This is a genomic window from Marinactinospora endophytica (assembly GCF_054780875.1).
Genome location: NZ_BAAGVM010000010.1, coordinates 173015 through 230402, shown reverse-complemented (window position 1 = coordinate 230402; position 57388 = coordinate 173015). Strand labels below are relative to the sequence as shown.

Here is a 57388-nt window from a genome sequence, read left to right as displayed (position 1 = left end):
GCGCCCGTCCTCATCGGGCGGTACTGTCACTTGCGTGGCTGAACTCCCCGACGTCGACGAACTCCTGGACGCCGCCGTGCGCGCACTCGGCGGCGCGCGCCGCGAGGGCCAGGTGACCATGGCACGGGCGGTCGCCGCCGCCGTGGCCGCCGAGGAGCACCTGGTCGTCCAGGCCGGCACCGGGACCGGCAAGTCGCTGGCCTACCTGGTGCCGGCGATCCGGCACGCCATGGCCGAGGACACCACCGTCATCGTCTCCACCGCCACCCTCGCCCTACAGCGCCAGCTCGTCGAACGCGACCTTCCGCGCCTGGCCACCGCGCTGGCGCCGCTGCTCAAGCGCGAGCCCACCTTCGCCATTCTCAAGGGGCGGCGCAACTACCTGTGCCGTAACCGACTGGCCAGCGCCGCCGACGCCGAGCCCGAGGAGGCCGGCCTGTTCGACCCGCGGGCCCTGTCCTCACTGGGCCGTCAGGTCCAGCGTCTGCACGAGTGGGCCGAGGACACCCTCACCGGCGACCGCGACGAACTGGTGCCGGGGGTCTCCGACCTCGCCTGGCGGCAGGTGTCGGTCGCCGGCAACGAGTGCGTGGGGGCGGCGGCCTGTCCCTTCGGACAGGAGTGCTTCGCCGAGCAGGCCCGCGCCGAGGCCGGTGGCGCCGACATCGTCGTGACCAACCACGCGCTGCTGGCCATCGACGCCACCCAGGGCTACCACATCCTGCCCGAACACCGGGTCCTCGTGGTGGACGAGGCCCACGAGCTCGTCGACCGCGTCACCTCGGTGGCCAGCGGGTCGCTGAGCGAGCGCGCCGTCACCACCGCGGCCAAGCGCGCCGCACGCCTGTGCGACGTCGAGCTGACCGAGCGCCTGGGCGAGACCGCGGACGGCCTGGCGCTCCTCTTCGCCGATGCCGAGGACGGGCGCATCGACCACATCCCCGATTCCCTCGCCACCGCCGTGGCCGGCGTCCGCGACGCCGCGCACGCCTGTATCAGCGACATCGGCCCGGAGAACAAGGAGGATCCCCAGGCGGCCACGGCCCGCAGGCTCGCGCTCGCGGCGCTGAACGAGGTGCACGACACCGCGGTCCGCATTCTCGAGTCCTTTGAACCGCCGCTGCGCGACCGGCGGGACGTCGTGTGGCTGGCCAAGGGGGCCAACCGGCCGCCCGCCCTGCACGTCGCTCCGTTGACCGTCGGCGGGCTACTGCGCGAGAAGCTCTTCGGCGACCGCACCACCGTGCTCACCTCGGCCACGCTCACGCTCGGGGGGTCCTTCACCGGGTTCGCCGCCCAGTGGGGACTGGGCCGTGAGATCACGGGCGAACCCGCGTCCGCACCGCGCGGCGAGCGTCCGAAGGCCGAACCCGGCGAGTCCGACTCCGCCGAGGGCGAACCCCGTTGGCGGGCCCTGGACGTGGGCTCCCCCTTCGAGCACGCGCGCAGCGGCATCCTCTACGTCGCCGCGCACCTGCCGCCCCCGGGCCGAGACGGGCTGGACCCCCGTTACGTGGACGAGATCGCCGAGCTCATCGAGGCGGCGGGGGGACGCGCACTGGGACTGTTCTCGTCGATGCGGGCGGCCGCCCAGGCCGCCGAGGAGCTGCGGGAGCGGCTGGACCACCCCATCCTGTGCCAGGGCGAGGACTCCACCGGGCAACTGGTCGAACGCTTCAGCGCCGATGAGCGCACCTGCCTGTTCGGCACGTTGTCGTTGTGGCAGGGCGTGGACGTTCCCGGCCCCTCGTTGCAGTTGGTCATCGTCGACCGCATCCCGTTCCCGCGCCCCGACGACCCGCTCGCCTCGGCGCGGCAGCGCGCCGTGGGAGCCCATGGGGGCAACGGGTTCATGGCGGTGGCGGCGACGCACGCCGCGCTGCTGCTCGCCCAGGGGACCGGCAGGCTGCTGCGCGCGACGGGTGACCGGGGCGTGGTGGCGGTTCTCGATCCGCGGCTGGCCACCGCGCGCTACGGGGGTTTCCTGCGGGCCTCTCTTCCGCCCTACTGGGGGACCACGGATCCGGGGGTGGCGCGGGCGGCGCTGCGTCGGCTCGACGAGGCGGCCCGGGTGCCCAGCGAGGTCTAGGGAGGTCTAGCGGCGTACCCGGTAGCCGAAGAGGCGGACGGCGTAGCCGGGGGATTCGTCGTCGGCGGGGTGGATGTACCAGCGGTCGTCGTGGTCGCCGATGGACAGCTCGTTCCACATCAGGTCGATCAGCTTCAGGCGGGCCACGACCGAGGCGTTGGGGTCGAGGACGATCGCGTAGGCGTGGTCGGTCAGGCGCTGGGTGACCATGCCCACGGGCTGTCCGTCCCAGATGGCGGGTACGGGGGCGTGCCCGATGTCGATGCCGCACAGCCGTAGCTGCTCGATCTCCTCGTCGAGGGCTTCGGCGGCCAGCGCGTCGTCGAGGTCGAGCGCCTCTTCGAGTTCGTCGCGTTCCTCGTCGGCGCGTAGGTAGGCGTGGTAGGTCCGGTGGCCGCAGACGCGGCACATCCGCCACACCACGCAGCGGGCCAGGCCGTAGGCCGATTGGGCTTCTCCGATACCGCGGTAGGTGCTGACCGTGCGGATCGCGCCGCACTCACAGCACAGAGCGGTGAGATTCTGTTCCATCCTTCAGTCCCCCCTCCCAGGCGAGTATGCGATGGGAACCCCTCGTTAGGGAACCGGTTCGGTGAAGGAGTTCCTACAAACTGTCGCCATCAATGCCCAAAAAGGTCAGGTCGGAGGGAATCGCCCATCGGTGTGACGTCGTTCCGGAGGGCGCGGTGAGGTAGGTTGCCCTCCGCGCCCCGCCGTCCGGGCCGCTCAACGGACGTCGCGGGGAGAAGCGGGGGAGCCATCCCCCGCGTCGTCCTCGCCCACCCCGTCCTCGACCGACGGGGCGTCCTCCTCGTCCTCGGAGTCGGCGGATCCGTCGAGCAGGGGGTGCTCCTCGACCTTGTAACGCCTGATGTAGAGGCCGAGGAAGGTCTGCAGGCTCGCGCCGACCGGGAGCGCGAGCAGCGCGCCCGGGGCCCCCAGGATCGCCGCCCCCGCGATCACCGACCCGAACGCCACCGCCGGGTGCATGTCCAGCGTCTTCGCGGTGATGCGCGGCTGGAGCAGGTAGTTCTCGAACTGCTGGTAGAGGGTGATGAACACGAGGATCCACACCGCCTGCCACGGTCCCTGCAACAGGGCCACCAGCACCGGCACGGCGCCCCCGATGTAGGTTCCCACGGTCGGGATGAACTGCGACAGCACGCCCACCCACAGGGCCAGGGCGAAGGCGAACGGGATGTCCAGCAGGACCAGCACCAGGTAGTGCGCCGCGGTGCACACCAGGGCGAGCAGGGCGCGCGAGTAGATGTAGCCGCCGGTCTTGTCGATCGCGATCTCCCAGGCGCGCAGTACCTCGCGCTGGGTCCGAGGGGGGAGCACCGAGCAGATCGTGCGGCGGAAACGCGGTCCGTCGGCGCACAGGTAGAAGGTGAACAGCGCGATGGTCAGGCCGTTGAACAGCAGCGCCAGGACCGTCGTCCCCGCCCCCCAGACGTTGCCCGCCAGGCTGGAGGCGTACTGCTCGATCAGGCCGCTCGCGCTGGAGATCTCGCTCAACAGGTTCGTCGGGGAGAACGAGGTGTTGAACGTCGCGTTGACCCAGCGCAGCACGGCGCGGGTCATCGCGGGCAGTTCGTCGACGAACGCCAGAACCTGGCCGACCAGCATGGAGCCGAGCACGGTGAAGAACGCGCCGAGCAGGACGAACCCGGCGGCCATCACCGCGCCGGTGGCCAGGCCGCGCGGCCAGTGGCGCCGGTGCAGCCAGTTGACCGCGGGTTCCAGGGCGAGCGCCAGGAAGAGCGAGATCAACAGCAGTACGAGCAGGCTCTGCAGCTGGACGAGCAGCCACCACGCGACGCCGAAGGCGGTGACGGTCCAAGCGGCCAAGAGCATGGCCCGGGGCAGCCAACGGGGCATGCCGCTTTTACCGGACGGCCCGGAGACCGTCCGTTTCCTGGTCGGAGCGCTCGTGCGCAAGCCGGGGCTTCTTTCTTCTGCTGGTGTCACGAGGTGGAGTCCACCCTTACGCACCGTCCTCCAGGGACAGGCCGCGCTTGTTACGCGCGGTCCAGTCGCGCATGCGCTTGGGGTAGCCGACGATCTGGACGTCGTAGGCGGGCACCGCGAGCTTGCGCGCGAGTTTGCGGACGACCTCGGGAGAACCCGCTCGGCGACGGATCCACTCGCCGTCCGTCGCGACCGCCACCGCCGTGGTGCCGGTCGCGAAGGTCTCGGGTTCGACGTAGAACTCCACGCCCACACGGCTCTTGGCGAAATCGACGAGTGCCTGGAGGTCGGCGTCCTCGGCCGGACGGTCGAACCGATTGGTCCCGGGGCCGCCACGCCGACGTGCCCGGCGCAGCCCGAACCGATCCCGCCATCCCATTACAGCGCTCCCATCGCCGCTGGCGTGTCCACGGGTCGAGACCGGACCCCGGCGAGGGCCAGGGGGACGGGCCCGTTACCCGGCGCCACGCCGGACCTGTCCGTCGCCCCCGGTCTTCCCGAGTCTATAGGCAACGTCTGGGAACGCTTTTCCCGCTTAACCCGCGCGCGCGTAACCGTGCTGCTACGTTCGGTATTCACACGGGAGGGGAAGGTGCCATGGCGCTGTGGGCGTGGGTCGGCGGGACGGCCCGGGAACTGAGAGCTGCCGGCCATACCGAGCTCGCCGCCGCGGTGGAGCGGATGCCCCGGCTCGCGCTCGAAGGCAATCTCACCCGTCTGGACGCCGAACTGCCGCAGGCGTTGCGCGTCGCGCGGGCCGCCGAGGGAGTGCCGCGCCTGGAGGAGTACCTTCGGCACTGGCCGCTGGCCGCCCGGGTGGGCCCGCTCAAGCACGGGGCGATCGCGCTGGCCGACGCCGAGGCGCACCGTGGCGCCCTCCACGCGCAGGGGACGGGCTACTGCCCTCCGCCGGTGTGCGGCGCGGAGAACCTCCTGTCCTGCTACGCCAATATCGACGGCCCCGGATACGCCGTCGACCGCGCGGCCCTGCTCACCGAGGCCGCCCAGCACACCGAACCCGGACAGCCGGCGTTCGAGGCGCTCGCCCTGGCCCACGCGGCCATGCTGGTCGACGACGAGCGTCCGGACGAGGCGGTGCACCATCTCGACGCCCAGGCCGCGCGGGTCCGCGCCACGGGGACCGACGTGGGGCTGTACTACGGCTTCGGCTACGTCCGCGCGCTACGGCACCTCGACCGGCACAGCGCGGCGCTCGACGTCCTGGCCCATCTGGAGAACAACGGTGTCGCCCGATGGCCCGAGGGGGCTCCGCGCACCGACGCCCATCGCCGGATCAGGTTCGAACGGGCGCGGCTGATGGCCTGGTTGGCGCGGACGGGACGCCGCCCGGCAGAGGAGGCCCTGGCCGTGCTGCCCGACGTCCTTGAGGCCGAGGCGCACCCCTCCCTGCGCCTGACCTGGGTCGAGGCGGTGGAACAGCTCGTCGAGGTGGGAGTGGTCCGCAACGACTGGCGCATCGGTGCGACCCTGACCAGCTGGACCCGCTACCTGGAGAAGGTGGGGGCCTATCGGCCGTGTCTGGAGATGGCCCTGATCGCGCTGCGGCTCGCCACGGCTCGTGGCGCCCGCTGGGTCGCCCTGTCCACGGTCCAGCGCGCGCAACGGGCGCTGTTCCGGCTCCGGCGCGCCGACGACCTGCGTGACGACCTGATCGAGGCCCGCGAGGGGGCGGCCAGGATCCCTCCCTCGGTACTCCAGGTCGAACCCGAAGAGCTGTTGGTGCGCCTTCGCGCGGAGCAGGCCGACGAGGTGGACCCCGAACGCCAGGCCGACCTCGTGCTCGCCGCGCTCGAACTACGCCCCGACGACACGACGCTGCTCGCCGCGTTCGGCCAGGTGGGACGGACGCTCAAGCTCGCCGACGTGGTCGTCGAGACGCAGTGGGCGCGGGTGCGCCGCGCCCCCGGCGACCAGATGGCCGCGCTGGCGTTGCTGGAGACGCTTCTGCACGATGAGGACGTTCCGGGGGTGCGCTCCCTGGTGCGCACCCTGTCCAGTGCCGCGGCCATGCACGCGACACACGCCTGATCCGCGCTCAGGCGCCCCGTGAAGGGGCCGGCAACGGCGGCAGCGCCAGGAGGGCGCCGGCGGGGTAGGACAGCGCCGCGTCGGGCAGCGAGGCGGGGCGGCCACTGGCGAGCACGGTCAGGCTCCCCGTGCGCGGGGCGTCGGTCCGGGGGCCCGTGCCCAGTCGGCGCAGGGTCTGGGCGGCGACCGCACCGGCCGCGGTCAGTAGTACGGGGCGCCGCCCCAACGCGTCGGAGATCCGCTCTCCGACGAGGTCGTAGTGGGTGCAGCCGAGGACGACGGCGCCGACGGTGGGGGGAGTCAGCCTGGCGGCGTCGGCGATGGCCTGTTCGACCGCCGCCTCGTCGACGTGTTCCACCGCTTCGGCCAGGCCGACACAGGCCACCGGGGTGACCGGGACATCACGCGCGAAGCGGCTGATGAGATCGCGTTGGTAGGGACTTCCGGTGGTGGCGGGGGTCGCCCAGATCGCGATCGGCTCTCCCAGGTCGGCGGCCGGCTTGACCGCGGGGACCGTGCCGATCACCGGGATGGCGGGTTCGAGCTCGTCGCGTAGCGCGGCCAGGGCATGGACCGAGGCGCTGTTGCAGGCGACGACGATCGCGTCGGGATCACTCGGCAGGGCGGCGCGGGCGCCGGCCAGCGCCCGGCGGGTGATGTCGTCGGGTGTGCGTGGACCCCACGGCATGTGGTCGGGGTCCATGGACACGATCAGGTCCGCGTCGGGGCGGGCCTCCCGCAGCGCGGCGGCGGTGGACAGAAGTCCGATTCCTGAATCGATGAGGGCGATACGCACGTCTGTCGATCCTATGCGCTTGCCGAGGTGCCCGGGTGGTGGCTCGTCGGTGGCGCGCCGGCACGCGGGCGAGAGGCGGCCCGGTCCGGTTCCGGCCACGGTCGTGGCCGGAGTCGGACTCGAAGGTGTGGACGATGGGGCGGAGGGTGAGGGTTCACCGTGGTCACAGCGAGGGGGAGGAGGACGGACGGTGTGGACGCGGTCTTCGGCACGGACCGATCCAGACGCTACTAGCCGGTAGAAAAACGGGGAGGAGCGGCCGCGTCGCTGGTTCTGGAACCGGTCGGAAATTACGATGGCGCCTTGTGACAGAGCGGGTGAATGTGAGTCGTCAGCACGTCCGAGCAGATCTGGCCGACCATGTCGCCGCCGCGCAACGGCTGCGCCGTGACTACGCCGCCCTGCCGGTGGACGCACCGGTCCGGTTGGCGAAACCCACCTCCAACCTGTTCCGCTTCCGCGACCCCGGCGACGTCCCGCGGCTGGACGTCAGCGCCTTCACCTCGGTGCTGGCCGTCGATCCCGACGCCCGTATCGCCGAGGTCGGCGGGATGACCACCTACGAGGATCTGGTCGCCGCCACCCTGCCGCACGGACTCATGCCCCTGGTCGTACCGCAGTTGCGCACGATCACGCTCGGCGGCGCGGTGACCGGTCTGGGCATCGAGTCGTCGTCGTTCCGCAACGGCCTGCCCCACGAGTCGGTGGAGGAGATCGAGATCCTCACCGGCGCGGGCGACATCGTCGTGGCGCGTCGGGACAACGAGCACCGTGACCTGTTCCGCGGTTTCCCCAACTCCTACGGGACCCTCGGCTACAGCCTGCGCCTGCGTATCGAGTTGGAGCCGGTCAAGCCCTACGTCCACCTGCGCCACCTGCGTTTCCACGACGGGGCCGAGGCGATGGAGGCGTTCGCGGCGATCTGCGCGGCGGCGGAGTACGACGGGGAGCGGGTGGACTTCGTCGACGGTGTGGCGTTCGCCCGCGACGAGCTCTACCTGACGCTCGCCTCCTTCACCGACCGCGCCCCCTGGACCAGCGACTACACCGGCTCCGACATCTACTACACCTCGATCCCGCGTTACGCGGGTCCCGGGCCCGGCGACTATCTGACGATCCACGACTACCTGTGGCGCTGGGACACCGACTGGTTCTGGTGTTCCCGGGCGTTCGGCCTGGGCAACCCGACGGTGCGCAGGTTGTGGCCGCGCTCGCTGAAGCGTTCCGATGTCTACCGCCGCCTGGTCGCCCTGGACCGGCGGACCGACTTCAGCCGGCTGCTGGCCCACTACCGGGGGCGCCCCCAGCCCGAGCCCCTCATCCAGGACATCGAGGTCGAGGTCGGACGCGGCGCGGAGTTCCTCGACTTCTTCCACACCGAGATCGGTATGTCGCCGATCTGGATGTGCCCCCTGCGGCTGCGCGAGCAGCCGGAGGCCGGCGGGGAGGACGGCCATGTCTGGCCGCTGTACCCGCTGGAGCCGGAACGGCTCTACGTCAACTTCGGATTCTGGGGCATGGTGCCCATGCGCCCCGGACAGCGCCGGGCCCACCACAACCGGCTCGTGGAGGAGGAGGTCGCCCGGCTGGGCGGGCACAAGTCGCTGTACTCCGATGCTTTCTACAGCGAGGACGAGTTCTGGGGGCTGTACAACGGGGACGCCTACCGGCGCCTCAAGCACGCCTACGACCCCAAGGACCGCCTCCTCGACCTCTACGCCAAATGTGTCGGGAACCGGTGACACGCCGTCCCGGGCAGGGACGGGGCGACGTGCGGCGAGAAGGGAATGGTAATGCGGCTGGCGGAGATCTTCGAGCGGGTCGTCGGGGCTGACGCCCCTGTTCGGTTCCGCGCCTACGACGGCAGCACCTCGGGAGATCCCGAAAGCGAGATCACCCTCGTCGTGCGTACCCCGGTGGCGCTCAACTACCTCGCCCAGTCCCCGGGGGCGCTCGGCCTGACCCGGGCCTACGTCGCGGGGCACATCGATCTCGAAGGGGACATGTACACCGCGCTCAAGCGGATGTCGGAGATCGCCTTCGGTGACGGGGTCAGGCTTCGCGACTTCCTCGCCATCATCAAGGACATCGGCTGGGTCAAGTTCGTCAACCGCGTACCGCCGCCTCCGCAGGAGATGCGCCGCTCCCGGCTGCTGGAGCGTGGCCGGCGGCATTCGAAGGAGCGCGACGCCGAGGTCATCCACCACCACTACGACGTCTCCAACGCCTTCTACGAGATGGTGCTGGGGCCGTCCATGACCTACACCTGCGCCGTCTACCCCACACCGGACGCCTCCCTTGAGGAGGCCCAGTTCCACAAGTACGAGCTGGTCTCGCGCAAACTCGGGCTGGCCAAGGGGATGCGGCTGCTGGACGTGGGCTGTGGCTGGGGCGGCATGGTCATCCACGCCGCCCGTGAGCACGGCGTCAAGGCGCTGGGGGTGACGCTGTCCAAGGAGCAGGCCGAGTGGGCGCAGAAGAAGATCGCCCAGGAGGGGCTGGGCGACCTCGCCGAGGTGCGCCACATGGACTACCGCAACGTCCCCGACGGCGTCTTCGACCGGATCAGCTCCATCGGCCTGACCGAGCACATCGGCAAGAAGAACGTGCCGGACTACTTCGCCTCGCTGTACGCGAAGCTGAAGCCCGGCGGCCGGCTGCTCAACCACTGCATCACGCGCCCCCGCAACGACCTTCCCGCGATGGTGCCGGGCGGGGTGATCAACCGCTACGTCTTCCCCGACGGGGAGCTGGAGGGGCCCGGGTGGCTCCAGGCGCAGATGAACGACGCCGGGTTCGAGATCCGGCACCAGGAGAACCTGCGTGAGCACTACGCGCTGACGCTGCGTGACTGGTCGGCCAACCTGGACCGCAACTGGGACGCGGCGGTCGCCGAGGTCGGCGAGGGGACCGCGCGGGTGTGGCGGCTGTACATGGCGGGCTGTGTGCTGGGGTTCGAGAAGAACGTGGTCCAGCTCCACCAGATCCTCGGCGTCAAGCTGGACGGTGACGACTCGGGCATGCCGCTGCGCCCGGACTTCGAGCCGCGGCGCGGCTGACCCGTTCGCGATCGGGGGGGAGCGGCCCGGTCCGCGGTGTTCGGCGCCGCGGCCGGGCGGGCATCATGGAGGACATGCCTGGGACCAATGACGCGGACGGCGTCACGCAGCTCGCCATCTCCCTCGTCGACGCCTATGTGCGCAAGGACCGTGACGCGGTGGGCACGGCGGTGGCCGAAGCAGAGCGCTCCGGCCGGATCGACGATGTCACCTCGGAGCTGAAGGTCTACGCCTCGTTCCTCACCCGACGGGTGCAGGAGACCGGGGTGGTGTGGAAGCCCGCGGACTCCCGCGAGGCGGTGGCCCGGACGGTCGCCGACATCTTGGAGCCCGAACTGGAGTTCGCGGTCGTCACCGCCTGGGAGGCGCACTCCGTCGGCGAACACGAGGCGGCGGAGCGTTTCACCCGTGGCGACCCGCTGGTTTTCCTGCACATGCTCGCCGCCTTCTGCGCGGCGATCGGCCAGGCGGTCTACAAGCCGGCCGAGCTGATCTCGACGTTGCGGATCGCCTCGGGGTCGGCCGAGTAGGGCCACCGGCGCGGTGGCGATACGGGCGTGTCCCGGCCGGTGACGGCCGGGGCACGCCCGTCGTCGTCCACGGCCGGGGGCTCGTCGCGATGGGGCGGAAGACCGGTCCGGGCGCCACCCGCGACGGTGATTCCCTATTGCTCTCTGTCGATGTACGGTGACTCGTGGTGGTCATGGTGGGTGTGCGGTGATTTTTTGTTGTTTACTTCACAGCCTCCTGGATTTTGCGTAGGTTTCTTACACGTCCCCAGGACGGGAGAAGAAGACGACGACCGCACGTCGCCGCGCATCCCGTGGCGGCGAGGACGGGAGGGTCCATGGGTCAGAAACGCATCCTGTCCGCCACCGCCGCGAGCACGGCTCTCATACTGGCGCTGAGCGCCTGCGCGGGTGGCGATTCCAGCGGCGGGGGAGAACGAACGCTGGACGTGTGGATCATGGAGGGCACCCACCCCGACGCCTCGGCGTTCTTCGACGAGGTCGCCGCGGACTTCGAGGAACGCACCGGCGCCACCGTCAACGTCGAGTTCATCCCGTGGGCCGACGCCCACGACAAGTTCGTCACCGCGATCGCCGGCGACACCATGCCCGACGTCGCCGAGGTCGGCACCACCTGGACACCGGAGTTCGCCCAGGCCGGCGCCCTGGCCGACATCACCGACCGGGTCGGTGACACCAGCGCCTACGTTCCCGGGCTCATCGAGGCCGGCACCGTCGAGGACCGGCTCTACGGGGTGCCCTGGCACGCCGCGGTGCGGGCGGTCCTCTACCGCACCGACGTCTTCGAGGAGCACGGTCTCGAAGAGCCGCGCGACTGGGAGCAGTTGCGCGAGGCCGCGCTCACGATCAAGGACGCCGAGGAGGACATGATCGCCTTCCCCGTTCCCGGGGGCGCCGAGTACTCCCTCCTCCCCTTCGTCTGGGGAGCCGGGGGCGACATCGCCGAACAGGGGGACGACGGGACGTGGACCTCCGGCATCGACAGTCCCCAGGCGCGTGAGGGGATCACCTTCTTCACCGACCTCGCCCTGAAGGACGGCCTGTCCTCCACCGGCGCGGCCACCTGGCTGGAGACCGACGTCCAGGACAACTTCGTCGACGGGAAGGTCGCCATGGCGATCTCCGGAAGCTGGACCCCCAAGGCGATCCTTGAGGCCAACCCCGACCTCGAAGGGCGCGTCGCGGCCTTCCCGATCCCCGGGCCCGAGGGCGGCCACAGCCCGAGCTTCCTGGGCGGGTCCCACCTGTCGGTGTTCAACGGGTCGGAGGACCAGGACCTGGCCTGGGAGTACGTCCAGCTCCTGACGAGTGACGAGTACGCGCGGCGCTGGACCGAGGAGACCACCTACCTGCCCGGTAAACAGGAACAGCTCGCCCGCTACGCCGAGTCCGAGGATCCGCTGATCCGTCCGTTCGCGGTGCAGATGAGCCAGGCCGGGCGCGGGGTCCCCGTCACCCCCGCCTACGGCAAGGTGCAGGGGCAGAAGGTCCTGCAGACGATGGTCCAGTCGATCCTGTCCGGTGACGCCTCGGTCGAGGAGGCCTCCGCCACCGCCGCCGAGACGATCGAGAAGACACTCAACGGAGACGGGTGAGCCGTGGCCAAACCCGTCCTCACCAGGCCGGCCGCTCCCGCGGCCGACCCCGGTGGCCCCCGCCCCGCCCCGTCCCGCCGTCTGTCCGCCAGGACCCGACGGCTCGTACGGCCCTGGGTGCTGCTCGCGCCGGCCCTGCTGGCCATCGGCGTGCTGCTGATGTACCCGCTGGCGCGGGTGGTGTGGCTGTCGTTCCAGGACTACGGGTTGGACAACGTCGTCTCCGGCCAGCCGGACTACAACGGCCTGGACAACTACGTCGAGCTCCTCACCGACCCCTACCTGTGGACGGTGGCGCTTCCCAACACCGCGGTGTTCGCGGTGTTCGCGGTCGGTGGGACGGTCGTCCTCGGCACGCTCATCGCCCTGCTCCTGAGGTCGCTGAGTCCCCTATGGCGCACGGTGGTCACCGGTTGCATCATGGTCGCCTGGGCCATGCCCGCGGTCACCAGCACCTACGTGTGGATCTGGATCTTCGACGTCGACCGCGGCCTGGTGTTCCAGGCCCTGCACGCCCTCGGCCTGATCGGGCCTGAAGGATTCAACTGGTTCACCGAGAGGCTGACCTTCTACGCGATCGTCACCCTCAACATCGTCCACCACGGTTTCCCGTTCGTCGCGGTCACGGTCCTGGCGGGACTGCTCACCATCCCGCGCGAACTCCACGAGGCCGCGCTGCTGGACGGCGCCAACGCCTGGCAGCGTTTCTGGCGGGTGACCGTGCCGACGATCCGGCCCGTGTTCGCGGTCGTCACGATCCTGTCCACGATCTGGGACTTCAAGGTGTTCGCGCAGGTCTACCTGATGCCGGGAGGGGCGGGATCCAACGCCGAGGTGCTCAACTTCGGGGTGTGGTCCTACGTGCGTTCCTTCTCCCAGCAGAGCTATGGGCTCGGATCCGCGATCGCGGTCCTGCTCACGTTGATGCTGCTCGCCATCACCATCGTCTACCTGCGGGCCCTGTTCCGGGACGAGGAGCTGCGATGACCGCCACCACGGACCGCGCGCCGTCCGGCCGCCGCACCGCCGTCGCCTTCGGTAAAGGGGCGGCGGTGGCGGCCGTCCTCCTCTTCACGCTGTTCCCCGCCTATTTCATGCTCTCCAGCGCGCTGTCGCGGCGATCCGGGTCGGGGACCGACGCGCTGTTCCCGGCCGACCCCACCCTGGACCACTTCATGGGCGTGTTCACCCGGGGCGGCTTCCTCACCTATCTCGGTAACTCCCTCTTCGTCGCGCTGCTCACGGTCGTCGGGAGCAGCCTGCTCGCGCTGTTCGCCGCGGTCGCGGTGGCGCGCTTCCGGTTCCGGTTGCGCACCACGGTCCTGGTGATGGTGCTCGTCATCCAGATGGTCCCGCTCGAGGCCCTGGTCATCTCGCTGTTCCTGCTCGCCCGCGACCTGAACATGCTGAACTCGCTGTGGGGACTCGCGCTCGTCTACGTCGCGCTGTCGCTGCCCTTCGCGATCTGGATGCTGCGCGGCTTCGTCGCGGCGGTGCCGGCCGAGGTCGAGGAGGCCGCCTACATCGACGGAGCGTCGTGGGGGCGGATGTTCTGGTCGGTGCTGTTCCCCCTGGTGGCCCCGGGGCTGGTGGCCACCAGCATCTTCTCCTTCATCACCGCCTGGAACGAGTTCATCCTGGCGCTGACGTTCATGAACGACGGCGAGAAGTACACGGTCGCGGTGGGACTGCGGCAGTTCTTCGGCCAGAACACCACCGACTGGGGCGCGGTCATGGCGGCGTCGACGATCATCACCCTCCCGGTCATGGCGTTCTTCCTGTTCGTCCAACGGGGCCTGGTCTCAGGGCTGGTCTCGGGAGCGGTGAAGGGATGACGATGACGGAACCGCGCCGTGATCCACGGATCGTGCGGATGGTCCACCAGGTGCTCATGCCCGGGTTCGTGGGCACCGAGCCACCGGGATGGCTGGCCCGGGCGGTCGACGAGGGGACGGGCGCCGTACTGTACTTCGGACCCAACCTCACCGGCGACCCGGCGGCGCTGTCCCGGACGCTGCACGGGCTCCGCCCCGACCTGGTCCTCGCCTCGGACGAGGAGGGCGGGAGGGTCACCCGGCTGCACGCGGTCCAGGGGTCGCCCTACCCCGGGCACGGGGAGCTCGGCGCCACGGGAGACCTCGCCCGCACCCGCGCCGTCGCCCACGCGATGGGCGGGGAACTTCGCGGTGTCGGCATCGACGCCGCGCTCGCGCCGGTCGTGGACGTCAACGTCAACCCGCGCAACCCCGTCATCGGGCCGCGGGCGTTCGGAGCCGATCCGCGGGAGGTGGCCGGGCACGGCACCGCCTTCATCCGCGGCCTCCAGGAGGCGGGGGTCGCGGCGGCGGCCAAGCACTTCCCCGGCCACGGCGACACCGAGGTCGACTCCCACCTCGCCCTCCCCGTGGTCGACGTCGACCTCGCGACCCTGCGCCGGCGGGAGCTGCCGCCGTTCGCCGCCGCGATCCAGGCGGGAGCGCGCATGGTCATGGTCGGGCACATCCGGGTGCCCGCGCTGGGCGAGGCCCCGGCCAGCCTCGACCCCGGCGCCTACGCCCTGCTCCGCGGCGAACTGGGCTTCGAGGGGGTCGCCGTGACCGACGCGCTGGACATGCGCGCGGTGGCACGTCACCTGGGACGCGGTGAACTCGACGGGATCGCCGACGGCGCGGTCGGCGCGCTACGCGCCGGAGCCGACCTGCTGTGCCTGGGCAACCCACACGAGGCGGGCGGCAGCGACGAGAAGATCTTCGGGGCCACGGTGGAGCGGATCTTCGCCGCCCTCTCCGATGGGACCGTGCCGGTGGCGCGCCTGGCCGAAGCCGCCGGACGGGTGGGGGAACTGGCGGCCTGGTGCGCGCGGAGGCGACCGTGACGGCGGTCTCTCCTTGACCGGGCGACGGTTCTCCGTGAGTGTTGGCGGGAATGGACCGATGCCGGAGGGGTCCGAGGCGCGCAGGGACGACGCAGCGGTCCGCGCGCGTCGGAAACGGAGTGGGGGAGGACACGTGGTCACAGTCGAGGACCATCCGATCGAACCGGACTACCCCTGGCCCAAGAGCCCGACCAACGTCCTCATCCGCTGCAACGTCTGTGTCGATCTGCGCTACTTCGCCGACCGACACGCGGAGCACCTCGACGACTACAGTCCGGGACCGCACTGCAAGGCCTGCGGCAAACGCATCGAGTTCAGGTGCACCGTCTGCGACTCCCAGTGGAGACCCCTCTCGTGAGAGGGGTCAGTTCAACACGACGATCGCCCCGTTGAGCGCGCCCGCGTAGGCCACCCACACCAGATAGGGGACGAGCGCCACCGCCGCCACCCGGCTGTGGCGGGCGAAGAGCGCGATCAGCACCGCGAGGGCCACGCCCAGGACCGTGATGTCGACCAGGGCCGCGCCATAGCGCCCCGCCGCGAAGAACAACGGCGTCCAGGCCGCGTTGAGCAGCAACTGGAGAGCGTAGAGGGCGAACGCGACGGGCGCCCCGCGCAGTCCGGCGGAACGCCAGACCAGCCAGCCCGCCAACGCCATCAGAACGTACAGCACGGTCCAGGCGGGGCCGAACAGCCACTGCGGCGGTGCCCAGGAAGGCAACGTCAACCGGGCGTAGACCTCCGCCGACCCGCTCGCGGCGGCCCCGCCGATGGCGGCCGTCGCCAGGACCGCGAGTGCGAAGGCGACGGCAGCGCCCGTCTGACGGGAGCGCGAGGGCGCTCGATCGGCCATGCTGACCCCCTCGTGGGACGGCGACCCTCACCGCCCTGCCCGCCGATCCGGCGCGCAAACGGAAGTGGGGCCGCGTCGAGGGCCGCCGGCCGCGTCGGTCAGCGCAGCTCGCGCTTGAGGATCTTGCCGGTGGCGGTCATCGGCAGCTCGTCGCGGAACTCGACCAGGCGCGGGTACTTGTAGGCGGCCAGCCGCTCCTTGGCCCAGGTGATGAGCTCCTGCTCGGTCACCCTGGCGTCCTCCTGGCGGATCACGTAGGCCTTGATCTCCTCGCCGTGGGTCTCGTGCGGCACCCCCACCACGGCGGCCAGGCTCACGTCGGGGTGCGTCATCAGCACCTCCTCCAGTTCGCGGGGGTAGACGTTGTAACCGCCGCGGATGATCATGTCCTTGGAGCGGTCGACGATGTAGTAGAAGCCCTCCTCGTCGCGCCGGGCGATGTCGCCCGTGCGGAACCACCCGTCCTTCAGGACCTGCTCGTTGATCTCCGGCCGTTGGTGGTAGCCCTTCATCACGCAGTGGCCGCGTACCGCGATCTCCCCGGGCCCCTCGCCCTCGACCTCGTTGAACTCGGCGTCCACGAGTCTCATCTCCACCCCCCAGATCGGCAGCCCGATCGAACCGGGCTTGGCCTTGCGTCTGGGGTCGTTGAACGAGACGACCGGCGAGGTCTCGGACAGCCCGTAGCCCTCCAGGATGTCGACGCCGAAGCGATCCCTGACCCGCTTGGCGAGTTCGCCGGGCAGGGCCGAGCCGCCCGACACGGCGGTGTGCAGGGTGCCGGTGATCTTGTCGATGTCGTGTTCGCCCTTGGCGCCGAGCAGTCCCCAGTACATGGTGGGAACGCCGGCGAACATGGTGACGCCCTCCTTCTCCATGAGGGCGAGGGTCTCGTCGCCGTCGAAACGGGCCTGGAGGACCATCGTCCCCTGCCGGTAGAGGGCGCAGTTCATCATCGTGGTCTGGCCGAAGATGTGGAAGAGCGGCAGCACGGTGAGGAAGATGTCGTGGCCGTTGGGCGCGCGGCCGAACAGGCGGCTCGAGGCCACCGCGTTGAGCAGCAGGTTGGCGTGGGTGAGCTGGGCCCCCTTGGGCTGACCGGTGGTGCCGCTGGTGTAGATGATGACCGCGGTGTCGTCGGCTTCGGTGCGCACCGTCTCGAAACGTCCCGAACGGCCGGCGAGCGCGGCCCACAGCGTCTCGGCGCCCTCGATCGTCGACTCGGTGGCGCCGGGCGTCGCCGGGAGGTCGATGTAGACCTCGCAGCCCTCCACCTCGTTGAACGCCTTCCAGGCGCGCTCCCCGAGCGGGAGATCCGGCGTCCCGGTGAACGCGAACAGCGCCTTGGCGCCGGAGTCGCGCAGGTGGTAGGCGATCTCGCGCGGGGTCAGCAGTACGTTGAGGGGGACCACGACGGCGCCCGCCTTGAGCGCGCCGAAGTAGACGAAGGGGAAGTAGGGGGTGTTGGGGGAGGCGATCGCGATCCTGTCCCCGCGCTCGATGCCCCGTGCGACCAGGAGTTCGGCCACCTGGTTGGCGATCATGTCCACCAGCGCGTAGTTCAGGCGCAGGTCACCGAAGACCACGGCGTCGCGGTCGGGGTGGTTTCGGGCCCCGTCCTCCAGTAGTACCGACAGGTTGAGCATCGCGGCCTCCTCCAGAGAGTGCTGTCGGTCACTGTTCTACCGCACGGTAACTTCTGTGGAAGAGGCCGGGTGCCCCGGGTCACTCGACCCGCGTCAGCGCCGCCGATCCGGGAAGCGAACCGGTGGAGTCGCTCATCCCGATCTCCGAGACCCGCCAGGTGCTCCCACCCGCCTCCACGGTGTCACCCAGTTTGAGGGTGTGCTCCTTGGCGGGACCGTCCTCCTCCCCGACGCTGATGATCACGGCCGGCTCCTCGCCCTCCTCGTAACCGACGACCTCCAAGGTGGTCGGCTGCTCGCTCCCCGCGTCCAGCGTGTAGGCGACGCCCTCGGTGAGCTGGATGCGATCGTCGTTCTCACCCAGCAGCGGAGCCGGGCTGCTGCTCTGCGCGGTGGCCTCGGTCTCGCTCTCACCACCGTCACCGCCTCCGCAGGCCGCGGCTCCCAGCACCACACCGGAGGCCAACGCGGCGGAGGCGAGGAAACGGGCGATAGGACGGGCACGAACGAGGACAGCCATGTTCATTGATCTCCATCAAGGTCCTGGGACGCCGGCGGAGGATCGGCCGGCGCTTGCCTCCCAGTCTCGGTACTGGGACAGGCGGGAAGGGGAGGGACACGCGGAGGCGTGTTCGAGTGACCGGGCGGTCGGCCGCGTGCTGTGTATTGTCCCACCGGCGCGGGACACGTCGGCCGGGAGAAGCCGGTCGCCCCGACCCCGGACCGGCCCATTGGAAGGGCGCCCCTCCGCCCGCACGCTCCCACGGGGCTCGGGGAGGGCCGGACGAGGCGGTGAGGTCATCCCCACCGCACGCTAACCTTGGGATCCGAAGACTCATGCGGCGGCCTCCGGTCGCGGTGCGCCTCGCCGGCGCCTCCCTCCGGACAGCCGGGGCCCGCCCAAGACCACGTGCTTCGACAGCGCGAAGCGGTAGAGGACAGTTCCAGCGATGACAGCCGTAGACGGAGACCAGGTGGCGAACGACTCCTACGACGCCCACACCCTCCAGGAGAAGTGGCAGGCCCGGTGGGCCAAGGAGAACCCCTTCGCGGCCAGCGAGGATCCGGCCGACGACCGTCCGCGCTCCTATGTGGTGGACATGTTCCCCTACCCCTCCGGCGACCTTCACATGGGCCACGCCGAGGCGTTCGCCATCGGCGACGTCGTCGCCCGGTACCGTTTCCAGCTGGGCGAGAACGTGCTCCACCCGATCGGCTGGGACTCCTTCGGCCTGCCGGCCGAGAACGCCGCGATCAAGCACGGGACCCACCCCGCCGAGTGGACCTACGCCAACATCGAGACCCAGGCCGAGTCCTTCCACCGCTACGGGATCTCCTTCGACTGGTCGCGACGGCTCCACACCAGCGACCCCGAGTACTACCGCTGGAACCAGTGGTTCTTCCTGCGCTTCCGCGAGCGGGGCCTGGCCTACCGCAAGGACGGCCTGGTCAACTGGTGCCCCAAGGACCAGACGGTGCTCGCCAACGAGCAGGTCGTCCAGGGGCGGTGCGAGCGCTGCGGCACCGAGGTGGTGCGGCGCACCCTCAACCAGTGGTACTACAAGATCACCGAGTACGCCGACCGGCTGCTGGAGGACATGGCCCAGCTCGAGGGCAAGTGGGCCGACGAGGTCTTGACCATGCAGCGCAACTGGATCGGCCGCTCCCAGGGCGCCGACGTCCGGTTCGCGATCGAGGGACGCGACGAGCCCGTCACGGTGTTCACCACGCGCCCGGACACGCTCTACGGCGCGACCTTCTTCGTGGTCGCCGCCGACGCGCCGTTGGCCGACGAGCTCTGCGCCCCCGAACAGCGCGAGGCGTTCGAGGAGTACCGGGCCCAGGTCGCCAAGCTGTCCGACATCGAGCGTCAGTCCACGGAACGGGAGAAGACCGGCGTCTTCCTCGGCCGCTACGCGATCAACCCGGTCAACGGCGACCGCATCCCGATCTGGGCCGCCGACTACGTCCTGGCCGATTACGGTCATGGCGCCATCATGGCGGTCCCGGCCCACGACCAGCGCGACCTCGACTTCGCACGGAAGTTCGGGCTGCCGGTGCGCGTGGTCGTCGAGACGGGCGAGGCCGACCCGAACGACAGCGGTGTCGCCACCGCGGGCGAGGGCAAGCTGGTCAACTCCGGTCCGCTGGACGGGCTCAGCAAGAGCGAGGCGATTCCGCGGATCATCGAGATCCTCGCCGAGCGTGGCACCGGTGAGGGGACGATCAACTACCGGCTGCGCGACTGGCTGCTGTCCCGGCAGCGCTTCTGGGGTACGCCCATCCCGATCATCCATTGCCCCTCCTGCGGCGAGGTCCCCGTACCCGACGAGCAGCTCCCGGTGCTCCTGCCCGACGACCTGCGCGGTGCCGACCTCGCCCCCAAGGGGGTCTCGCCGCTGGCCGCGGCCGACGATTGGGTCAACGTCGACTGCCCCGAGTGCGGTGGCCCGGCCAAGCGCGACACCGACACGATGGACACGTTCGTCGACTCCTCCTGGTACTTCCTGCGCTACTGCTCGCCGCACGAGGAGAACGCGCCGTTCGACCGGGACGCGATCAACAAGTGGGGACCCGTCGACCAGTACATCGGCGGCAAGGAACACGCCATCCTGCACCTGCTCTACAGCCGGTTCTTCACCAAGGTGCTCTACGACATGGGCATGGTGGAGTTCACCGAGCCCTTCACCCGGGTGCTCAACCAGGGCCAGGTCATCAACCAGGGCAAGGCGATGTCGAAGTCGTTGGGCAACGGCGTCGACCTCGGTGCGGAGATCGACAAGTACGGCGTCGACGCGGTCCGTCTGACCATGCTGTTCGCCGGCCCGCCCGAGGACGACATCGACTGGGCCGACGTCTCCCCGGCCGCCTCCCTGAAGTTCCTCAACCGGGCCTTCCGGGTGATGGTCCAGGCGGGAGAGGCGTCGCAGCCGGGCGTCGACCCCGCCGAAGGCGACCTCGCGTTGCGCAGGGCCACCCACCAGACCCTGGACAAGGTGACCGCCGCGGTCGAGGCCCAGCGCTTCAACGTCGCGATCGCCCGCATCATGGAGCTGGTGACGGCGGCACGCAGGGCCATCGACTCCGGCCCGGGCGCCGCCGACCCCGCTGTCCGCGAGGCGGCCGAGGTCATCGCGATCACGCTGTCGCTGGTCGCCCCCTACGTGGCCGAGGAAGGCTGGGAGCGGCTGGGACACCGTGGATCGGTGGCCATCGGCAACTGGCGCACGCCCGACCCCGCTCTCCTGGTCCAGGAGTCGGTCACCTGTGTCGTGCAGGTCGCCAGCAAGGTCCGTGACAAGCTGGAGGTGGCGCCGGACATCTCCGCCGAGGAGCTGGAACGCCTGGCCCTGGCCTCGGAGAAGGTCCGGAACTTCATCGGCGACCGCCAGATCCGCAAGGTCGTGGTGCGCGCACCGAAGCTGGTCAACATCGTGGTGGGCTGACCCTCACCGACCGGTCCCGCCCGGCGCGACGGATCTCTCCCGGCGCCGGGCGGGGCCTTTTCCGCGGTGCCCGAGACTAACGAGGAGCCCAATGTCGTCAAGGAGCGGCGGCGTGAAACGAGTACTGCTCGTGACCGGTGGCGTCGTGGTGGTGGCGGCCGTCTCCATCACCGCTGGTCTTGTCTGGGGCGCGCGAGGACCGGCCGCCGAGGCCTCGCCCTCCGACGCCTTCGCGGCCGCTCCGGCCTGTGCTGACGTGACGGCCGAGGTGATCGAGCCCGCGGTGCCGTCGGCGCAGCCGGAGGTCGTGGCGGCGGGGCCGTTGGAGAACGCGGCCGCGGGCGCCTGCGCCTGGACCTCCTTCGGTGACGCCTCGGCCCCTCCGCGCTCCCTGCACGTCGAGTTCGAGGCGCGTTTCAGCAGACGCGACGGGCAGGAGAGCGGGGAACAGGCCGCCGCCCGTCGGCTGGTGGAACTGGCCCCCGCCGGCGAGACCGAGGGGGCGGCCCCCGTGGCCTCGCTCGGAGAGGGAGCGGTCGTCCGGCCGGGGACGGCGGAGGGCGGGGCCGCGGAGGTGGTGTTCCGCAGGGACAACCTGTTGGTGCGCGTCTGGTACGGCGGGGACAGGGGAACCGACGGCACGCCGCTGTCCTACGCGCAGGCGCGCGACGGGGCGATCGGCGTGGCCGAGCGCCTGGCCGACTCCCTCTGAACGTTCGGCGGCCTCCGGCCTCCCGTCCGTGGGAACCGGCGGAGGGGTGAGGACGTCCTAGGACACGTCTCCGGTCCCCTCCGGGACGGAGCATCCAGAACGACGGGACACCGGCGTTCTGGGGGTGCAGAGATGTCGGACGCGCTGTTGGAATGACGGGTTATGTGCCCGTAACGGTGTCGATCAGGTAAATGGCCCCTGATGTCTGCTGGCTGACGGTCCGGCGGCGAGTAGCGTTGACGGGCCGGCCGCCGATCCCCGTCGAGGAAAGGACCGCAGATGCTCCAACCGCCCCACGGGGGTCCCGGACAGGACCCGCCTGGGGGAGACCCGGGTCCCCGAGGAGGCCCCCCTGCCCAACCGGGACCGGCGTGGTCCCCCTCCTCCACCGCGCCGGGAACGCCCTCCCAGGGCGGGTGGCCGACCGCGGGGCAGGCAGACCCCGGGCGAGAGACGCCTTCCGCTCACCCCCTCGGCGGGGAGCGCCAGATCGAGCCCACGCCCCGGGCCAATCGGGGATGCGCCATCGCGCTCCTCGGCACCGCGGCCGTCACCGTGCTGCTCCTCCTGGTGGGAGGGGTCACCGCCGCCGTCTGGCTCGACGCCGACGGAGGCGAGTACTCGGTGGCCCCCGACTGCTCGGTGGCCGAAGGCGAGGTCCTCTCCCGGCTGGTCCCCGCCCACGAGACCGTCCTGGCCGAACGGATCGACACCGAAGGACAGGAATGGTGGGAGGGGCACCAGTGCGTGTGGGAGACCGCCGCGACAGCGGTCGAACCACCGGCCAAGGTCGCCCTGTACACCATGCGCAACGAGAACCGCCCGGGAGCCGGTGGGGAGGAACAGGCCGCCACCGACCTCGCCGACGACAGCAGGGGGCATGAGGCCGTGGCGGTCGAGGAACTCGGAGACGAGGCACTGGCCTGGTACGACAATGGAAACAGGTTCGGGTGCGTCGGCGTCCGAACGTCCAACCTCTATGTCTCCTCCTGCTACTACGCTTCGACGGACTACTCCGGTACCCGAACCGTCCCCCAGGACGAGGCGTTGAAGGGCGCGGAGGAGCTCGCCCGAGACGTCGTGGCCAGGATCGAGACCGGTTCCTGACCAGGGCGGGCCGCCACGGTCCCGTCGACCGCGTCCTCCCTCTCCACGTGCCCCCCAGGAAGAGACGCGGGCATCCCCAAGCCCATCCCTCCGATTGGAGACCCCATGACCCAGCCCCCTTACGGCGGCCCTACGGGAGAGCCCTCGGGGCCGCCCCCGGGTGGTCCCTCCGGTCCGTCCGGAGCCCACGGTCCCTCGTTCGAGGGGTCGTCGGGCCCTTCCGGCCCCCACGTTCCGCCGAGCGGTGGACCGTCCGGTCCGTCCTACCCCTCGGGCTCCTATGGCCCGCCTCCGGGAGGGCCGGGCGGTCCCGCCGGTCCGCCTCCGGGAGGACCGGGTGGTCCCGCCGGTCCGCCTCCGGGAGGGCCGTACGGCCCTCCGCCGGGAGGACATCCGGGTGCCTATGGTCCGCCGCCCCCCAACGGGCCCTACGGCCCCAACCCCTACACCACCGTACCGAAGAAGAACAACGGTTGCCTGGTCGCCTCGATCATCGCCGCGGTGATCGCGGTCGTCCTCGTCCTGGGCGTCGTCAGCGCGGTGTTCCTCCTCTCCGGTGAGGAGGACGAGGGGTACGCCGCGACCCCGAGTTGCTCGGTCGCGGAGGGGGCTTCGCTGTCCCTGCTCGTTCCCGATTACCAGGCCGACCGGCAGGAGCCGATCGACACCGGGGGTCAGGACTGGTGGGACGGATACGAGTGCAGCTGGATCACCCCGACCACCTCCTCGGGCACCCCCGCTTTCGCCTACATGATCGTCATGCGTAACCAGGACCGGCCGGGTACGACGGGTCAGGAGGAGACCGTCACCGACCTGGAGACGCAGACCGCGGGCTACTCCACGACACCGGTCGAGGGGCTCGGGGACGAGGCCCTGTCCTGGTACGACGGCGCGGAGGAACTCGGCTGCGTGGGAGTCCGGATGTCGAACATCTTCTTCTCGACCTGCTACGACGCCGCCACCGACTACGCCTACACCGAGTCCATCCCCGAGGAGGAGGCGGTCGACGGCGCGGTGAGCATCGCGCGCGACGCGGCCGAGGCGATCCGCAACGGCGGGTACTAGTCGGCGGCCCTCCTCGCCCGAACGCGGGGCGCCCTCCCTCGCGGAGGGCGCCCCGCGCGCGTCGGCGCCCTACAGGGCTCGGTCGAGGAACGAGGTGAGGGCGGGGGCGAGCTCGGGGGACACAGGACGCTCCTCGTCGAGGACGGGCGCGCCAGGGGAGCCGTCGTACAACCGGAACACATGGTCGGCGTCGGGCAGGTCCACCCGTTCGGCGTCGTCCAGGCCGGTCATGAGCCGGTCCACCTCCGCCCCGTCGACCTGGGAGTCGGCGGTCCCCCACAGAACGAGCGTCGAGACGTCGGCGGGCAGCTCACGGGCGAGGTCGACCGGGTCCATCGCGTCGATCTCGCGGAGGAAGGTCTCGTTCGTCGGTGAGAACAGCGCGTCGAGCTGGGGAGAGAGGTCCTCGGGGAGCTCGCCGCCGGAACGGAGCCGGGCGATGGCATAACGGGTGTCGGACAGCACTGCGGTCGCCTCGGCCGCGTCGAGCGCCCCGCCGCTTTCGGCGGTTCGGACCTGTTCGGTGAGCTGCCGGTCGAGAAGGGAGAGGTAACGTTCCCCTACCGGGGCGGCGAGCACCAGTGCCCGTGGCGGGTGCTCGTCGATCACGTTCGGGGCGCGCAGCGCGAAGATCGATCCCTCGCTGTGGCCGATCACGACCAATCGGTCCGGGTCCACCTCGGGTCGGGAGGCGAGCTCCGCGTAGGCGGCCGTCATCTCGTCCTCGAACAGGTCGTAGCCGACGGGCTCCTCCGGGTCGCGTGACGCCGTTCCGGTCGAACCGGAACCGTACTTGTCGTAACGCAGGGAGGCGATTCCGGCGTCGGCCAGGATCGCCGCGAGATTGTGGTTGGTGTCGGCCTGGGAGCGGTACGGACTGTTGCCGTTCCGGTCGGTCGGTCCGCTTCCGGACACGATCAGCGCCGCGGGTACCGGTTCGCCGGCGTCCTGTGGCAGCGCGAACGTCCCGTACAGGGTGTCGGGGCCGCTGCGGAACTCCACCTCGTACTCGTCGGCGGCGACGTCGAGCCGCTCCACGCCCCCTTCGTCGTCGCGCTCGGCCGTCGCGCAGGCGCTCGACAGCAGGAGCGCCCCTCCGGTGAGGAGGGTGCCGCAGACCTGGAGGGGGCGGGGAAACAGGCGCATGCCCCTACGGTAGGGGAGCCCGAGGCGGGGCCGGTCCCAGGGCGCGGCTCCGGGGTGGAGCCGATCACGGGTCCGTACCGAACCGAGGCGAAGTCGTTACACCTTGCGCAGGACGGCGACGACCTTGCCGAGGATGGTGGCCTCGTCACCGCTGATGGGCTCGTAGGCGTCGTTGCGGGGGACGAGCCAGACATGCTCCCCGTCGCGCTTGAACGTCTTGACGGTGGCCTCGTCGCCGATGAGCGCCGCGACGATGTCGCCGTTGTTGGCGTCGGGCTGCTGTCGGACGACGACCAGGTCACCGTCGGTGATGGCCGCGTCGATCATGGAGTCGCCGACCACGGTGAGCATGAACAGGCGGCCTTCGCCGACGATCTGGCGCGGGAGGGTCAGCACGTCCTCGACCGCCTCTTCGGCGAGGATCGGGCCGCCCGCGGCGATGCGGCCGACGACCGGGACGTTGGCGGCTCGGCCCTCGCCCGAACCCTGGCCGGTGTCGTCCTCGTCCCAGGAGCGCACGGGAGGCTGTCCCGGAATGCGAATTTCGACCGCTCTTGGGCGATTCTGGTCACGGTGAAGATACCCCTTGCGTTGCAACACCTTCAGCTGGTGCGCGACACTGGAGGGGCTCGACAAGCCCACCGCGTCACCGATCTCTCGGATGGACGGGGGGTAACCGCGTTGCCGCACGTAACGGTGGATGACGTTGAGGACGCTCTGTTGGCGATCGGTCAGCTTCGGGGCTGGCTTCGGCGTTGCGGCGTCCGGGACGTCGGAATCGGTGGCGGCGGACCGGAGCACGCCGACGGCCTCGTCGTCCGCGTGCAGTTCCTGCGTTCCGCGGTTCTCCTCCGGCACGTCCGGCCTCCTCGGCGGTCGGGGTTCTCGGTGTGGGCTGTCAGCGGAGTCGTCGGTGTCCGTGTAACGGCGGCATATCGAAGGGGTCTCGTGTGGGCGATGACGTCGGTATACCGCAGTGAAACATGTCCAACATTAGTGCCTGGGCAAGGCGATATCAAACAAACGTTCGAGATGGTGCTGAAAAAAACGCCGAGATGCGGTATTAGTCGAACGTCAGTTCTAAGGGGCGGGCGCTCGATGGAGAGGGCGATGTCCGATCCCGTGCCGTGGCTTCCCAGTGACCGGTGTCCGGTCGGCGCCTCCGTCGTGCGCCGGCCCGCCCCGGTCGGCGGCCGTCCCGTTCCGGTGCCGACGACCGATCCGTGGAGATCCCTGAATGGCGAGGAGAATCCGTGAGGACTGAGAGCGGTGACGGCGTAGCCGCCGTGCCCCCCCTGGCGCTCGCAGACCTTCCCGAACTCGACGCCTGCCCACCGGGCAGGCATGGCGCCCGGCTCACCCGACGTGGACGTGTGGTCATCCTCTCGGCCCTGGCCGCGGTCGCGGCCGGCGGGTTCTCCATGGCGGTGTTGACCACCGTGGCGCTGGGGGCCTCCACCGCGGGCGCCTCCACCGACGCGCTGCTGCCCACCGCGACCCCGACGGTCATCGTCGAAGAGGGCGATACGCTGTGGGAGATCGCGGAACGCGTCCGTCCCGGGGACGACCCGCGTCGGACGGTCCATGAGCTCGTCGAACTCAACGGGTTGGCCAACTCCGCGCTCGAACCCGGTCAGGAGCTCCTGGTTCCGGACGCGCCCTGACGGGGTGTCCGGGTTCTTTGAAAGTACTCTCCGCGGACCGGAGGGGGCGTGTCCGACGCGCCCCTTCACCCGGTCCGCGTTGTCGTGTCCGGGGTCCTTGTGGTGGTCGTGGTGGCGCGGGCGCGCGTGACACGCCGGGGGCGGGGACGAACTTGTCCGGGGCGACCTGGGGATCGGCTCCCCGAAGGCGTGTCGACTCTTGCGATCTCTCCCGTTCCGATCATAGGTTGCCACAATATGTAGTGCCCGTCTGGTTCGAGGTGCCCACAAGTTGTGCTTAAGTAGGTACCTGTTCGTTTCCGGGCCCCGGCTTGGGACGGACGGACGGCGATGTCGCAGGGCTGCCCGCCATGCTGTGGTACGGGCTCGCCCGGCCTGTGCTGGGAGACTCAACTGATGCGGTTCTGGAAGGAGGCGTGCCGGCATGCACTGCCCGTTCTGCCGCCATCCTGACACCCGGGTGATCGACAGTCGGTCCACCGACGACGGGGCGGCCATCCGCCGTCGCCGTTCGTGCCCGGAGTGCGAGCGCCGGTTCACCACCCAGGAGACCGTGCTCCTCATGGTCGCCAAGCGGTCTGGTGTCACCGAGCCCTTCTCCCGCAGCAAGATCATCGCCGGCGTGCGACGGGCCTGTCAGGGCCGCCCGGTCGACGAAGACGCGCTGGCCCTGCTCGGCCAGAAGGTCGAGGAGGCGATCCGGGGGCGTGGCATCGCGGAGGTTCCCGCGCACGAGATCGGGCTTGCGATCCTCGGGCCGTTGCGCGACCTGGACGAGGTCGCCTACCTCCGCTTCGCTTCGGTCTACCGGAGCTTCGAGTGCCTGGAGGACTTCGAGAACGAGATCGCCGGCCTGCGAGCCGATCGATCCTCGTCTTAAGCAGTACGGCGTGGTGCCGCCGACACGCGCGCCCTGACCTCGCGCGCGGAGCACCAGATCAGACGTTTCACATCACAACCGCTGCGTTTGTGGCGGTTCACCATGCGATGGCGTGAATTGGGTATGGGCGAGACAGGGGGAGCGAAATGACGGAGACCACCAGTGGCTCAGCAACACGCAAGGGCAAGGGGCAGCGTAAGGGCCTGAAGATCCAGCGCATCTTCACCACAGCCGGCGTACACCCCTACGACGAGATCGAGTGGGAGCGCCGTGACGTCGTCATGACCAACTGGCGCGACGGCTCGGTCAACTTCGAGCAGCGGGGTGTGGAGTTCCCGGCCTCCTGGTCGATGAACGCCACCCAGATCGTTGCGAGCAAGTACTTCCGCGGGGCCGTGGGCACCCCCGAGCGTGAGTGGAGCCTCAAGCAGCTGGTCGACCGCGTCGCCGGGATGTACACCAAGACCGGCAAGGAGAACGGCTACTTCGCCTCGGACGAGGACGCCGAGATCTTCGACCACGAGCTGAAGTACGCGCTGGTCAACCAGCTGTTCAGCTTCAACTCCCCAGTGTGGTTCAACGTCGGCACCAACTCCAAGCAGCAGGTCTCGGCCTGCTTCATCCTCTCGGTGGACGACACAATGGAGTCCATCCTCGACTGGTACAAGGAAGAGGGGATCATCTTCAAGGGCGGCTCCGGCGCGGGTGTCAACCTGTCGCGGATCCGCTCCAGCAAGGAGCTGCTGTCCTCCGGCGGTACCGCCTCGGGGCCCGTCTCGTTCATGCGCGGCGCCGACGCCTCGGCCGGCACCATCAAGTCGGGTGGCGCCACCCGGCGTGCCGCCAAGATGGTCGTCCTCGACGTGGACCACCCCGACATCGCCGAGTTCATCGAGACCAAGGCGCGCGAGGAGCACAAGATCCGCGCGCTGCGCGACGCCGGGTTCGACGTCGACCTCGGCGGCGCCGACATCGTGAGCGTCCAGTACCAGAACGCCAACAACTCGGTGCGCGTCTCCGACGCCTTCATGCGGGCGGTCGAGACCGGGTCGGACTTCGGGCTGGTCTCGCGGACCACCGGCGAGGTCATCGACACGGTGGACGCCAAGGATCTCTTCCACAAGATGGCCAAGGCGGCCTGGGAGTGCGCCGACCCCGGTATCCAGTACGACGACACGATCAACGACTGGCACACCGCCCCTGAGAGCGGCCGGATCACCGCCAGCAACCCCTGCTCGGAGTACGTCCACCTGGACAACTCCTCCTGCAACCTCGCCTCCATCAACCTGCTGAAGTTCCTGCGCGATGACGACCGCTTCGACATCGACCGGTTCGTCAAGCTGACCGAGCTGATCATCACCGCGATGGACATCTCGATCACCTTCGCCGACTTCCCGACCGAGAAGATCGGCGAGACGACGCGCGCGTTCCGTCAGCTGGGGATCGGCTACGCCAACCTCGGCGCCCTGCTGATGGCGACCGGCCACGCCTACGACTCCGAGGGGGGCCGCGCGCTCGCCGCCGCCATCACCTCGCTCATGACGGGCACCGCCTACAAGCGCAGCGCGGAGCTCGCCGGCATCGTCGGCCCCTACGACGGTTACGCCAAGAACGCCGAGGCGCACAAGCGGGTCATGCGCAAGCACGCCGCAGCCAACGACGACCTGCGCACGCTGCACGAGATGGACCGCGACATCGCGTCGGCGGCGACCAAGGCGTGGGAGGAGTGCCTCAAGACCGGCGAGAAGAACGGCTGGCGCAACGCCCAGGCCAGCCTGCTCGCCCCCACCGGCACCATCGGCTTCATGATGGACTGCGACACCACCGGTATCGAGCCGGACTTCTCGCTGGTCAAGTACAAGAAGCTGGTCGGCGGCGGGTCCATGCAGATCGTCAACCAGGCGATCCCGCGCGCCCTGAAGAAGCTCGGCTACCAGCAGGAGCAGATCGAGGCCATCGTCGAGTACATCTCGGAGAACGGCCACGTCGTGGACGCCCCGGGCCTGCGCCCCGAACACTACGAGGTGTTCGACTGCGCCATGGGCAAGCGCTACATCAAGCCCATGGGCCATGTCGAGATGATGGCCGCGGTCCAGCCGTTCCTGTCCGGCGCCATCTCCAAGACCGTCAACGTCCCCGAGGAGGCGACGGTCGAGGACTTCGAGCACATCTACTTCCAGGGGTGGAAGCTCGGCCTGAAGGCCCTCGCGGTCTACCGGGACAACTGCAAGGTCGGCCAGCCGCTGTCCACGGGCAAGGGGGAGGCCAAGTCCGCCGACGAGCCGAAGGCCGAGCCGGAGCCGAAGGTCATCGAGGTCAACCGCCCGGTCCGCCGGCGTCTGCCGAAGAAGCGCCCGAGCCAGACCATCTCCTTCACCGTCGGCGGCGCCGAGGGCTACATCACCGCGGGCTCCTACCCCGACGACGGCCTCGGCGAGGTCTTCATGAAGCTCGGCAAGCAGGGGTCGACCCTGGCCGGCGTCATGGACGCCTTCTCGATCGCGATCTCCATCGCGTTGCAGTACGGCGTCCCGCTGGAGACCTACGTCGAGAAGTTCACCAACATGCGCTTCGACCCGGCGGGCATGACCGACGACCCCGACATCCGCATGGCGCAGTCGGTCGTCGACTACATCTTCCGCCGCCTGGCGCTGGACTACCTGTCCTACGACCAGCGCGCCGCCCTTGGCGTGCTGTCGGCGGAGGAGCGCGCCGCCCAGCTCGCCGGTGAGGACCCGGCGCAGGTCGCGGCCCAGGTGGAGTCCTACGCCCAGTCGGCCCCGGTCGCGGGCGAGGAGGTCAGGACCGAGGAGGCCGACCGGGGCGCCTCGGCCGAGCCGTCGCGCGCGGCCCGGACCACCACGGAGCTTCTCGAACTGAAGCAGGGCTTCACCGCGGACGCGCCGCTGTGCGTCACCTGCGGCACCAAGATGCGCCCGTCGGGCAGCTGCTACGTCTGCGAGGGCTGCGGTTCGACCAGCGGTTGCAGCTGACTTCGGTCGGGGCGCGGCTGACCCGGCCTCCGGTCGGGTGACCGGGACCGCGGACGTCTGAAGGTGAGGGGGATCCGGATCCGTTCCGGGTCCCCCTCACGGGTTGTCCCGGTGCCCTCGGGAGCGCGGTGGAGGAAACGGCCGGGCCGGGTGGGCGAGGGGGAGGTCGTCGAGGGCGGCCCCCCGGGGCGGGGCCGGGTGGCGGCGGCTCCCCGAAGACGCCGTGGTGGTGGGCGGCGCCACGTCCGCCCGCCTCCCCATGTGACCACCTGGCGCCGGGACGGGCGCGGTGAACGGGCACCCCGTCTCCTTCGTCGGGGGCGACGGTCCCGGGAGCCTAGGGGCGAAACGCCCGTAGGGCGGCATCGACCAGGGCGTCGGCGTAGTCGGGGGTCAGCGGTCCCGAGCGCAGCAGCCACCGTTGGTACAACGGGGCGTAGAGGATCTCCAGCATCAGGTCGAGGTCGGCGTCCTCGGCGAGCTGCCCGGTGGCCCGGGCGGTGCGCAGGCGCCTGCGCACCGCCTCGTTCATGGGATCGGCCATCCTCTCGCGGTAGGTGGCGGCCAGTTCGGGATCGTCGATGATCTCGCTGTTGAGGGCGCGGATCGGGGCTTCGAAGGCGGGGTCGGCGAACTCCGCCACGGTCGCGCGTATGACGAGTCTGAGGTCGGCTTCGATGTCGCCGGTGTCGGGGAGGGAGATCTCGCCCTTCTCGTCCTCGCTCATGGCCAGGATGGAGTCGAGGATCACCGCGCCCTTGGAGGGCCACCAGCGGTAGATCGTCTGCTTGCCCACCCCGGCGCGGGCGGCGATGGCCTCGATCGTGACCTTGCGGTAGCCGGTCTCGCCGACCAGCTCGCGGGCGGCGGTGAGGATGGCCTGGCGGGAGCGTTCGCTCCGCCGGGCGCTGTCGGGGGATCTGCGCGTCGTCATGAGGACAGGGTAGCCAGTGCGAGACGGAACGTTTCGTCTTGCCTGAGGGAGCCCGCCTGGACGTCCGGCAGGGGCGGTACACGATTGGCGTTCGTTCGGCAAGGGTAACTCTCCGTCACCGAGCGAAAGGTGGCCGCTGTGTTGATCGCCGCGATCCTGAGGGCCAAAGGCCCGGCCGTGGTGACCGTCCGCCCCGACACGACCATCGCGCACCTGTTGACCGGCCTCGCCCGGCATGACATCGGAGCCGCCGTCGTGGTCGATCGGGACGGCCGCGTGGTCGGGGTCGCCTCCGAGCGCGATATCGTGCGCCGCCTGGCCGAGCAGGGATGGGGCCTTCTCGCGGCCAGGGTCCGCGACATCATGACCTCCCCCGTGACCGTCTGCGCCCCGCATGACAGTGTCGACTCCCTGGCCCTCGTGATGACCCGGCGACGCATCCGCCACATCCCCGTCGTCTCAGGGGAGCGCCTGGCCGGGGTCGTCAGCGTCGGCGACGTCCTCAAGAGCCGGATCAGCCAGCTCGAGGTCCACCGCGACCATCTGGAGGCCTACATCACGCGGGGCTGAACGGCCCGCCTCAGTCGGTGGCGCGGCGCTCGCCCAGCGCGTAACCGGCGATCGCGGTCGCCGCGGTCACGGTCAGCACCGATGGCCACGCCCCCAGCCGCTTGGCCAGCGGATGTGACACGCCGAAGGCCGCCACGTAGACCCCGGACAGCGCGGCGGCCCTACCCGAGCCGGCCCGGTGCCGCCAACGCCGGAAGGCGGCCACCCCGCACGCGGCCAGCACCGCGCCGCCCAACGGCCGGTTGCCGGTCGAGCGGGCGACGGCGTAACCGCCGATCAATCCCGCCGAGGTGAGGATCGGGCTGGGGAGATCGGTCATGATGTCCTCCTGGTCGCTGGAGACGGGCCGCGGGACAGGGCCCGGGCCCATCGGAGCGGGCACCCGGACACGGTCCGCGGTCGGGGACGGCGTGCTGGACGGCCCGTAGACGACCGTAACCCCTTCCCGCGGCCATGAGAGGGCCGGCCCGCCGAGACGGGTGCCCGCGTGGGATGCGTGTCCGCGCCGGGTGGGGTTGGGACAATGAGCGGGTGACACGCTGTCTCGGCCGTAGCGATCTGCTCCGCCTCTTCGACGCGCACGCCTGCCTGGACCGTCTGTGGCATGGTTTCACGGCCTCTCCCGCGCGGATCGGCGCCCAACGGGTGCGCACCGACCTGCCGGGCCCCGCGAGCGCCAGCGTGCTGTTCCCCGGCCTGCTGCCGGGGATCCCCGCCTACACGGTCCGAGACGAGACGGGGCACCGGGGATCCGGCGCGGTGTCACGCGGCGTGGTGTGCCTCCACGACCTCGACACGGGAGAGCCCCTGGCCCTGCTGGACGCCGGAGCGCTCGCCGACTGGCGCACCGGGCTGTCGGCGGCGCTCGGCGCGCACGCGCTGGCCCGCTCCGACGCCGACGTGCTCGGTGTCCTCGGCTGTGGCGCGCGGGCCGAGGTCCTCACCCGTGGCCTGGCCGCCCTGCGCCCGCTCGCCGGGGTGGTCGTGGCCGACCGGGACGGGGAGCGCGCCGTCGACTTCGCCCGGCGCTGCCAGGAGGCGCTGGGGATCCAGGCCAGGAGTGTCGCCACAGCGGAGGAGGTCGGCGCTAAGGCCGAGGTCATCGCCGTCGCGGCGGACACGTCCGTCTCCCTGCTGGGACGGGTGGGCGAGCGGCCGGGGGTCCACTACGCGCTCCTCGGGGTGGGCGCCGTGGACGGTGGGGAAATCCTCACCGGTCTGCCGCGGGGCGCCCGGGCGATCGTGGACGACACGGAACTCGCCGACGGCTTCGGGGGCGACGCCCCGCGCGTCGCGGGAACGCTGCGCGACGTGCTCACCGGCACGGTCGCGGCGCGTACGAGCGCGGACGCCGTCACCGCCTACGTCCCGTTCGGCCCGCCCTGGCAGGACCTCACCCTGTCCTGGCTGGCCTACCGCTCCGCTGTGGAGGCCGGCGTCGGCACCGACCTGGACTTCCTCGCCTGAATCCCGTCGCCCGGCCGTTGACGTGCCCGAGGGCGGTGGAGGAGGATGTCGCGACTTCGCCGACGATGGAACCGAGGGCGTCCTCACCACGTCGGATCCCATATCCCTTGAACATCCGTGAGGAGTCGATGCCCATGTCCTTCGCGCAGACGGTGCGCGGGGCCGCAGGCGCGGTCGCCGGAGGTGGAGATCTCAGGGAGGCGGTGGCCGGCGCGGTCGGAAAGGCGACGGAGGGCTTCGGGTTGGACCCGGGGGACTTCCTCGCCGCTCGCGACCAGGCGGCCTCCGTCGGCACCCTGATCGAACAACAGACCACCTCCCTCGACAACGCCGGCGAGGTACTCAACCGCAGCAGGTTCGAACGAGGAACCGACGGTCCGGTCCACGTCATCAGCCCGATGGTCATCCCCCGGGGACGCCGGCTGACCGCGATGCTGCCGGCGATCCTGCTGGCGGCCGTGGGTCTAGTGGGCACGGTGCTGACCGCGGTGCTGCCGGGCGTGACGCTCGCCCTCTTCGGACCGCACTTCTGGATCATCACGCTGGCCATCGCCGCGTTCTTGTGGTGGCGTCAGGGCATGGTCATGGTGCCCGACGGCTGCCAGGCGCTGATCACCAAGTTCGGCAAGCTGGAACAGGTCGTGGGACCCGGGCGCGTGACCCTGCTCAATCCGTGGAAGCGGGTCTCCTACATCGTCAACACCACGCGCGAGTACCCGTTCAACGCGCCGATCCGTGAGGCGCCGACCAAGAGCGGCGTCAAGGCGTCGGTGGACCTCTTTCTCCAGTTCCGGATCGAGGACCCCGAACAGTTCATCTTCGTCCTGGGCGCCGTGCAGGGCTTCCAGGACAAGTTGAACAACGCCATCAGCGAGACCACCCGCAGCCTCATCTACGACCAGCAGGCATCGGAGATCTACGACCTGGTGGGCGAGACCACGGCCCGCCTGCTGGACCAGCTCAACGAGCAGTTCCTGCCGGCGGTCCGCCTCACCAACGCCAACATCACCCACGCCGAGCCCTCCAGCCAGGAGTACCGCATGGACCTGGCCGCCCCGGAGATGATCCGCGTCGCCAAGGAGGCCTACACCTACGAGTACGAGCTCCAGCTCCGCAAGGAACAGAACGAGGGTGACCTCAACAAGGAGCTCGCGTCCCTGAACGAGACGCTCTCGGCCATCCAGGCCGACATCGCCCAGTACCAGGCGCAGATGGACACCGCGCTGGAGCGTGAGACCAACCGCGCCCGCTCGCTGGCCCGGCAGCGTTTCGTCGAGGCGGAGAGCACCGCCAACGCCAACGCCGCCCTCCTGGAGGCCCAGGCCCTGGACATCCGCGCGGTCAGCGCGGCCGAGGCGCCCGAGATCCTCGACTACCGCTTCCAGCAGGACCTCCTGGACAAGCTGGAGGCGGTGGCCGACAGCCTGCCGCAGGTCGTCCAGATCGGCCCGGGGGACTCCGCGGGCGTCGACTTCCTGGAGATCGCCCGGCAGGTCATCGGCGGTGCCGACGCCCGTCTGTTCTCCGAGGAGGACATGGCCGCCATCCGGACCCGCCTGGAACTGATCTCCGAACGCATCGCCGCGCGCGAGGCCGAGATCGCCGAGCTCCTGGAGGACGAGGGGGCCACCGTCGAGGCGCCCCAGCCGACAGAGGAGGTGCCCGGGGCCGACCGGGTCGAGGAGATCCGTCGTTCGGTGTCGGAACAGGCCATCGACGAACGCCTGGCCGACGCGCAGGAGGCGGCGCGGCCGCACCCGCCGGCCGCCGATCCCGGCCCGGACGGGCCCAACCGGGAAGGGGAGCGTTAGATGAGCGAGAGCGCAGTGCCCGGCCGCGCCGCCTCCAGCATCAAGGAGAGCCTGGCCGGCTGGAACGACATCGCGCGGCTGCTGCGCGGCGGCGACCAGGGAACCCTGGTCCCCGTGGTCATCCCCCGCGACGGGCGGGGAATGAAGTGGCTCGTGCCCGTCTGGATCGGCCTGTACCTGCTCGGCTACGCCGTCGTGGTCCTCGCCGCGCAACCGTTCCTGCTCACCTGGACGGCCCTCCCGGCGTTCGTCCTCGGGCTGGTCGCGGTCCTGCTGGCGGTTCTGTGGTGGTGGCGTTCGGCGATCGTGGAGATCGAGCAGGGCACCACCGGCGTGCTGACGAAGTTCGGCGCGGTGGTGGGCGTGCTCGAACCGGGTCGCCACTACCTGTGGCACCCCTGGTCGCGCGTGGACTTCGTCGTGGACACCTCCACCGAGATCCCCTACACCGCGCCCGTTCTGGCCTGCCCCACGCGCGAGAACGTGCCGTTGAAGTCGATCGAGTTCTTCCTGAAGTTCCGCATCATCGACGCGGTGGCCTTCGTCCGCACGATCGGCGCGAGCAACTTCGACCTGGTCCTGGCCAACGCGGTCCAAGACGCGATCCGTCAGCGCAGCCGTCAGGTCAACACCGAGGGCGCCTACGATCTGCGCGGCTCCGACGTGGCGGACATGCAGGACCTGCTCAACCGGCAGCTCAGCCGCTACGGGGTGCGCATCATGGGGTGCAACATCCCCGACGTTCAGCTCCCCAACCAGTACCAGCAGCACCTCGCCACCCGCGAGCGGGTGGCCAAGGAACTGGTCGCCTACGAGCAGGAGTGGGAGCTGACCCGCAAGCGGCGCATCGACACGCTGCTGATGGACATCGAACGGTCGAAGAAGACCCGGGACGCCAAGATCGTCGAGGTCAACGCGGCGCTGAACAAGGCGCGCAAGGACGTCGCCCAGATGCTGGAGGAGCAGGAGACCGAGGCGCAGCGCGTCCGCTACGAGATCGAGACGCGGGGACGCGCCGACCTCGTCGCCGCTCAGAACGAGGCGAAGGCGCAGCGCCGCCTGGCCACCTCCTACCGGGACAACCGGGCCGTGCTCCAGTACGAGCTGGCCCGGCGCCGCCTGGACGTCGGAGCCAAGCTCGCCGAACGGGCCCCGCAGCCGCTCGTGGTGCGGGCCGAGCAGGGCAGCGGGGACTCCTCCGCGCTGTCGACGCTGCTCCTCGCCCAGATGCTGCCGAGGCTGGGCGAGCGTGGTCACGGCCGCGCTGCGGTGTCCAGCGGTCCTCTCCCCGAGGGGGCGGCGGGCCTGCTCGCCGACAGCCTCCGCCAGGAGGCCCAGGAGTGGCGCGCCGCCGGCGACGGGCGCGACCAGCGCCCGCGCGAGGGGCGATGATCCCCTAGGGACGCGAACGCGGGGGAGGGGAGCCTTTCCGGGCTCCCCTCCCCCGCGCGTTGTCGCCGCGCCGCTCCTGCCGGGACAGCGGCACGGCGGCCTGGCGGGTTCAGGCCGCGTGGGTGAGGGCCCGGTAACCGCCGTCGATGTCGACGCCGTGCCGGGCCGCGATCTCGATGAGGTCCTCGATCTCACCCGCCTGGGAGAGGACCAGGTCCTCATCACCCCGTTGCCGCGCGCGGCGCAGTGACTCGACCGCGTCGTGGATGCGCAGGTGCAGGGTCGTCATGAACTCGTTCATCTTGTTCCTCGCTCGGAGACACGGAGGATGATCCTCCGTGGTTGGTCCCCGGTCCGGTCTACCCCGATGAGCTCGGGAAGCACGTCGAATTTGCGAGGGGAAGACCCCGCGGCCGCGTGAGCGGCGCCACGGGTTCGCGGATCAGTAGTCGCTCCAGGAGTACCAGGGGCCCGAGATGTGCTCGTAGACGACGCCTCCGTGGCCGGGGAGGAACTGGTCGGTCTCCAAGGGCTCGGAACTGTAGGCCAGGCCCGAACCGTCGAGCAGACCCGCCCCCTCGACGGTGAAACGGGTGACGCCGTCGGTCACCGTGGCCGCCTGGAGCGGGTAGAGCCCCGCCCACTCGCCGTTCAGGGGGATCGTGGTGGAGCGGTCGAGCGTGGCGCGCAGGTGCAGGAGGTCCTGGGTGGAGGCGTCCAGCCGGGCCTTCAGCGGGACGTCGGAGACGGACAGGACGATGGTGGCGAGTGCGATGACCGGCGCGGTGAGCCAGCGCAGCCAGTAGCGGCGGATCATCGGACGGGCCAGCGACAGCGCGATGCCCAGGCGCAGGGCTCCCATGGCGGCCAGCAACGCGCCCGCGCCCATGCCGATCAGGAAGCTGGGCAGGTGCCCCCCGGGCATGCTGTCCTCGTAGAGCAGGATCAGACCGGTGAACACGCAGGCGGGAAGGTAGAGCCGTCCCGGAGGGCGCGACGCCCACGACACCAGCCGTTCCCCGAACGTCGGCGGGTGGGCGATCTCGATCAACTTCGCGACCGAGTCCTCCCCGTCCTGCGAGGTGTTCCCCTGCGGCGGGATGCCACCGGGTACGGGAGTGGCGGCGGACATGGCGGGCGGCCCCTAACGGCTCTTCGGTTGACGCGGACGGCCGGCGGTCCGGTGGGCCGACAGCCGCCTTGGGCGGGCCGTGACACGGCACGGCTCGATGATCAGGATAGGGGAGTCGCGCCCCGTGTTCGGGCGCTTTTATCGGACCGCAATGGGTTTCGGGCCGTCCCGGTAGGAGCGCGGCCATCGTGACGGCGCCGCCCACGGCGGCGGTGACGGGGAGGGGGCGTGGCGTCTAAGCTTGGCCGGGTGCCCGTGAAGTCCCCCATCCCCCCGCCCACCTACGAGCTCGAACGGGAACTCGCCGAAGGCGGTGCCACCCTCATCGCCGGAGTCGACGAAGTGGGCCGTGGCGCCTGGGCCGGCCCCGTTGTCGTCTGTGCCGCCGTGACCGACGGCTCCCCGCCGCCCGAGGGGCTGACCGACTCCAAGCGGCTGTCGCCCAAACGGCGGATCGCCATGGCCGACCTCGTCCGGCCCTGGGTGCGTGACCACGCCTTCGGGCAGGCGACCCCCGAGGAGATCGACGAGGTCGGCATGACCGAGGCGCTGCGCCGGGCCGCCGCGCGCGCGTTGGAGGGGCTGACCCTGCGGCCCGACGCCGTCATCCTCGACGGCAAGCACGACTACCTCGGACGCCCCTGGGCCGTGCGGACCCAGGTCGGGGCGGACCTGACCTGTGTGTCGGTCTCCGCGGCGTCGGTCCTGGCCAAGGTGTACCGCGACACCATGATGGCCGGGTTGGACGCCGACTTCCCGGGTTACGGCTTCGCCACGGCCGCGGGGTACCCTTCGCCGGTCCATCGGGCGACGCTGGCCGAACACGGGCCCACCCCGCACCACCGGATGTCCTGGTCCTACCTTGATGACCTGCCCAAATGGCGGCACCTACGGAGAAGACGGTCGGATCCGGGCGGACAGCTCAGTCTTCTGTAGCCGAAGCGGAAGGCGACACGCCGCGCGGCGGAGGGAGAGCGCTGTCTACTCAACACGGTCGGTTCCCGGCAGTATGGAACCGGTTCCGGGCCGTCGAGGGGTCCGGAACGCGCCGGGAGCCGGCTCCCCCTGTCCTGGGACGCGGCCCGCGAGAGCCGCACGGGACGGTGACGCACGGCTGCCGGATGCAGGGGCGAACAGCGGCGAAGGGGCACGACCATGGCGCGCGAGGATCGACCCCGGACCGCCGAGGGGCCGGTGAGGACACCGCCACTGCGGCGGATCCGGGAGCTGTACTACAGGTGTCCGCCGCGTACCCGGCTGTTCGCGGGCGCGGGGATCGCGACGGCCGCGGCCCTCGCCGCGTTCCTCGTCGGTATCCCCGTCCTGTCCGCGCTGGGGGTCACGCTGCTGCTCCTCGGGGTGTTCGCCGCCCTGATGCGCTCCGGCGAGGCGGTCGCCACCGTGCTCGTCTGCCTCGTGTGGATCGCGCTCGCCTACCCCCTGTTCCAGATCCCGTTGGCCGGCGCCCCGGTCCTCCTGTTCCTGCCGCTCCTGCCGCCGCTCGTCGCCTTCGCCGCGTCCCGGGTGACGCAGTTCCCGATCTGGCACACCACCCTGATCTCGTTGCTGGTCGGGCTGATCCTCGGCCTCGCGGTCGCCCTGGCCGGCATGGTCACCGACACGGTGCCCCCGGCGGTCGGAGTCGCCTGTACCGCGGCGGGGGCCGCCGCCGCGCTGCTGTGGCGGGTGGTGGCGGGGCGTCGACTACGGCGCGAACTGAGCTCCGCCGTCTCGGCCGCCGCCCCTGCTGACGGCGGGCCGCGGGTCCGGCAACGCGCCGCGGGGGGAGCCGCGGGCTCCCCCGCGCGGCGAGACGACGTCCAGGCCGAGCCGCCGCTGCCCGTTGACGAGGCGCTCGCGGAGCTGGAGGCGATGATCGGCCTGGAACCGGTCAAACAACAGGTGCGCGCGATCGCGGCCTCCATCGAGGCGGCCCGGCTCCGGGCCGACGCCGGCTACACGGTCGACAAGCCCCTGCGCCATCTCGTCTTCTCGGGCCCCCCGGGGACGGGGAAGACCAGTGTGGCGCGCACCCTGGCCACGATCCTGCACTCCTTCGGGCTGCTGCCCACCTCGCGCGTCGTCGAGGCCCAGCGCGCCGACCTGGTCGGCGAGTACCTGGGGGCGACCGCGATCAAGACCAACGAGCTGGTGGACCGCGCGCTCGGCGGGGTGCTGTTCATCGACGAGGCGTACTCCCTGGTCAACGACGGTGACGGGCAACCGGACCGGTTCGGTAACGAAGCCGTCCAGACCCTGTTGAAACGGGCGGAGGACGACCGGGACCGTCTGGTCATCATCCTCGCCGGCTACGAGCAGGAGATGGAACGCTTCCTGGCCTCCAACCCTGGCCTGGCCTCGCGGTTCGCCACGCGGGTGACGTTTCCCAGCTACACCTCCGAGGAGCTGTTGCGCATCGCCGAGCACCTGTTCGGTCAGCGCGGTGACCTTCTGGACGAGGAGGCCCGGCCCGCGCTGGGACGCTGTCTGGAACAAGCGGTGCGCCGCGGCGCCATCGACGAGCTCGGCAACGGCAGGTTCGTGCGCTCCCTGGTGGAGAAGACGGCCGAGGCCCGGGACGTCCGCGTCGTCACCAGCGGTCAGGCCGGCCACCAGCCCGAACCGGCCGAACTGGTCACGGTGCGCGCGCGCGACGTCGTGACGGCCTATGAGCAGCTCACCGAACGGCTACCGGGTTTCGCGCGGACGCCCGACGTCTCCGAGGCGCTCGCGGAGCTCGACGCGATGATCGGGCTGGAACCGGTGAAGCGGCAGGTCCGCTCGATCGCGGCCCAGTTGCAGGTGGCCGAACTGCGCGAGGGGCAGGGACTGCGCGCCCAGCCGCCGATGCGGCACTTCGTGTTCGTCGGCCCGCCGGGCACGGGCAAGACGACGGTGGCCCGCATCCTGGGCCGGGTCTTCGCGGCGCTGGGCCTGCTCAACCGGCCCGATGTGATCGAGGCCCAGCGCGCCGACCTGGTGGGCGAGCACCTGGGGGCCACGGCGGTCAAGACGAACAAGCTGGTGGACCGCGCGCTCGGTGGGGTGCTCTTCGTCGACGAGGCCTACTCGCTCGCCAATCCCGGCTACAGCGGAGGCGACGCCTTCGGCGCCGAGGCCATCCAGACACTGCTCAAGCGCGCGGAGGACGACCGGGACCGTCTGGTCATCGTCCTCGCGGGCTATCCGGCGGAGATGGACCGTTTCCTGGCCAGTAATTCGGGGCTGTCCTCCCGGTTCAACGTCCGGGTGACCTTCCCCAGCTACGCCCCCGACGAGCTGACCGAGATCGCCGAACGCGTCGCGGCCCGAACCGGTGACGCCTTCGACGAGCAGGCGCGCGACGACCTGCGCCAGATCTTCGGCCACGTCTGCGAGGCGGGCTGGATCGACGAGTTCGGCAACGGCCGTTTCGCGCGTTCGCTGTTCGAGAAGGCCTGCTCCTACCGTGACCTGAGGGTGGCCGAGGAGCTGGGGGCCGCTGCCACCGCCGCCGACCTGACCCTCATCACCCGAGCCGATCTGCGTCTGGCCTACTCCGAGATCACCCAGTCGTGAGGCGGGGCCGGACTTCCGCGACGAGGGGCGGGGCGCCCCTGCTAGGGTCCGCTGCATGACTGCTTCCACCACCCCCGTCAGCCAGGCCGTCATCCTGGCCGGAGGGCAGGCCACCCGCCTGCGCCCCTACACCGACACCCGCCCCAAAGCGATGGTGGAGGTCGCCGGGCGGCCCATCATCGACTACCAGCTGGAGTGGCTCGCCGGCCACGGGGTCGAGCACGTGGTCGTCTCCTGCGGTTACAAGGCGGAAGTGCTACAGGAGCACCTGTCCGGACGGACCGACGGCCCCACGGTCACCTTGATGACCGAGGACGAGCCTTTGGGCCGGGGCGGCGCGCTGCGCTTCGCGGCTTCGGGGTTGCGCGACGCGGAGTCCCCCTACTTCGCGCTCAACGGTGACATCCTCACCTGGTTCCCGTTGCGGGAGTTCACCGCCCACCACCGGGCCAAGGGAGGGCTGGCCACCCTGGCGCTCGCCCGTTTCCGCACCACGTGGGGTGTTGTCGACATCACCGACGACGACCGGATCGAGGGTTTCACCCAGAGCCCCGTCCTGCCGTTGTGGATCAACGCCGGCGTCTACCTCTTCGAACCGGGGATGACGCCGCTCCTGCCGGTCAAGGGCGACCACGAGTCCTCGACCTTCCCGCGGCTGGCCGAGGAGGGACGGCTGCACGGCTACCGGATCGACGGCTTCTGGCGTGGTGTGGACACGGCCAAGGACGTCAAGGAGGCCGGCGAGGAGATCCGCGAGCTACAGGGCGGCGCTCTGACGTCGTGACCTGTGCCGGCCGTCCTGTGCCGGGGCGGTGGGGGATCGGTATTGTCGCGTCCGTGAACAACGACTCCTCGATCCTGCGCACCGCCCCCAACTTCCGCGACCTCGGTGGTTACCCCACGGAGGACGGACGGCGGATCCGCCGTGGCATGCTGTTTCGCGCCGACGCCCTGAGCCGACTCGACGAGGAGGACCTCGCGACGCTGGAGAGACTGGGCCTGCGTCTGATGATCGACCTGCGCACGGTGTTCGAACGCGAACGCGAAGCGGACCGGGTCCCGGCCGGCGCCGAACACGTCGTGCTCGACGTGCAGGGGAACCACCGCACGGGCGGCGACCTCGCGGCCATGTTCAGCGACACCGAACGGGCGCGGGAACTGCTCGCCGACAACGGAGCCGAGCGGTTCATGCACGAGGTGAACCGGACGCTGGTCGGCGCCGACGACGCCCGTTCGGCCTACCGCGAACTGGTCGAGCGCGCCGCCGAGGGGCCGTTGCCGCTGGTGTTCCACTGCAGCGCGGGCAAGGACCGCACCGGTTGGGGCGCGGTCATCCTGCTGACGCTGTTGGGGGTGCCCCGGCAGACCGTCGTCGAGGACTACCTGGCGAGCAACAGCCGGCTCAGCGCGGCGACCGCCTGGATGCTGGAGCTGATCCAGGGGCGCGGCATCGATCCCGAGGAGGTCAGGCCGATGCTGGAGGTGCGCACCTCCTACCTGGAGACCGCCTTCGCCGAGGTGGAGCGGTTGCACGGTTCCTTCGACGATTACGTGCTCTCGGGGCTGCGGGTGAAGCCCGAGACCGTCGAGGCGTTGCGTGAGCGGCTGCTGGAGCCCGCGGCCTAGCCCGTCCGGAGGGCCTGGATCACAGGTCGTCGAGCCGTTCGTCCAGGTCCTCGCCGTCCCCGGTCTCCCCCAGCACGTCGAGCAGCGTCTCCAGCACGGCCGAACGGGAGTGCCCGCGGTCCAGCAACCGTTGGGCGGCGTTCCACAGGGCCGGAGGGTCGCCGTGCCACAGCCGTTCGGCCAGGCGTTCGTGCGCCGCCAGCGTCTCCTCCGGCTCGGGGACCTCGGGGTGCTGGAGGCGAGGTGCCGGCTCTTCGGGGGCGGAGTGGCGGCCACGCCCGCCGGAACCGTCCCCGTACTCGCCGAACAGGTCCAACCGCAACAGCGCGCGTCTTCCCTCGGCGGTCGAGGGGTCCAGGCCGGTCTCCTCCCAGACCAGGTCACTGGCCAGGAGGGGGAAGGCGAACATGCGGCGGGGGAGCGCGGACAGGTCGCCGTCGGGCAGCAGCCGCCGCACGGCGTCGTGGCGCAGACCGAAGGAGGAGGGGTCCCGGTAGGAGCGCGTGAACGCGGCCGTGGACTCCCACACGGCGTCCAGCGTGGCGCCCACCGCGATCTCGGGCAGCCCGCCGCGCGGGCCGGCCCAGCGGATCCAGGCGGCCAGCACGTGGGGCATCGCCTCCTGTTCCGCGGGCAGGAGCACCACCCGGCGGGGCAGCCAGGAGAGCAGGAACGCCTCGACCTTGCGCGGGCTCACCCGCAACGGGCGGCCGAAGTCGACGTCGCACCCGTAGTCGATGATGTGGTCCACACAGCGGCTCGCGGCGTAGCTGTCGGAGAGTTCGGCGGCCGCGTCGGAGGCGAGGAAGCGGGCCGCGAGGACCGCGCGACGGTCCCGCCGCCACGACGGGATCCCCACCGGCTTTTGCGGCCGGGGCAGCGCGCGGACGCGGGCGCTGAGCAGCGCACGGTGCGCCGCCAGGGAACCCCCGGTGAGGCCGTCGCCGCCGCCGGGGAGGCGGGCCGGCCGGTCGCCGCCGTTGACCAGGGACTCGGTCCGCTCCAGCGCCGCCTCCAGGAGTCCCCGCGCGCGTTCCGGGGTGACGGTCTCGAAGGTGGCCATCGGGTTGGCCTCGGCCTCGTCACGGCAATGGGCGAGGAGCCGTTCGACCTTGGTCGTCACCCAGACGTCGCGCAGCACCCCGCCCGCGTTGTGGTCGACGACCGCGATCAGGGCGTGCTCCGCGGTCTGCTCGCCGGCCGCGGCGTCGATGTCGCTGCGGAACGTGCAGACGATCTCGTCGGTGTCACCGAAGAGGGAACCGGACACGTGGCACTCCAGCGGGCGGACCCGGCCGACGGACGCGGCCCATGAGGGGCCGGCGACGCCGTGCCCGATGAGCTCCGTCACCGCCTCGGTGGCGAGCCGGCGTTGCCGCTCGGAGGTGCCCAGCGCGGAGATCCCGGCCAGCAGCGCCAGGCCGGCGGGGGAGCCGGTCCCCGCGGCGTAGGAGACGAGACCCTCGCCGAGGACGCGTTCGACGTCGACGCCGGGGACGCGCTGCCCCCACCAGGAGCCGAGGAGTTCGCTGACCACCAGTTCGGCGTCGAGCGGGTGGCGCATCGCCAACAGGGAACGCGCGGCGCGCAGCATCTCGGCGAAGACGTCGTTGGGGGGAGGTGGGGTGGCGGATCTCAGGGAAAGGGGTGGCAGGGACACCCAACGAGACTATGGCACCCGCGTGGGAAAGGTCGCCGATCCGGTCGGGTGGGGCCGCACACGCGCAGCGCGCCCTGTCCGGGGCGCGCTGCGCGCGAGGTCGTTCGCGACCGTTCGGGAACGGCGGATGCTCGGACGGAGGCGTCGTCAGCCGGTGCGGCCGTGGGGGCCGGAGCCCGGGACGACGGTGGAACCCAGGTTCGACGGCGGTTCGGATTTGACCATGGCTTGGAGGTGTTCCCGGGCGACGCGTTCCACGAGACCGGGGGTGACGTCGAACCCGAGGTGCTCGGCGCATCTCCAGGTGTCGGCGACGCAGCGTTCGACGCGCTGGTGGGAGAGCGCGCTGAACTCCGCGTGAAGTCGGGTGGTGACCTGCCGGAGGTCACCGACGGGATAGGTCTTGAGCATCCTCGCTCACGCCCCCTCGATGGCAGTGGTCTGGACGGCGACCACATCCATTTCACAACGTCGCCCTCTGGTGTCAACCCCTTACCGAGCGCCTCTTACAGAGCCTTTGTGCGACCCTTGACCTATGACGGTCCGGCTTCACCTCGCCCAGGACGACTCCGCCGACCGCCTGCTCTCCCGCAGTCCCCTGGCCTTGGTGGCCGGCATGCTGTTCGATCAGCAGGTCCCCATGGAACGCGCCTTCGCGGCTCCCGCGGCCATCGCGCGCAGGCTCGGGCGCGAGGACCTGGACGCGAGGGGGATCGCGCAGTACGACCCGCAGCGCTTTGCGGCGCTGCTCTCGGACAAGCCCGCGGTCCACCGTTACCCCGGCTCGATGGCCCGGCGCCTCCAGGACCTGTGCCGCCATCTGGTCGAGCACTACGAAGGCGATGCCGAGGCCCTGTGGCGCGATGTCCCCACGGGTGCGGAGGTAGCGCGCCGGTCGCGGGCCCTGCCGGGGTTCGGCGAGCAGAAGAGCCAGATCCTCCTGGCGCTCCTCGGCAAGCAGCTGGGGGTCCGTCCACAGGGCTGGCGTGAGGCGGCGGGGCCCTATGGCGAGGACGGAACGGCGCGCTCGGTCGCCGATGTCCACGATCCCGAGTCCCTGGCCCGGGTCCGCGCGTTCAAACAGGAGCGGAAGGCGGCGGAGAAGGCGAGGACCGCGCGTTCCTGAGCGCGCCCGCCTTCCCACCGGCCCGCTCGGGAAGGCCGAGGAGCAGCAGGTCAAGAATTCTTTCCCGGTATTGGACTGTCCGGAAAACGCGCCTTTCCGTCCGCTGTTCGCACCACCACGTATCATTCACTTTCGGCTATGACCGGTCACCGTCCGCTGTGGGCGGATCAGCGCGACCGGCGTCCCGTGGCTTATGCTGATGCGACCGGGAGCGCGGAACCGGCGAGCCGGCCGGGGCCGTCCGTCCCGGGAGGAGGGCGTGGTCCCGCAGACCCGGGTCGCCGTGGCGCTGCGGGTCGCGGGCCGTGGGCGCCCGACAGCCATAGATCCCCGGCAGCGGGAAGGATCCCGGAGGTGTCCCGTATGAACACCGAGACGTCCGTGCCGCCTCCTCGGCTGTCCGGATTGAGTCCGGTGGATGCCGCGTTGCTGGACACCCTCCTCAAGGAGGCTCCCATCGGGTTCGCCTTCTTCACCCCCGACCTGCGCTACCAGCGGGTCAATCGCACGCTGGCGACGATCTACGGGGTGGACTCCGGCGACTGCCACGGACGTACCCCCTCCGAGGTCCTCGACGAGGAGGACGCCTGCGCCCACGAGACCGCGCTGTCCGCGGTCCTGGCCGGGGAGTCCGTCGTCTACAGCGACCACCACCTCATCGGTGGCACGCCGAGCCGTCCTGACGACGACCGCCACTGGGCGATGTCGTGGTTTCCCGCCCACGACGCCGAGGGGCAGGCCACCGGCGTGGCCCTCATCGCGGTCGACATCAGCGACAGGCACAAGGCCGAGACCACCCTGCGGCGCAGTGAGGAGCGCTACCGCTCGCTCCTGCAGGCCAGCAACCAGATCGTCTGGGCGGCCGCGCCCGACGGACGCACCCACGAGGACTGCGCCGAATGGCGCGCCATCACCGGCCAGGACCCCGAGGAGTACCTCGCCGAGGGCTGGTTGGGCCGGGTCCACGTCGACGACCGCGAGCGCGTGGAGCGCGCCTGGGACGACGCCGTGCAGGACCGGACGCCCTTCGACGCGACCTTCCGGGTGCGCATCCGCTCCGGCGAGTTCCGCCACTACCACTCCAGGGCGGTCCCGCTGGTCCGCGACGACGCCGTGGTCGAGTGGGTCGGCACCCACAGCGACATCACCACCCAGCGCGAGGCCGAGGAGATGCGCCAGCGCCTCACCCAGCAGCTCGGCGAGGCCGCGCTGCGGACGGTCAGGTTGCAGAAGGCGACCTCCGACCTCGCCGAGGCGCTCACCGTGGACCAGGTCGTGCACGCCATGACCGAGATCGGCGAGACCGCCGTCGGCGTGTACCGCACCGCTGTGGCCCTGCTCGACCGCGAACGTCTGCGGTTGCGGCTGCTCAACTCCGACGGGATCCCCGACATCCCCGGCGCGCCGCCGGCCGAGGTGGCCCTGGAGTTCCCCAGCACCATGACCCTCGCGGTGCGCGAGCGCAAGCCCGCCATCGCCGGTTCGCCCCAGGCGCTCCTGGAACTGATGGAGCACCACGAGGACGCGGTCACCTACCTGCGTCACACCGACGAGCGCGCCTGGGTGGCGCTGCCCCTGATGAGCGCGGGCCGGGCCATCGGGGCGCTGCGTTTCGCCTTCAACGGAACCCGCGACGTCTCCGACGAGGAACGGATCTTCCTTGAGGCGCTGGCCGGCCAGTGCGCGCTCGCGTTGGAGCGGGCAACGCTCTACGAGCGCGAACACCGCACCGCCGAGGCGCTCCAGCAGAGCCTGCTGCCCGAGGACCTTCCCGAGGTGCGCGGCATCCGCTTCGCCTCCCTGTACAACCCCGGCACCAAGTACGTCCAGGTCGGCGGCGACTGGTACGACGCCTTCGAATTGAGCGACGGCAGGGTGGCCGGTGTCCTGGGCGACGTGATGGGCAAGGGCATCAAGGCCGCCACCGGTATGAGCCGGGTGCGCAACGCGCTGCGGGCGCTGGCCTTCAGCATGCCCGAACCCGCCGACGTGCTCACCGGGCTGGACCGGATGTTCGACGCGACCGAACGCGACGACCAGATCACCACACTGGCCTATTTCGTCCTGGAGCCCGGCACGGGACACGGCTACCTCGGCAACGCCGGGCACCTTCCGCCCCTGGTGGTGGCGCCCGACGCCGAGCCGCGGCTGCTCGAGACCGAGCCCGCGACGCCCCTGGGGATGCCCTTCGAACGGGCCCACCACAAAATTTTCGTCCAGCCCGGTAACACCGTGGTGCTCTATTCCGATGGACTAGTAGAGAACCGTAGGCGCTCGGTCGCCTCGGGTCTCGACGAACTCGTAACCGTCGCGTCCCAGGCGCCAGCGGAGGTGGTCGGCGACCCGCAGAAGATGCTCGAATACCTTGTTGAGAACATGCTCGCGGGGTATGAGCAGGACGACGATGTCACGTTGCTCGCCGTCCATGTTCCGGCGATCGAGGCCGAGCCGGAAGATTGAGACTGTACGAAGAACTCTCCGACCTTGCCTAAGGTGGGATGAGGATCCACCGTGGTGGTCTCCGCGCACGCGGGGATGATCCGATGAGGACCCGAACCACTGGATTGAATCCGCGTAGCTGCGGTGAAAATCCTACTGGGCGGGCGTGCCCGAACGCCAGGGACGGCACGTACGCTCGACAGAAAACAACGCCCTCCGCACAAGCGAGGGGCGTCCCGGGCTTGAGTGAGGAAAAGAGCACCACCTTGCCTCCTGACTCTTCGGGCCGCCGGGTCCAGCAATCTCGCCACACGTCCGTTCGAGAGGTGTTTGTGTCACCTGCCAGTTCGACCCGCTCCAAGCAGCAGGAGTCGCTGCACGAGCCTGTCATCCAGCAGCTGATCGAGCGTGGGCGGTCCCAGGGGTACCTTGAGCCCGAGGACGTGCGCCGTGCCTTTGAAGAGGCCGACATTCCCATGTCGAAGGCTCAGGCCGTGCTCCGCAGCCTGACGAAGGAGGGGGTCACCCTCGTCGTCGGCGCGGCGGAGTCCGCACCGACGCGGCGCAAGTCCACACGTCGCAAGACGACCGCTCCCAAGACCACCACGACCAGGGTGAAGCGTGCCGCGGCGGCTCAGGAGCAGCCCGACAGCGTGACCGCCGTGGTCGAGACCGCCAAGGCCGCCACTCCCGCCAAGAAGCGGGCCACGGGTGCCGCCACGGGCGAGGGGGGAACCAAGCGGACGGCGAAGGCCGCGACCGCCAAGAGCGCGCCGGCCAAGCGCACCACGGCCAAGAAGGCGGCCGTCAAGACCACGACGAAGAAGACCGACGAGGTCAACCTCGAGGACGAGGAGATCGATCTCGAGGTCACCGACTTCGACGACGCCGAGGAGACCGGCGCCGAGCTGGAGCTGGTCGAGGACACCGACGACGAGGTCGAGGTCGTCGACGGTCCGGTGGCCGGGTCGGGGCTCAAGCCCGAGACCGCGGGCATCCCGGAGAAGGCCACCGCCAACACCTCCGAGGACGAGGCGTTCGTCCTCTACGACGATGACGACGACGCCCCCGCGGCGCAGGTCGTCGCCGCGGGCGCCACCGCCGACCCGGTCAAGGACTACCTCAAGCAGATCGGCAAGGTTCCGCTGCTCAACGCGGAGCAGGAGGTCGAGCTCGCCAAGCGTATCGAGGCGGGGTTGTTCGCCGAGGAGAAGCTGGCCGAAGAGGGCGACTCGCTGCCGTTCGAGTTCCGCGACGAGCTCGAGTGGATCGCCGAGGACGGCAGCCGGGCCAAGAAGCACCTGCTCGAGGCGAACCTGCGCCTGGTGGTCTCGCTGGCCAAGCGCTACACCGGACGCGGCATGCTCTTCCTGGACCTCATCCAGGAGGGCAACCTGGGTCTGATCCGCGCGGTCGAGAAGTTCGACTACACCAAGGGTTACAAGTTCTCCACCTACGCCACCTGGTGGATCCGTCAGGCGATCACCCGGGCGATGGCCGACCAGGCCCGGACCATCCGCATCCCGGTGCACATGGTCGAGGTCATCAACAAGCTGGCCCGCGTCCAGCGGCAGATGTTGCAGGACCTCGGTCGCGAGCCCACTCCCGAAGAGCTCGCCAAGGAACTCGACATGACCCCCGAGAAGGTCGTCGAGGTTCAAAAGTACGGCCGTGAGCCGATCTCGCTGCACACCCCGTTGGGCGAGGACGGAGACAGCGAGTTCGGCGACCTCATCGAGGACTCCGAGGCGATCCAGCCGGGCGAGGCGGTCAGCTTCACGCTCCTGCAGGAGCAGCTGCACTCGGTCCTCGACACGCTGTCGGAGCGCGAGGCGGGTGTGGTCTCGATGCGTTTCGGGCTCACCGACGGTCAGCCCAAGACGCTGGACGAGATCGGCAAGGTCTACGGTGTGACCCGCGAGCGGATCCGTCAGATAGAGAGCAAGACGATGTCGAAGCTTCGGCATCCGTCGCGCTCCCAGGTTCTCCGCGACTACCTGGACTGACCCGTCTTCGTGCCGGCCGCCCCGAGAGGCCGGGCCGAAGAGGCGGGCCGACGGGCTGCCACCCCGAGCAGGGGCGGCAGCCCGTCGGCATCGCCGGCGTTCTCTACCACGGCGGTTCGCTCCACGGATGTGGCGAGGTCCGTGCAGCGTCGTGGCGAGGGTGCTTGCGATGACTCCCTCCATCCGGTATGCCGATCATCCCGCGGGCGATGTATGGGCGAGATAAAAAACCGAGACCGGTTTGTTATCTCGAATCACAGTTGATCACACCATTTACGGCGATAAGGCCGGTTTGCCGCTTGTGGCGGAAAAGAGGTGTTCGTGTTCTTAGGAGCCGCTAATCTCGCTCCATGAGGCTCTTCGGGCGCCGTAAGCGCGTCGACCATGGCAAACCCCAGGTCACCTACATCCCCGGCCGTTGCTGGAAGGATCCCGCCCTGGACGCGGGCGTCGACGCGGTCGAGGAGGGGCACCTCCTGGCCGGAACGGCGCTGTTGCGGGAGTGCCGCGACGATCCGGAAAAGCGCGCCCAGCGGGTCGAGGCCCTGGGAGGAGCCGCGGTCGGGCACAGCGGGCACATCGCCGGTCTCCTGGAGGAGGAGACCGATCCCCGGGACGCGGCCGACATCCTGCTGTGGTTGGGGTCCACCCTCATCAGGGAGGCGTGGAAGATCCGTGGTGGCGGCTGGGCCGAAACCGTGGGCCGTGACCGGTTCAAACTGTTCTTCGCCACCCTCGCCGAGGCGCGGGAACCCCTCCTGGCCTCCGCGCACCTGTTCCCCGAGGACCCGGTGCCCTGGGTGTGCCTCCAGTCCTTCGCGATGGGCTCTCAGCTCGACCGGGCGGACAAGGAGGAGATCTGGCGCAACATCATCGAGCGCTGCCCGACGATCTTCCCCGGGCACTGGGGGCGTCTCCAGATCCTCTCCGACAAGTGGGGCGGCTCCCATGAGGAGATGTTCGACTTCGCCCGGACCACGGCGCGTACGGCGCCTTCGGGGCATCCCCTCGTCGCGATGCTGCCGCTGGCCCACGCCGAGTACCTGCTGCGTGAGCGCATGCCCCTGCTGGACGAGGGAAGCTACAAGGCGTTCGTGCGCTTCTCCGTCGACCATTACTCGGTGGAGACGGTTGCGGAGCTGAAGGAGGCGTCGGAGCGATGGCTCTCGGGGGGAGAGGAGCACCCGCGTGACATCGAGGCCCACCATCTCTTCGGTGGGGTCTTCGCCGACTGCGGGGACGACGACGCCGCCCGTCTCCACCTGGGCCGGATCGGGGACCGCTTCATGGCGGTCCCCTGGGACTACTTCGGTACGGGAACCGCGATGGAGGAGTTCCGCGAGACGATGGAACGCCTTGAGCTGGGCTGAGCGGGCTTAGAAAGTTATCTCAACCCCGCTTTCGGGCTATTTCGGCGCTATCCTCCCATGCTCATGGGCTTGTTCGGAGGGGGCCACAGGGCCGGTCGGGTGGAAACGGTCATGAGCGGGATCGTCGCCGACCGTTGTTGGAACGATCCCGCCCTGGATGCGGGCGTCGACGCGGTGCGAGAGGGCCATCTGCGGGCGGGGTTGGTCCTCCTGGCGGAGACACGAGGGAATCCGGAGACGCGCGCGCTGCGCGTCGACGCGCTCGGCGCCGCCGCGGTCGGCCTCAGCCGTGAGATCCACGCTCTGCTCACCCGGGAGACGCCTCCGCAGGAAGCCGCCGACATCCTGGTGTGGCTGGGACGGACGCTGATCGTCGAGGCGTGGCGGATCCGAGGCGGCGGTTTCGCGGACACCGTCGGCACGGACCGCTTCAAACTGTTCCACCGCACCCTCGCCGACGCGCGAGACCCCCTCCTGGCCGCCGCCGAGCTCTTCCCCGACGACCCGGTGCCCTGGTCGTGCCTCCAATGGGTGGGGCTCGGTCTGCAGTTCGACCGGAACGACAGCGACACGATCTGGCAGCGGGTCGTCGAACGCTGCCCCACCCTCTTCTCCGGTCACTGGGCGCGGTTGCAGCTCCTCTCGGAGAAGTGGGGCGGCAGCCACGAGGAGATGATGGACTTCGCCCGTGCGACGGTGGCCAACGCCCCACACGGCCATCCGGTGGTCTCGATGATCGCGTTGGCCCACATCGAGCGGTTCCTCGGACGGCAGCGCGGGCTGCTGAAGTCCAAGAGGTACCTCGCCGCGATGAGGCAGGAGGTCACCTACTTCAACGGGAGGACCCTGGACGAGGTCGCCGCCGCAGCGGACAAGTGGTGCATGAGCGCCTTACCGCATCCGCGCGACCTCGAAGCCCACCACCTCATGGGGTGGGTGTTCCACGCGGGGGAGGAGAAGGTCCGCGCGCGGTGGCACTTCTACCAGGTGGGGCACCGTCTGCACAGGGCACCATGGTCCTACACGGCGGGGGACGAGGAGGGGAAGCGGGCCTTCGCCAACGCCCTGATCGAGCTGCACCTGGCGTGAGAGGGCTCAGCCCCAGGGCAGGGCGGTGAGCATCCCGCCCAGCGAGCCGGCCACCAGCCCCCACCCCAGGGCGCGCAGGGCGCGGGGACGGCGCGGCGGCGCGAGGTAGCCGCCGACGCCCAGCAGGGCGTAGAACACCACCTGGAAGGGGGCCGCGTCCTGAGCCCCGGTCGCCGTCACCAGCAGGGTGGCGAGGAACCACACCGAGAACAGGCCGACGCAGAAGTACAGGGGCGAGGTGCCGGCCGTGACCGCGGTGCCGGTCGCGGGGGCGGACGGGCGGACCGGGCCGGGGGAGGGGCGGGAGGCGGGCAGGCGAGACGAGGACATGGGCACCACCAACGAGGACGGGGCGTGGAGCACGTCGTGTCGCGTGTCACATCCTAGTCTCGCACGACCACGTCCATCCGATAGGGCTGTCCCGTCCGCGCGGGCGGGGCGAGTTCGACGTCGTGGTCGAGGTCGCGCAGCGCTTCGCGCAGTTCGTGAGGGGTCCGCGCGGTGACGCGCGCGCTCAAGAGCGCGTGCGCGATCACTCCGCGGGTGGCCTTGGCCATGTGGCTGACGACGGTGCGCCGCGGTTCACCGGCCACGATGGTCTCGCGCAGGACCCGAAGGGTGACGGTGCGTTCGGCGGTCGCGCCCGTGGGACGGAACGCCGCCGCGTAGGTCGCGGAGCGGCAGTCCACGACGAGCCGCTCCTCCGCCCGTTTGGTCAGCAGGTCCGTCAGGTGGGCGCGCCAGAACGCGCCGAGCGCTCCCAGCGCCGGCAGCCGCACCCCCATCGACAGACGGTACGGGGGGATCGGGTCATCGGGGCCGACCACGCCCCACAGGCCCGAGAAGATCAGGACGGAGTCTCGGGTGAGCTGCGCGGAGTCGCCCGTGAGCAGGTCGGGCAGGCGCAGGGCGTCGTAGAGGACGCCCGTGTAGAGGTCGGCGGCGCGCAGAGTCGGAGCGGTGCGCAGCGCGCGGTTGCGTTCGAGCGCGGTGGCGGCCTGTCCCGGGGACAGGTCCAGCGCCTTGCGCGCCTCCTCGGCGGGGCCCGCGCACACCCGCTCCAGCTCCGCCAGCACGCTCTCGCGGGCGGAGCTCACCTCGGGCAGGGTGAGCGCGCCGAGGTCGAGCAGGGCGCCGCGCCCCTCGTCGGCCTTGCCCTCCGATGGCGGCAGCAGGATGAGCATGGGTCCTCCACTCCCGGGTCGTGCGACCGTGGCGCCGACCGCGGGCCGCGGTGGCCGCCTCCCAAGCTACCCAGGGTGGAAAGTCGGGGGGGCCCGTTCGGGCACGTGTCCACGATCACTCGGCCGCGCAAAGGGGGCCGGAAAAGACTTCGGCGGCGGCCTCCTCACCCGGAGGCCGCCGCCGCACGTCTCTTGTGGGTCAGCGCTCGCCGTCGGACGCGGCGGCGGGGGTGGAGTGGAGCCGGTCGGTCTCGTCCTGGATGTCCGACGCGATCTTGCGGATCGATTCGTCGTGCTTACGCATGTGGTGGGCGCAGAACAGCAGTTCGCCACCGGAGTTGAGAACCACTCGGACATACGCCTGCGCGCCGCAACGGTCGCAACGGTCAGCAGCCGTCAGCGGCTGGGTGGGGGCAAGAGTTCCAGTCACTTCGCCTTCCTCAATACTCGGCGCTAGTCACTCAGGACAACATCTAACCGGACGCAGACCTTCCCAACCAGGTCTGTTGTACGCCGACAGCGGAATCCGCCCGGTTTGTGACCTACCTCTCCGGTTCGGCGGAACATCCTGTCCGTGTCATACCCGGCGACACGCTCCGCTACGCGGATGTCGTAGGGTGCCGCTACCCTGCAATTCGAACTACTGTGCCTATGGCACGAAGATGACGAGCACGCACGGACGGCTTCGACGGCAGACGGGCGCGCTCGTCCAGTGCCCGCCCCTGTACCTCCGCGCCCCGGTCCGCCGGCCGCGGCGCGCTCGAAAACCCTCGATTCGCAGGAGAGTCCACGTGACCGCCCTCACCGCAGCCGTCCATGACCCCGAGGATTATTCCGCGCGGCACCTTTCGGTCTTGGAAGGTCTTGAGGCGGTCCGCAAGCGGCCCGGCATGTACATCGGCTCCACCGACAGCCGGGGCCTGACCCACTGCATGTGGGAGATCATCGACAACGCCGTCGACGAGGCGCTCGGCGGCTTCTGCACACGTATCGACGTGGTGCTGCACGCCGACGGGTCGGTCGAGGTGCGCGACAACGGACGCGGCATCCCGGTCGACGTCGAACCGAAGAGCGGCCTGTCCGGCGTCGAGCTGGTCATGACCAAACTGCACGCCGGAGGCAAGTTCGGCACCGGCTCCTACACCGCCTCGGGTGGTCTGCACGGTGTCGGCGCCTCCGTCGTCAACGCCCTGTCGGCGCGTCTGGACGTCGAGGTCGACCGCGAGGGACACACCAACGCCATCAGCTTCCGGCGCGGCATTCCCGGACGCTTCGACGCCGCCGGCCCCGACGCGGGCTTCACCCCCGAGTCCGGCCTCGTCCGCACCCGCAGAGTGGCCCGCAAGGTCACCGGTACCCGGGTGCGGTTCTGGGCCGACCGTCAGATCTTCCTGAAGGACGCCGACATCGCCCGCGAGGCGCTCCTCGAACGCGCCCGTCAGACGGCCTTCCTCATTCCGGGACTGACGATCTCGGTGCGTGATGAGCGGACCGAGGGCGAGGAGCCCTACGAGGAGGAGTTCCGCTTCGACGGCGGGATCGGCGAGTTCTGCACCTTCCTCGCCCCCGACGAGCCCGTCAGCGACGTGCTGCGCATCCAGGGCACCGGCCAGTTCAAGGAGACCGTCCCGGTCCTCGACGAGAACGGCCACATGACGCCGACCGAGGTCGAGCGCCAGCTGGAGGTCGACGTCGCCCTGCGCTGGGGCACGGGGTACGACACCACGGTGCGGTCCTTCGTCAACGTCATCGCCACCCCCAAGGGGGGCACCCACCTCGCCGGTTTCGACCGGGCCCTGGTGCGCGTGATCAACGACCAGCTGCGCAGCACGAAGCTGCTCAAGGCCAGTGACGACCCGGTCGTCAAGGAGGACGTGCTGGAGGGCCTCACCGCGGTGGTGACGGTCCGGCTTCCCGAACCGCAGTTCGAGGGCCAGACCAAGGAGATCCTGGGCACCTCGGCCGCCAGCCGCATCGTCTCCCAGGTGGTGGGCAAGGAGCTACGGCACTTCCTGACCTCCACCAAGCGGGCCGAGAAGCAGCAGGCGCGCGCCGTCTTGGAGAAGGTCGCCAACGCGGCCAAGGCGCGCCTTGCGGCCCGGCAGCAGCGCGAGACCCAGCGCCGCAAGAACGCCCTGGAGAACTCCGCGCTGCCCGCCAAGCTGGTCGACTGCCGCAGCGAGGGGCTGGAGCGCAGCGAGCTGTTCATCGTGGAGGGCGACTCCGCCCTGGGAACCGCCAAGCTCGCCCGCGACTCCGAGTTCCAGGCCCTGCTGCCCATCCGCGGCAAGATCCTCAACGTCCAGAAGTCGTCCGTGGCCGACATGCTGAAGAACGCCGAGTGCGCCGCGATCATCCAGGTCATCGGGGCCGGGTCGGGACGCACCTTCGACGTCGAGGCGGCGCGTTATGGCCGGGTCATCCTCATGGCCGACGCCGACGTCGACGGCGCGCACATCCGCTGCCTGCTGCTGACGCTGTTCTACCGCTACATGCGGCCCATGCTGGAGGCCGGCCGGGTCTACGCGGCCGTGCCCCCGCTGCACCGCATCGAGCTGACCAACGTCCGCAAGAAGCGCGGGGCCCGTCCCGAGGACAAGTACATCTACACCTACTCCGACGCCGAGCTGCACCGCACGCTCGCCGAGTTGGAGAAGAAGGGCAAGACCTGGAAGGAACCGGTCCAGCGCTACAAGGGCCTGGGCGAGATGGACGCCGACCAGCTCGCCGAGACCACCATGGACCCGCGTTACCGCACGCTGCGCCGGATCCGGGTGGAGCAGGCCGAGGAGGCCGCGGCGGTGTTCAGCCTCCTCATGGGCAACGAGGTCGCGCCTCGACGCGAGTTCATCGCCAAGGGCGCCCGCGAGCTCGACCTCTCCAGGATCGACGCCTAAGACGCGGACGGTCCCGGCCGCCACGTTCCCACGGGACCGCGGCGGCCGGGACCGGGCCCGCCGGCTATTCCTCCACCCACGCGCCGGTGGCGAGGAAGCGCTCCAGCGTGGCGGTGTAGGGGCGCAGGTCCAAGCCCTGGGCGGCGACCCACTCGTCGTCGTAGTAGCTGTGCCGGTACCGTTCGCCGCCGTCGCAGATCAGCGTGACGACACTGCCACGCCGTCCGCTCTCGAGCATCCGCGCCACGAGCCGCCACACCCCCCACAGGTTCGTACCGGTGGAACCGCCCGCGCACAGCCCGGTGACGTCGTTGAGATGGCGCATCGCGGCGATGCTCGCCGCGTCCGGCACCGGGATCATCACGTCGATGACCGAGGGGACGAAGCTGGGCTCCACGCGAGGACGGCCGATGCCCTCGATACGCGAGGGCATGCCGGTGGCGTAGTCGGGCGCGCCGGTGACCCAACTGGGAAAGAACGCGGAGTTCTCCGGGTCCACGACGGCCAGCCGGGTGTGGTGGCGACGGTAACGCAGGTAACGGCCGATCGTGGCCGAGGTCCCGCCGGTGCCCGCGCCCACCACGATCCAGTCGGGGATCGGGTGCCGTTCCAGGGTGAGCTGGGAGAAGATCGATTCGGCGATGTTGTTGT

General features: G+C 70.3%; 50 protein-coding genes (1 of these 50 only partly in view). 31 read left to right on the top strand and 19 right to left on the bottom strand.

The window, feature by feature from the left end:
* Positions 1 to 34 precede the first annotated feature (34 nt).
* Positions 35 to 2089: an ATP-dependent DNA helicase gene (locus ACYVHU_RS19290; RefSeq protein ID WP_432939403.1), complete on the top strand. Its 2055-nt coding sequence runs from the start codon at positions 35 to 37 to the stop codon at positions 2087 to 2089.
* A 6-nt stretch (positions 2090 to 2095) separates the two neighbouring features.
* On the opposite strand, the gene ACYVHU_RS19285 is transcribed toward ACYVHU_RS19290, so the two are convergent.
* The 3 genes from ACYVHU_RS19285 to ACYVHU_RS19275 form a co-directional block, all read right to left on the bottom strand.
* Positions 2096 to 2620: a DUF6315 family protein gene (locus ACYVHU_RS19285; protein ID WP_078763005.1), complete on the bottom strand. Its 525-nt coding sequence runs from the start codon at positions 2618 to 2620 to the stop codon at positions 2096 to 2098.
* Between the two features lie 195 nt (positions 2621 to 2815).
* Positions 2816 to 3970: an AI-2E family transporter gene (locus ACYVHU_RS19280; RefSeq protein ID WP_432939406.1), complete on the bottom strand. Its 1155-nt coding sequence runs from the start codon at positions 3968 to 3970 to the stop codon at positions 2816 to 2818.
* 106 nt (positions 3971 to 4076) lie between these two features.
* A complete protein-coding gene (locus ACYVHU_RS19275; protein ID WP_078763003.1) occupies positions 4077 to 4439 on the bottom strand; it encodes a hypothetical protein in 363 nt (120 codons plus the stop codon).
* A gap of 218 nt (positions 4440 to 4657) precedes the next feature.
* On the opposite strand from ACYVHU_RS19275, the gene ACYVHU_RS19270 reads away from it, so the two are divergent.
* Positions 4658 to 6109 carry a hypothetical protein gene (locus ACYVHU_RS19270; RefSeq protein ID WP_432939410.1) on the top strand — a complete coding sequence of 484 codons (1452 nt, stop codon included), beginning with the start codon at positions 4658 to 4660 and terminating at the stop codon, positions 6107 to 6109.
* Between the two features lie 7 nt (positions 6110 to 6116).
* Here the strand turns inward: ACYVHU_RS19270 and ACYVHU_RS19265 are convergent, their stop codons facing one another.
* Positions 6117 to 6905 (bottom strand): glutamate racemase, encoded by a 789-nt coding sequence (locus ACYVHU_RS19265; RefSeq protein WP_432939413.1) that lies wholly within the window; start codon positions 6903 to 6905, stop codon positions 6117 to 6119.
* 317 nt (positions 6906 to 7222) lie between these two features.
* Here ACYVHU_RS19265 and ACYVHU_RS19260 point away from each other — a divergent pair, with 317 nt between their 5' ends.
* From ACYVHU_RS19260 to ACYVHU_RS19225, 8 genes are all read left to right on the top strand, one after another.
* Complete coding sequence (locus tag ACYVHU_RS19260; RefSeq protein WP_432939416.1) at positions 7223 to 8647, top strand: FAD-binding oxidoreductase; 1425 nt, start codon at positions 7223 to 7225, stop codon at positions 8645 to 8647.
* A 51-nt stretch (positions 8648 to 8698) separates the two neighbouring features.
* On the top strand, positions 8699 to 9964 hold the full coding sequence (locus ACYVHU_RS19255) for a class I SAM-dependent methyltransferase (RefSeq protein WP_432939419.1): 1266 nt from the start codon (positions 8699 to 8701) through the stop codon (positions 9962 to 9964).
* A 74-nt stretch (positions 9965 to 10038) separates the two neighbouring features.
* On the top strand, positions 10039 to 10494 hold the full coding sequence (locus tag ACYVHU_RS19250) for a hypothetical protein (protein WP_432939421.1): 456 nt from the start codon (positions 10039 to 10041) through the stop codon (positions 10492 to 10494).
* 317 nt (positions 10495 to 10811) lie between these two features.
* Entirely contained in the window at positions 10812 to 12089 is a 1278-nt protein-coding gene (locus ACYVHU_RS19245; RefSeq protein ID WP_078762997.1) for a sugar ABC transporter substrate-binding protein, read from the top strand.
* Positions 12090 to 12092: 3 nt separating this feature from the next.
* Positions 12093 to 13076, top strand: a complete 984-nt coding sequence (locus ACYVHU_RS19240; RefSeq protein ID WP_432939424.1) for a carbohydrate ABC transporter permease — start codon at positions 12093 to 12095, stop codon at positions 13074 to 13076.
* A complete protein-coding gene (locus ACYVHU_RS19235; protein WP_432939427.1) occupies positions 13073 to 13924 on the top strand; it encodes a carbohydrate ABC transporter permease in 852 nt (283 codons plus the stop codon). The genes ACYVHU_RS19240 and ACYVHU_RS19235 overlap by 4 nt, the downstream gene beginning before the upstream one ends.
* Positions 13925 to 13926: 2 nt before the next feature.
* On the top strand, positions 13927 to 14964 hold the full coding sequence (locus ACYVHU_RS19230) for a glycoside hydrolase family 3 protein (RefSeq protein ID WP_498949162.1): 1038 nt from the start codon (positions 13927 to 13929) through the stop codon (positions 14962 to 14964).
* 133 nt (positions 14965 to 15097) lie between these two features.
* On the top strand, positions 15098 to 15322 hold the full coding sequence (locus tag ACYVHU_RS19225) for a hypothetical protein (RefSeq protein WP_078762993.1): 225 nt from the start codon (positions 15098 to 15100) through the stop codon (positions 15320 to 15322).
* A 6-nt stretch (positions 15323 to 15328) separates the two neighbouring features.
* Here ACYVHU_RS19225 and ACYVHU_RS19220 read toward each other — a convergent pair whose 3' ends face one another.
* The 3 genes from ACYVHU_RS19220 to ACYVHU_RS19210 all read right to left on the bottom strand — a co-directional run bounded on the left by ACYVHU_RS19220 (position 15329) and on the right by ACYVHU_RS19210 (position 17983).
* The gene (locus ACYVHU_RS19220; RefSeq protein WP_078762992.1) at positions 15329 to 15817 is read right to left on the bottom strand and encodes a TspO/MBR family protein; all 489 of its coding nucleotides are present in this window, start codon (positions 15815 to 15817) and stop codon (positions 15329 to 15331) included.
* 98 nt (positions 15818 to 15915) lie between these two features.
* Complete coding sequence (locus tag ACYVHU_RS19215; RefSeq protein WP_078762991.1) at positions 15916 to 17463, bottom strand: long-chain-fatty-acid--CoA ligase; 1548 nt, start codon at positions 17461 to 17463, stop codon at positions 15916 to 15918.
* A gap of 79 nt (positions 17464 to 17542) precedes the next feature.
* Positions 17543 to 17983, bottom strand: coding sequence for a DUF6406 domain-containing protein (locus ACYVHU_RS19210; protein WP_078763065.1), 441 nt, complete (start codon positions 17981 to 17983; stop codon positions 17543 to 17545).
* Between the two features lie 430 nt (positions 17984 to 18413).
* Here ACYVHU_RS19210 and leuS point away from each other — a divergent pair, with 430 nt between their 5' ends.
* From leuS to ACYVHU_RS19190, 4 genes are all read left to right on the top strand, one after another.
* Positions 18414 to 20909, top strand: coding sequence for a leucine--tRNA ligase (gene leuS / locus ACYVHU_RS19205; RefSeq protein ID WP_078762990.1), 2496 nt, complete (start codon positions 18414 to 18416; stop codon positions 20907 to 20909).
* 112 nt (positions 20910 to 21021) lie between these two features.
* Entirely contained in the window at positions 21022 to 21621 is a 600-nt protein-coding gene (locus tag ACYVHU_RS19200; RefSeq protein ID WP_144390198.1) for a hypothetical protein, read from the top strand.
* 555 nt (positions 21622 to 22176) lie between these two features.
* On the top strand, positions 22177 to 22728 hold the full coding sequence (locus ACYVHU_RS19195) for a hypothetical protein (RefSeq protein WP_078762988.1): 552 nt from the start codon (positions 22177 to 22179) through the stop codon (positions 22726 to 22728).
* A 501-nt stretch (positions 22729 to 23229) separates the two neighbouring features.
* Positions 23230 to 23793 (top strand): hypothetical protein, encoded by a 564-nt coding sequence (locus ACYVHU_RS19190; protein WP_078762987.1) that lies wholly within the window; start codon positions 23230 to 23232, stop codon positions 23791 to 23793.
* 69 nt (positions 23794 to 23862) lie between these two features.
* Here the strand turns inward: ACYVHU_RS19190 and ACYVHU_RS19185 are convergent, their stop codons facing one another.
* Together ACYVHU_RS19185 and lexA are read right to left on the bottom strand one after the other, a co-directional pair.
* The gene (locus ACYVHU_RS19185; RefSeq protein ID WP_078762986.1) at positions 23863 to 24939 is read right to left on the bottom strand and encodes an alpha/beta hydrolase family protein; all 1077 of its coding nucleotides are present in this window, start codon (positions 24937 to 24939) and stop codon (positions 23863 to 23865) included.
* A gap of 96 nt (positions 24940 to 25035) precedes the next feature.
* Positions 25036 to 25740, bottom strand: a complete 705-nt coding sequence (gene lexA / locus ACYVHU_RS19180) for a transcriptional repressor LexA (protein WP_498949177.1) — start codon at positions 25738 to 25740, stop codon at positions 25036 to 25038.
* A gap of 452 nt (positions 25741 to 26192) precedes the next feature.
* Here lexA and ACYVHU_RS19175 point away from each other — a divergent pair, with 452 nt between their 5' ends.
* The 3 genes from ACYVHU_RS19175 to ACYVHU_RS19165 all read left to right on the top strand — a co-directional run bounded on the left by ACYVHU_RS19175 (position 26193) and on the right by ACYVHU_RS19165 (position 30476).
* Entirely contained in the window at positions 26193 to 26603 is a 411-nt protein-coding gene (locus ACYVHU_RS19175; RefSeq protein WP_235001086.1) for a LysM peptidoglycan-binding domain-containing protein, read from the top strand.
* Between the two features lie 424 nt (positions 26604 to 27027).
* Entirely contained in the window at positions 27028 to 27483 is a 456-nt protein-coding gene (gene nrdR / locus ACYVHU_RS19170; RefSeq protein WP_078762983.1) for a transcriptional regulator NrdR, read from the top strand.
* A gap of 146 nt (positions 27484 to 27629) precedes the next feature.
* Positions 27630 to 30476 carry a vitamin B12-dependent ribonucleotide reductase gene (locus ACYVHU_RS19165; protein WP_498949160.1) on the top strand — a complete coding sequence of 949 codons (2847 nt, stop codon included), beginning with the start codon at positions 27630 to 27632 and terminating at the stop codon, positions 30474 to 30476.
* Between the two features lie 337 nt (positions 30477 to 30813).
* Here the strand turns inward: ACYVHU_RS19165 and ACYVHU_RS19160 are convergent, their stop codons facing one another.
* Complete coding sequence (locus ACYVHU_RS19160; protein WP_498949159.1) at positions 30814 to 31410, bottom strand: TetR/AcrR family transcriptional regulator; 597 nt, start codon at positions 31408 to 31410, stop codon at positions 30814 to 30816.
* Positions 31411 to 31548: 138 nt separating this feature from the next.
* On the opposite strand from ACYVHU_RS19160, the gene ACYVHU_RS19155 reads away from it, so the two are divergent.
* Positions 31549 to 31980: a CBS domain-containing protein gene (locus ACYVHU_RS19155; protein ID WP_078762980.1), complete on the top strand. Its 432-nt coding sequence runs from the start codon at positions 31549 to 31551 to the stop codon at positions 31978 to 31980.
* A gap of 10 nt (positions 31981 to 31990) precedes the next feature.
* Here ACYVHU_RS19155 and ACYVHU_RS19150 read toward each other — a convergent pair whose 3' ends face one another.
* Positions 31991 to 32299, bottom strand: a complete 309-nt coding sequence (locus ACYVHU_RS19150; protein ID WP_078762979.1) for a hypothetical protein — start codon at positions 32297 to 32299, stop codon at positions 31991 to 31993.
* Positions 32300 to 32511: 212 nt separating this feature from the next.
* Here ACYVHU_RS19150 and ACYVHU_RS19145 point away from each other — a divergent pair, with 212 nt between their 5' ends.
* From ACYVHU_RS19145 to ACYVHU_RS19135, 3 genes are all read left to right on the top strand, one after another.
* The gene (locus ACYVHU_RS19145) at positions 32512 to 33447 is read left to right on the top strand and encodes a hypothetical protein (RefSeq protein ID WP_078763064.1); all 936 of its coding nucleotides are present in this window, start codon (positions 32512 to 32514) and stop codon (positions 33445 to 33447) included.
* Positions 33448 to 33581: 134 nt separating this feature from the next.
* Positions 33582 to 35258 carry an SPFH domain-containing protein gene (locus ACYVHU_RS19140; protein ID WP_078762978.1) on the top strand — a complete coding sequence of 559 codons (1677 nt, stop codon included), beginning with the start codon at positions 33582 to 33584 and terminating at the stop codon, positions 35256 to 35258.
* On the top strand, positions 35259 to 36650 hold the full coding sequence (locus ACYVHU_RS19135; RefSeq protein WP_078762977.1) for an SPFH domain-containing protein: 1392 nt from the start codon (positions 35259 to 35261) through the stop codon (positions 36648 to 36650).
* A gap of 109 nt (positions 36651 to 36759) precedes the next feature.
* Here ACYVHU_RS19135 and ACYVHU_RS19130 read toward each other — a convergent pair whose 3' ends face one another.
* Together ACYVHU_RS19130 and ACYVHU_RS19125 are read right to left on the bottom strand one after the other, a co-directional pair.
* Entirely contained in the window at positions 36760 to 36951 is a 192-nt protein-coding gene (locus tag ACYVHU_RS19130; RefSeq protein ID WP_078762976.1) for a hypothetical protein, read from the bottom strand.
* Between the two features lie 141 nt (positions 36952 to 37092).
* Complete coding sequence (locus ACYVHU_RS19125) at positions 37093 to 37782, bottom strand: hypothetical protein (RefSeq protein ID WP_235001085.1); 690 nt, start codon at positions 37780 to 37782, stop codon at positions 37093 to 37095.
* 249 nt (positions 37783 to 38031) lie between these two features.
* On the opposite strand from ACYVHU_RS19125, the gene rnhB reads away from it, so the two are divergent.
* From rnhB to ACYVHU_RS19105, 4 genes are all read left to right on the top strand, one after another.
* Entirely contained in the window at positions 38032 to 38718 is a 687-nt protein-coding gene (rnhB, locus tag ACYVHU_RS19120) for a ribonuclease HII (protein ID WP_078762975.1), read from the top strand.
* Positions 38719 to 38937: 219 nt separating this feature from the next.
* Entirely contained in the window at positions 38938 to 41340 is a 2403-nt protein-coding gene (locus ACYVHU_RS19115; RefSeq protein ID WP_078762974.1) for an AAA family ATPase, read from the top strand.
* A 55-nt stretch (positions 41341 to 41395) separates the two neighbouring features.
* Positions 41396 to 42124 carry a nucleotidyltransferase family protein gene (locus ACYVHU_RS19110; protein ID WP_078762973.1) on the top strand — a complete coding sequence of 243 codons (729 nt, stop codon included), beginning with the start codon at positions 41396 to 41398 and terminating at the stop codon, positions 42122 to 42124.
* 53 nt (positions 42125 to 42177) lie between these two features.
* A complete protein-coding gene (locus tag ACYVHU_RS19105) occupies positions 42178 to 42966 on the top strand; it encodes a tyrosine-protein phosphatase (protein WP_235001084.1) in 789 nt (262 codons plus the stop codon).
* A 19-nt stretch (positions 42967 to 42985) separates the two neighbouring features.
* Here ACYVHU_RS19105 and ACYVHU_RS19100 read toward each other — a convergent pair whose 3' ends face one another.
* On the bottom strand, positions 42986 to 44560 hold the full coding sequence (locus tag ACYVHU_RS19100) for a hypothetical protein (protein WP_078762972.1): 1575 nt from the start codon (positions 44558 to 44560) through the stop codon (positions 42986 to 42988).
* Positions 44561 to 44773: 213 nt separating this feature from the next.
* Entirely contained in the window at positions 44774 to 45037 is a 264-nt protein-coding gene (locus tag ACYVHU_RS19095; protein ID WP_078762971.1) for a hypothetical protein, read from the bottom strand.
* Between the two features lie 124 nt (positions 45038 to 45161).
* Between ACYVHU_RS19095 and ACYVHU_RS19090 the strand changes: the two genes are divergently transcribed.
* From ACYVHU_RS19090 to ACYVHU_RS19070, 5 genes are all read left to right on the top strand, one after another.
* Entirely contained in the window at positions 45162 to 45752 is a 591-nt protein-coding gene (locus tag ACYVHU_RS19090; RefSeq protein ID WP_078762970.1) for an HhH-GPD-type base excision DNA repair protein, read from the top strand.
* Positions 45753 to 46115: 363 nt separating this feature from the next.
* Positions 46116 to 48212 (top strand): SpoIIE family protein phosphatase, encoded by a 2097-nt coding sequence (locus ACYVHU_RS19085; RefSeq protein ID WP_078762969.1) that lies wholly within the window; start codon positions 46116 to 46118, stop codon positions 48210 to 48212.
* 422 nt (positions 48213 to 48634) lie between these two features.
* Positions 48635 to 50197: an RNA polymerase sigma factor gene (locus tag ACYVHU_RS19080; protein ID WP_235001100.1), complete on the top strand. Its 1563-nt coding sequence runs from the start codon at positions 48635 to 48637 to the stop codon at positions 50195 to 50197.
* A gap of 350 nt (positions 50198 to 50547) precedes the next feature.
* Positions 50548 to 51567 carry a hypothetical protein gene (locus tag ACYVHU_RS19075; protein WP_498949156.1) on the top strand — a complete coding sequence of 340 codons (1020 nt, stop codon included), beginning with the start codon at positions 50548 to 50550 and terminating at the stop codon, positions 51565 to 51567.
* 111 nt (positions 51568 to 51678) lie between these two features.
* A complete protein-coding gene (locus ACYVHU_RS19070) occupies positions 51679 to 52656 on the top strand; it encodes a hypothetical protein (protein WP_200813700.1) in 978 nt (325 codons plus the stop codon).
* A gap of 6 nt (positions 52657 to 52662) precedes the next feature.
* Here the strand turns inward: ACYVHU_RS19070 and ACYVHU_RS19065 are convergent, their stop codons facing one another.
* The 3 genes from ACYVHU_RS19065 to ACYVHU_RS19055 form a co-directional block, all read right to left on the bottom strand.
* On the bottom strand, positions 52663 to 52986 hold the full coding sequence (locus ACYVHU_RS19065) for a hypothetical protein (protein ID WP_159457288.1): 324 nt from the start codon (positions 52984 to 52986) through the stop codon (positions 52663 to 52665).
* 53 nt (positions 52987 to 53039) lie between these two features.
* Entirely contained in the window at positions 53040 to 53840 is an 801-nt protein-coding gene (gene yaaA / locus ACYVHU_RS19060; protein WP_078762965.1) for a peroxide stress protein YaaA, read from the bottom strand.
* A 199-nt stretch (positions 53841 to 54039) separates the two neighbouring features.
* Positions 54040 to 54270 (bottom strand): DUF7455 domain-containing protein, encoded by a 231-nt coding sequence (locus ACYVHU_RS19055; protein ID WP_078762964.1) that lies wholly within the window; start codon positions 54268 to 54270, stop codon positions 54040 to 54042.
* A 361-nt stretch (positions 54271 to 54631) separates the two neighbouring features.
* Between ACYVHU_RS19055 and ACYVHU_RS19050 the strand changes: the two genes are divergently transcribed.
* Positions 54632 to 56737 (top strand): DNA gyrase/topoisomerase IV subunit B, encoded by a 2106-nt coding sequence (locus tag ACYVHU_RS19050; RefSeq protein ID WP_078762963.1) that lies wholly within the window; start codon positions 54632 to 54634, stop codon positions 56735 to 56737.
* Between the two features lie 64 nt (positions 56738 to 56801).
* Here the strand turns inward: ACYVHU_RS19050 and cds1 are convergent, their stop codons facing one another.
* On the bottom strand, positions 56802 to 57388 hold the 3' portion of the coding sequence (gene cds1, locus ACYVHU_RS19045) for an L-cysteine desulfhydrase Cds1 (protein ID WP_078762962.1). It continues 532 nt past the right edge of the window; only the last 587 of its 1119 coding nucleotides appear in the window; its start codon lies off the right edge, out of view — the gene reads right to left on this strand; its stop codon occupies positions 56802 to 56804.

Excerpts from the sequence above, each read along its gene's own strand:
- ACYVHU_RS19085 (WP_078762969.1), top strand. The coding sequence starts at position 46,116 with ATGAACACCGAGACGTCCGTGCCGCCTCCTCGGCTGTCCGGATTGAGT.
- ACYVHU_RS19270 (WP_432939410.1), top strand. The coding sequence starts at position 4,658 with ATGGCGCTGTGGGCGTGGGTCGGCGGGACGGCCCGGGAACTGAGAGCT.
- ACYVHU_RS19110 (WP_078762973.1), top strand. The coding sequence starts at position 41,396 with ATGACTGCTTCCACCACCCCCGTCAGCCAGGCCGTCATCCTGGCCGGA.
- ACYVHU_RS19090 (WP_078762970.1), top strand. The coding sequence starts at position 45,162 with ATGACGGTCCGGCTTCACCTCGCCCAGGACGACTCCGCCGACCGCCTG.
- ACYVHU_RS19210 (WP_078763065.1), bottom strand. The coding sequence starts at position 17,983 with ATGGCTGTCCTCGTTCGTGCCCGTCCTATCGCCCGTTTCCTCGCCTCC.
- ACYVHU_RS19100 (WP_078762972.1), bottom strand. The coding sequence starts at position 44,560 with ATGCTGCGCGCCGCGCGTTCCCTGTTGGCGATGCGCCACCCGCTCGAC.
- ACYVHU_RS19275 (WP_078763003.1), bottom strand. The coding sequence starts at position 4,439 with ATGGGATGGCGGGATCGGTTCGGGCTGCGCCGGGCACGTCGGCGTGGC.
- leuS (WP_078762990.1), top strand. The coding sequence starts at position 18,414 with ATGACAGCCGTAGACGGAGACCAGGTGGCGAACGACTCCTACGACGCC.
- ACYVHU_RS19095 (WP_078762971.1), bottom strand. The coding sequence starts at position 45,037 with ATGCTCAAGACCTATCCCGTCGGTGACCTCCGGCAGGTCACCACCCGA.
- ACYVHU_RS19075 (WP_498949156.1), top strand. The coding sequence starts at position 50,548 with ATGAGGCTCTTCGGGCGCCGTAAGCGCGTCGACCATGGCAAACCCCAG.
- ACYVHU_RS19255 (WP_432939419.1), top strand. The coding sequence starts at position 8,699 with ATGCGGCTGGCGGAGATCTTCGAGCGGGTCGTCGGGGCTGACGCCCCT.
- ACYVHU_RS19235 (WP_432939427.1), top strand. The coding sequence starts at position 13,073 with ATGACCGCCACCACGGACCGCGCGCCGTCCGGCCGCCGCACCGCCGTC.
- ACYVHU_RS19160 (WP_498949159.1), bottom strand. The coding sequence starts at position 31,410 with ATGACGACGCGCAGATCCCCCGACAGCGCCCGGCGGAGCGAACGCTCC.
- ACYVHU_RS19250 (WP_432939421.1), top strand. The coding sequence starts at position 10,039 with ATGCCTGGGACCAATGACGCGGACGGCGTCACGCAGCTCGCCATCTCC.
- ACYVHU_RS19150 (WP_078762979.1), bottom strand. The coding sequence starts at position 32,299 with ATGACCGATCTCCCCAGCCCGATCCTCACCTCGGCGGGATTGATCGGC.
- ACYVHU_RS19065 (WP_159457288.1), bottom strand. The coding sequence starts at position 52,986 with ATGTCCTCGTCTCGCCTGCCCGCCTCCCGCCCCTCCCCCGGCCCGGTC.
- nrdR (WP_078762983.1), top strand. The coding sequence starts at position 27,028 with ATGCACTGCCCGTTCTGCCGCCATCCTGACACCCGGGTGATCGACAGT.
- ACYVHU_RS19125 (WP_235001085.1), bottom strand. The coding sequence starts at position 37,782 with ATGTCCGCCGCCACTCCCGTACCCGGTGGCATCCCGCCGCAGGGGAAC.
- ACYVHU_RS19130 (WP_078762976.1), bottom strand. The coding sequence starts at position 36,951 with ATGAACGAGTTCATGACGACCCTGCACCTGCGCATCCACGACGCGGTC.
- ACYVHU_RS19070 (WP_200813700.1), top strand. The coding sequence starts at position 51,679 with ATGAGCGGGATCGTCGCCGACCGTTGTTGGAACGATCCCGCCCTGGAT.
- ACYVHU_RS19165 (WP_498949160.1), top strand. The coding sequence starts at position 27,630 with ATGACGGAGACCACCAGTGGCTCAGCAACACGCAAGGGCAAGGGGCAG.
- ACYVHU_RS19285 (WP_078763005.1), bottom strand. The coding sequence starts at position 2,620 with ATGGAACAGAATCTCACCGCTCTGTGCTGTGAGTGCGGCGCGATCCGC.
- ACYVHU_RS19280 (WP_432939406.1), bottom strand. The coding sequence starts at position 3,970 with ATGCCCCGTTGGCTGCCCCGGGCCATGCTCTTGGCCGCTTGGACCGTC.
- ACYVHU_RS19135 (WP_078762977.1), top strand. The coding sequence starts at position 35,259 with ATGAGCGAGAGCGCAGTGCCCGGCCGCGCCGCCTCCAGCATCAAGGAG.
- ACYVHU_RS19215 (WP_078762991.1), bottom strand. The coding sequence starts at position 17,463 with ATGCTCAACCTGTCGGTACTACTGGAGGACGGGGCCCGAAACCACCCC.
- ACYVHU_RS19220 (WP_078762992.1), bottom strand. The coding sequence starts at position 15,817 with ATGGCCGATCGAGCGCCCTCGCGCTCCCGTCAGACGGGCGCTGCCGTC.
- ACYVHU_RS19140 (WP_078762978.1), top strand. The coding sequence starts at position 33,582 with ATGTCCTTCGCGCAGACGGTGCGCGGGGCCGCAGGCGCGGTCGCCGGA.
- ACYVHU_RS19185 (WP_078762986.1), bottom strand. The coding sequence starts at position 24,939 with ATGCGCCTGTTTCCCCGCCCCCTCCAGGTCTGCGGCACCCTCCTCACC.
- ACYVHU_RS19245 (WP_078762997.1), top strand. The coding sequence starts at position 10,812 with ATGGGTCAGAAACGCATCCTGTCCGCCACCGCCGCGAGCACGGCTCTC.
- ACYVHU_RS19230 (WP_498949162.1), top strand. The coding sequence starts at position 13,927 with ATGACGGAACCGCGCCGTGATCCACGGATCGTGCGGATGGTCCACCAG.
- ACYVHU_RS19115 (WP_078762974.1), top strand. The coding sequence starts at position 38,938 with ATGGCGCGCGAGGATCGACCCCGGACCGCCGAGGGGCCGGTGAGGACA.
- yaaA (WP_078762965.1), bottom strand. The coding sequence starts at position 53,840 with ATGCTCATCCTGCTGCCGCCATCGGAGGGCAAGGCCGACGAGGGGCGC.